The sequence below is a fragment of the Amycolatopsis sp. NPDC041971 genome, from assembly GCF_055588925.1.
Map to the genome: position 1 here is coordinate 1 of NZ_JBVJCE010000019.1, position 44,968 is coordinate 44,968.

Here is a 44,968-nt window from a genome sequence, read left to right on the forward strand (position 1 = left end):
GGCCGGATTTCGCTCGGCGGGACCAGCGTGAAGGAGAAGGCGAGGTACGCGGCGGTGAGTGAGCTCAGCATATGCGGTGACCGTTCGGTGGGTGGGGGGGGGGGGGGGGGGGGGGGGGGGGGGGGGGGGGGGGGGGGTGATGGGGGAACAACACCCCCCCCCCCCCCCCCCCCCGGCGGCGGGTCGTAGTCGATCGGCCCGCCTTCGCCCCACGGCCGGAGGCCGTTCTCCTCCCACGGGAACAGGATGCTCGACCCGACCGAGGGCGCCGAAACGCGGCGGCACACCCGCGAGGATCGTCGACGCCGCCGCGTGGACGTGCCCCGCGGAACAGGGCCACCACTCGCGGATGGCGTGCGAGCACCTCGGCCAGTTTGTCCTCACCGTACTGGTACATGGCGTCCACCAACGGCGGCCCGAGCGGGACCGGCGGATGGTGGAAGGCGATGAAGGCGGGGCCGTCGCCGTCGGCGAGCACGCCGTACGGCCAGGCGTGGTCTCGTCGTCGAACTGACCGTCCGGTTTTCCCGGGATACTCGAATCGTCCGGCACGAACGTGACGTCGCCGACGGTGTGCACCGCGTTGACCGGGGTGTCGGCCGGCGTCTGGCCGAGCGGCTCTTCGCGGAACGGGCCACGCTTGTCGTGGTTGCCGGGACAGGTGAAGAGCGGGACGCCGGTCTTGAACAGTTCGGCCGCGCGCCGGTACTCTTCGAGCGTGCCGTGGTCGGCGATGTCCCCGGTCACCAGGATCGAGTCGACCGGTGTCGCCAGGTACCGCATCACCCGCGCGTGCGTTCGTCGGCGCGTTCCCCGCCGCCGAGATGGTCGTCACTCAGACGTGCCGTCACGAACATCTTTTCACCCCATGTCTTCCAGATACGCCAACGTTTTCACCCAGTTCCGCACGAGCAGTTCCAAGGCCGTCGCGAGGTCGGCGGCGCGGATCGCGTCGGCGATCCGGTGATGCTCGTCGATACTCTCCCTGGTGCGTTCGTCGCCACCGAAATAGCGCGCGTCATAGCGTTTCAGCAGCGGCTTCGTCTGCTCCAGCAGGCGAAGCAGATGCGGATTCGTGCACCGCGAGACGAGCAGCGCGTGCCAGCGATCATCCAAAGTGGACAGATTGCCCTGCCGCTCGAGTTCCGCGGTCATCTCGACGGCGATCCGGTCCAGGCCACCGGTGAGGCCGGCGAGGTCCTGCGGCGAGCTCCACCGCAACGCGAGCGACTCCAGCTCCGCGACGAGCGGGTACAGCTGCCGGGCCTCCTCCGGATCGAACGGCGGCACGAGGAAACCGCGCCCCGGCGCCGAAACGAGCAGCCCCCGGTCGGCCAGCCCGATCAGCGCCTCACGCAACGGTGTCCGGCTGACGCCCAGCTCGCGCGCGAGGTGCACCTCGTTGATGCGGCTGTCCGCGGCGATCCGGCCGTCGAGCACACGGGCGGTGATCTCCTCCGTGAGGTCGCGCCGGAGCAGGTTCCTCGTCATCGGTGCAGTATTGCATGCAGTTCGGCCGTACTGTATTCAGTTAGGCATGACGGACTTCGATGTGAACCGCGCTCGCGCCGAGACACCGGGCTGCGGGGAAGTGGTCCACCTCAACAACGCCGGATCGTCGCTGCCGCCCGCTCGGGTGACCGACACCGTCGTCGACTACCTGCGCGATGAAGCCCTGATCGGCGGATACGAGCAGGCCGCGGCGACCGTGGAGCGGATGGACGGCGTGTACGCCTCGGCCGCGCGCCTCGTCGGCGCCGAACCCGAAGACATCGCGCTGACCGACAACGCGACCCGGTCCTGGCAGGCGATCTTCTACGCGCTGCCGTTCGCCGCGGGAGACCGGATCCTGACGGCGAAATCCGAGTACGCGAGCAACGCCATTTCCTTCCTGCAGCTCGCGAAGCGCACCGGTGCCGTCGTCGAGGTGGTCGAGAACGACGAATCCGGCCAGCTGGACGTCGAGGACCTGAAACGCCGCGTCGACGGGGACGTCAAGCTGATCGCCGTCTCCCACGTGCCGACCCAGGGCGGGCTGGTGAACCCCGCCGAGGAGATCGGCGCGGTCGCACGCGAGGCCGGGGTCCCGTTCCTGCTGGACGCTTGCCAGAGCGCCGGCCAGATCGACCTCGACGTCGCGCGCCTGAACTGCGACGCGCTCAGCGTGACCGGCCGCAAGTACCTCCGCGGGCCGCGGGGCACCGGATTCCTCTACGCGCACCCGCGGCTGCGCGAGCGCGTCGAGCCCGCGATGCTCGACCTTCATTCGGCGGTGTGGACAGCGCCCGAAAGCTACGAAGTCGACCCGACGGCGAAGATGTTCGAGGTCTGGGAACGCGATCACGCCGCCCTGCACGGTCTCGGCGCGGCGATCGACTACGCCCTCGAATGGGGCATGCCCGCCATCGAAGCCCGCGTCGCCGCCCTCGCCGCGAAACTTCGCGACGCGCTCCGCGGGGTCCCCGGCGTCAGCGTCCACGACCAAGGCGCGCGACAGTGCGGGATCGTCACGTTCAGCGCGGCGAAAACGCCATCGCAGGAAGTGAAGAAGCGCTTGGCGGCGGCGAAGATCAACGTCAGCGTCGTCGAAGCGACATCCGCACAGTTCGACTTCGCCGCGCGCGGGCTGCCGTCGTTGGTCCGGTCTTCGGTGCACTACTTCAACACCGAAGACGACATCGCGCTCCTCGTCGGCGAAGTCGGGAAGCTGGCCTAACGACGGGAAAGCACGGACTCGGACGGCGGGGCGTACGGCAGTCCCGTCGTCTTCGCGCGACAGCCGATCACCAACGCCTCCCCCAGCAGGCTGACGCCGATCGACAACGTCACCGGCCGCGCGTCGGGATGCGCCCCGGCCGTCGTGGCCAGGAAGCCGATCCCGAAGTTCACCGCCAGCGAGAGCACCCAGACTCCGAACGTCCAGCCGGTGTAGCGCAGCCACAGCACGCCGTCGCGCTCGAACAGTTTCGTGGTGGCGGCGCGGACCGCGCCGAGGCCGCACCCGACCACGGAGCCCAGCACGAGCCAGGCACCGTCGGTGAAGGTGAAGTTTTCGAGTTTGGCCAGGCCGTAGACCCCGATCGCGAGCAGGACCACCGGCGCCCCGAACACCTCACGGGCGACCAGCGGCTCTCCGCGCAGCCTGCGCACGACGATCACGATCACCACGGCGACCACCAGCGCGATCAGCAACCAGGTCCGCATGAACTCCCCCTTTGTAGCACGACTGTGCCAAATAAAATAGCAAGGTCGTGCTATAAAGACAACATGCCGAAGATCGTCGACCCCGGGGCCCGGCGCCTGGAGATAGCCGAAGCCGTCTTCCGGGTGATCCAGCGGGACGGCCTCGCGCAGGCGTCGCTCAGGAGCGTGGCCGACGAGGCCGGGCTCGCGATCGGTTCGGTGCGGCACTACTTCCGCGGCCACGACGAGCTGATCGTGTTCGCCATGCGCGCGCTCGGAGACCGGGTGGAAGCCCGGCTGCTGCGCCACCTCCCCGAACTGCTCGATCCGAAGACGCCGCCCTCACGCCGGCGGGAACTCACCGAAGCGCTGCTCGGGGAACTGCTTCCGCTCACCGAGCAGACCCGGGCCGAGACCGACGTCTGGCTGGCCTTCTCCGCCGCCGCGAAGAACCGCCCTGATCTCGCCGGGGAAGCCGCGCGGACACACGCGGGGGTCCGCGCGCTCGTCCGGCGGGTGCTCGAAGGCGCGCGTGGCGCGGGCGGGCTGCTCGACGACCTCGATCTGGACGTCGAAACCGAACGGTTGGCGGCGCTACTGGACGGCCTCGCCATGGCGGGCGGGCGGACGTCGCCGGAGTTGATGCGCACGGTGCTCCGGCGGCATCTGGAGACCCTGCGGCCGACACTGTGACGGGACGAGCACGTTCTACGAAGTCGCGGCCCAGGACCTCGTTCTCGCGCTCGCCGTCCCCGCGACGGCCGGGATCGGCAGGGCGCCGTCTTCACCGAACGGAGCGACACCGTCCACATCGGACGGAACCTCGGGGGCGACGCCGGTGGTGCTCGAGGTGCTCTACGTGCTGCCGCACGGGAACCCGCTTCGCAGGACGCACCGAACCCGGGTTGCCCATTCTAGGCCCCGAACCAGCCCGCCACGTCGAGGCGGAAGCCCTCCGATGGCGCCATAGTGCGAAGGTCGGCTTCGAGCGCGCGGACCCTTTCGACGCCCAGCGCGCCGACCCATTCCTCGCGCAGTTCTTCGAAGATCGCCGCGGACCGGCCGAGTGAGTCGGACCCGCGATCGGTGAGCCGGACGATCTTGCGCCGTGCGTCGGCCGGGTCGTCGGCACGTTCGAGGTAGCCGAGCTGCTCGAGCTTGTCGATGGTCTTGCCCGCCGCCTGCTTGCTGACCCCGAGCCGCCGCCCGATCTCGCTCGCGGTCGCGCCGTGGCGGCCGATCGCCTGCATGGCGAAGCCGTACGCCGGGCGGACGTCGGGATGTCCCTGCTCGGCCAGTTCGGCGTGCATCCGGTCGATGATCGAGCGGAAACCCGCGAACAGCAGGAGGGGCAGCTCGAAACCGGGCGGATCGGAAACTGGGTTGCCTCGTTCGACAACTTGGTTTACCTTTTCGTCAACCACATTGACCATCTTAAAGGGGCAGCCTTGTTTCCTGACCACACCCTCGAAACCGCACCCGAAGCCTCGCGCCGCCCGATGGAAGCGGCCATCCGCCGCCTTGGCCACCTCCCCACCGCCGTGGCCCGGCTGGCTACGTCTCCCGAACTGCTCGACGGATTCCTGAAGCTGAGCGCGAGTTTCGAGCAGACGACGCTCGATCCGTTCGCGCGAGAGACGGTCGTGATGACCGTGGCGACGCGCAACGGCTGCGAAGTCTGCATCGAACTGCACACCGCGAAACTGAAGAGGCTTCGCGCGGGCGAGGGCGTCATCGAAGCGCTCCGCTCGCAGGAGCCCGTGCCCGATGAGCGCTTGGAAGCCGTCCGGCGGTTCACGCTGGCGGTGCTCGAGACCGCCGGTGGCGTCGACGACGAGACACTGCGGACCTTCCTCGGGCACGGATACACCGAACGGAACGCCCTCGAAGTCGTGATGGGCATCGGGACCTACACGATGTCGACCCTGGCGAACAGGCTCACCCGCGCCTAGGCCGTATCCGGTAAGTCTGTTCGATGGGCTTCGTGCTCCAGGTGGTTCCTGGCGGTGCGGGCGGTTCTGCCTCGTACCGGGTTGTACTCGGCTGGACCGCCCGTGCCGCCCGGAACCACCTGGGCGCGAAGACCGCGGACAGACTTACCGGACACGGCCTAGCCACTCTGCGTGATCCCCCCTCGCGGCCCCGGATCACTCCAATGGCCGCCGATCTTGATGTATCTGGGCAGTCCCGACCGTCTCCTGTCTTGTGCAGCCGAAAGTTCGCCACCCGCGGCGCGGCGCACCGGCGGTCTGGCCTGCCGAGGGGGCAGACCAGACCGCCGAAAACCGAAGACGTTCCACAGGGGTTGGGGGTACGTGAAGGCCCCCTTCCCGCGACTCAGTCGCGGGAAGGGGGCCTTCACGTGTCTCGCCTTCGCAATCCTCGCAGCGGGGCCCAAGGGCCTCCCGGCTGCGGTTGCCCCACACGGTCACGTAAGCCGTCGGCAGGGTGGGTCGTGAGTGACGATTCGGGCTAGAACCCGAATCGCCACTCACGACGAGCGTCAGACCTCGAGCGCCCATCGCACGTACCGCATCGTCGGCACGAAACCGGCCTTCTCGAAGACCCCGAACGCCCCGGCGGGATCCGCGGAGTCCACGTTCAAACTGGCGCGGTCGTACCCCTGATCGGCGGCGACCCTCAACGCGTGACCCATCAACGCGCCGGCGACACCTCGCCGCCGGTACTCCCGAAGCGTTCCGACGACCATGAAGTGCGCGTCGCGAACACCGGTGGCCTCCGTGTCGGCGTCCCAGCACATCGTCACCAGCATCCCCACCGCGGAGCCCGCCTCACGAAGCAGGAAGCTGACCTCGGGCCGGAAAGTCTGATTGGTGATCTTGTTCCGCCAGAGATCGGCCGGCATCGGCACCGCGCCCCAGTAGTCCCGGTACGCCTCGTTCCGGACCATCCGGAAGTCCTCGTCGTTCCGCTCGGACCACGGCTCGACCCGGAACCCGTCGGGGATCGCCGGATCGTCCAAGGCGCCGAGGGAGTGCTCCATGCGCTGGAAGTAGCGCACCGGCACGAAACCCCGGGAACGGACGAGCTCGGCCAGACCCGCGATGCGCTCCGGCCGATTGACGTCGACCACGAGCTTCGCCGACGGGTGATGCAGCGCGTGCACCACCTTGGCCGCCGCCACTCCCGCGTCGACGAGCGCGGTTCCGATGCCCCTCCGGCGATACCCGGGATGGACGCCGCCGTCGAGGAAGACCCGATGGACCTCTTCCGCGGACGGCTTGAAGCGGATCTTCATGTAACCGGCCATCACGTCACCGTCGAAAGCGGCGAGACTCGCCCGCTCCAGGTCCGCGTACGGGTCGATCAACTCTTGAAGAGTGTCTTCCTCGGTGTAGTTCTCGCCGATCTCGTCGACGGTCTCGATGGCGTTGAGGAGGTCGGCCGAAGCCTTGGCGTCCTCGTGCCGGAGTGGCCGCCACGTGAGATCGTGCATGCGGCCGACGTTATCGCCACGCGTGCGGCCTGTCGCCGGGTTTTCGGTGGGCGCAGTAGGGATCGAACCTACGACCGCTCGGGTGTAAACCGAGTGCTCTCCCGCTGAGCTATGCGCCCGGGAGGTGGCACCCGCGTACGGGTGCCACCGGTGAAGACTTCAGGCCAGCGAGGCCACGGCCTTCTTCCACGCCTGCTGGTCACGCGCTTCGCCGGGCTGGTTGACCTCGGCGAACCGCACGATGCCGTCCTTGTCGATCAGGAAGGTGCCGCGGGTGGCCAGGCCTGCCGCCTCGTTGAAGACGCCGTAGGCCTTCGCGACCTCACCGTGCGGCCAGAAGTCCGAAAGCAGCGGGAACTGGTAGCCCTCCTGCTCGGCCCACGCCTTGAGCGAGAACGGGGTGTCGACGGACACGCCGATGACCTGGACGCCCTGGCCGTCGTAGTCCGCGAACTCGTCACGGAGCTGGCACAGCTCGCCGGTGCAGATACCGCTGAACGCGAACGGGTAGAACACGAGCAGGACCGGCTTCTCGCCCTGGAAGGACGACAGCTTCACGGCCTGCTTGTTGTAGTCGTTGAGCGTGAAGTCCGGGGCTTGCGATCCGACCTCGACGGCCATACCGGCGGTTTCCTCTCAAGAGCGAACAGGGGCCTGCGACGACAACCTTATCGTGTCGCTCGCGCGGCTCCCGAGGTCACCGCTTGGTCTTCGACGACTTCGGCGACACCAGCCGGGTACCGGCCCACTTGGGGCCGGCGCTGATGTTGGCCGTCTGCGCCAATCCGACCTGCGGCACCGCTTCGGCGATCTCGCTCGGCTGGACGTGTCCGGGCTGTCCCGTCTTCGGGGTCAGCACCCAGATCACGCCGTTCTCGTTCAAGGGGGTCCGGACCTCGATCAGCGTGTCGCCGAGATCACCGTCGTCTTCGCGCCACCACAGCAGCACCACGTCGATGACCTCGTCGGCGTCCTCGTCGAGGATGTCGCCGCCGATCTGCTCCTCGATCGCCGCACGAAGATCGTCATCGACGTCCTCGTCCCAGCCGATCTCCTGGACCACCATGTCCGGCTTGATCCCAAGCCTTTCGGCGACGCTGTTCTGATCAGCGTCTCCCGCGGCGACCACTGCTGTCACTCCTCCAACTACGACGGAGCGTGGTGTCGCCACGGCCGGATCGACCGCGCGGGCACCACACTCGGGTACACGATGCCCGTTAGCGAACACTGGTAAGGCGCTGCGCGCAACCGTCCACACCGGATCTTGAACAACTCGTGTCGCGGCGTACGGACATTCGGCCCAGTCTCGCGGGGTCGAATCAGGCGCACTTGGGCACCCCGGAACGCCCTGCTTTAGGGTGGGAGAGAAAACGCGCGCGCGGATACAGGCGCGTGCGAGGCGTGTCGCAATCGGGTCCGTGAACGTTACCGATCAGTAGCGGTGACGAGAACGGAACCGGAGGACGACGATGGAAGGCGAACACGCCCGCGTACGAGCACAACCAGCTACCACCTTTCGCAAGGAGACCCCTTGGCCCCGCAGAACGACGGCGCCTCCGGCAAGGAGACCCCGGCACGCGTCCGCGTCATCCGTGACGGATTGGCGGCGCACCTGCCCGACATCGACCCGGAGGAGACCGCCGAATGGCTGGACTCCTTCGACGAGGCGCTGGCCAGGGGTGGTCAGCAGCGCGCCAGGTACCTGATGCTGCGCATCCTCGAGCGGGCCAGGGAACGCCACGTCGGCGTTCCGGCGCTGACGTCGACCGACTACGTCAACACCATCCCCACCGAGAACGAACCCTGGTTCCCCGGTGACGAGGAGATCGAGCGCCGCTACCGCGCCTACATCCGGTGGAACGCCGCGATCATGGTGCACCGGGCGCAGCGTCCCGGTGTCGGCGTCGGCGGGCACATCTCGACCTACGGCTCGTCCGCGGCGCTGTACGAAGTGGGCTTCAACCACTTCTTCCGCGGCAAGGACCACTCGGGCGGCGGCGACCAGATCTTCATCCAGGGGCACGCCTCCCCCGGCATCTACGCCCGCGCGTTCCTCGAGGGCAGGCTGACCGAGAACCAGCTGGACGGGTTCCGCCAGGAGTACTCGCACGCCGGCGAGGGCGGCGGCCTGCCGTCGTACCCGCACCCGCGGCTGATGCCGGAGTTCTGGGAGAACCCGACCGTGTCCATGGGCCTCGGCCCGATGAACGCGATCTACCAGGCGCGGTTCAACCGCTACCTGCGTGATCGCGGTATCAAGGACACCGGCGACCAGCACGTCTGGGCGTTCCTCGGCGACGGCGAGATGGACGAGCCGGAATCGCGCGGCCTCATCCACGTGGCCGCCGGCGAGGGCCTCGACAACCTGACCTTCGTGATCAACTGCAATTTGCAGCGGCTCGACGGTCCGGTGCGCGGCAACGGCAAGATCATCCAGGAGCTGGAGTCGTACTTCCGCGGCGCCGGCTGGAACGTCATCAAGGTCATCTGGGGCCGCGAGTGGGACTCGCTGCTGCACGCCGACCGTGACGGCGCGCTGGTCAACCTGATGAACACCACGCCGGACGGCGACTTCCAGACCTACAAGGCCAACGACGGCGCCTTCGTCCGCGAGCACTTCTTCGGCCGCGACCCGCGAACCAAGGAGCTGGTCAAGGACCTCACCGACGCCGACGTCTGGAACCTCAAGCGCGGCGGGCACGACTATCGCAAGGTCTACGCGGCCTACAAGTCGGCCCTGGAGCACCACGGCCAGCCGACGGTGATCCTGGCCCACACGATCAAGGGTTACGGCCTCGGCCCGTCCTTCGAGGGCCGCAACGCCACGCACCAGATGAAGAAGCTCACCCTCGACGACCTCAAGCTGTTCCGGGACGCCCAGCGCATCCCGATCAGCGACGAGGAGCTCGAGCGCGACCCGAAGCTCCCGCCGTACTACCACCCCGGCAAGGAATCGCCGGAGATCGAGTACATGATCGGCCGCCGGAAGGCGCTCGGCGGGTTCCTGCCGGAACGCCGCCCGAAGGCCTCGAAGGCCCTGGTGCTGCCCGGCGACAAGGTCTACGAAAGCATCCGCAAGGGCTCGGGCAAGCAGGAGGTCGCCACCACGATGGCGTTCGTCCGGCTTGTCCGCGAGCTGGCGAAGGACTCCGAGATCGGCAAGCGGATCGTGCCGATCATCCCGGACGAGGCGCGCACCTTCGGGCTCGACTCGATGTTCCCGACGGCCAAGATCTACAACCCGCACGGCCAGACGTACACGTCGGTCGACGCGAGCCTGATGCTGGCCTACAAGGAGTCCGAAAAGGGCGTCATCCTGCACGAGGGCATCAACGAGGCCGGCTCCACCGCGTCGTTCACCGCCGTCGGCACCTCGTACGCCACGCACGGCGAGCCGATGATCCCGATCTACATCTTCTACTCGATGTTCGGGTTCCAGCGGACCGGTGACGGCCTCTACGCGGCGGCGGACCAGATGGCCCGCGGGTTCGTGCTCGGCGCCACCGCCGGCCGCACCACGCTGACCGGTGAGGGTCTGCAGCACGCCGACGGGCACTCGCTGCTGCTGGCGGCGACCAACCCGGCCGTCGTGGCCTACGACGCGGCGTGGTCGTTCGAGATCGCCCACATCGTGCGGGACGGGCTGCGCCGGATGTACGGCGAGACCGGGCCGGACGGCAACGGCGAGAACATCTTCTACTACATGACGATCTACAACGAGCCTTACCAGCAGCCCGCCGAGCCGGAGAACCTCGACGTCGACGGCCTGCTCAAGGGTCTGTACCGCTACGCCGACGCCCCCTCGGGCGACGGTCCGGAGGCGCAGATCCTGGTGTCCGGCGTCACCATGCCGGACGCTCTCCGCGCGCGACAGATGCTCGCCGAGGAGTGGGGCGTACGCGCGGCCGTGTGGTCGGCGACGTCGTGGACCGAGCTGCGGCGGGAGGCCGTCGAGGCCGACCACGACAACCTGCTCCACCCGGGCGACTCCCCGCGTGTGCCCTACATCACGCAGAAGCTGTCCGGCGCGAACGGGCCGGTCGTCGCGGTTTCGGACTGGATGCGCGCCGTACCGGACCTCATCCGCCCGTGGGTGCCGAACGACATGCTGACGCTGGGCACCGACGGGTTCGGGTTCTCCGACACCCGCCCCGCCGCCCGGCGGAAGTTCCTGGTCGACGCACAGTCGATCGTGGTCGGCACGCTGAGCGCGCTCGCCAAGCGTGGCGAGTTCGACCGGGCGAAGGTGGCCGAGGCGGCACAGAAGTACCGCCTCGACGACGTCGCCGCCGCGGGGCCGCAGTTGTCGGACTCCGGCAGCGCCTAGCAATGCCATGAACGGTCCGTTCCTTGCGAAATTTGCAAGGAACGGACCGTTCATTGCGTCCGGGACCGGACGAGCTAGGGTGAGACATCGGATGTTTGTGGAGAGGGTGAGCGAGTGTGACCAAGCGTCGACTGCCGAAGCCGAGTGAGCTGAAGCAGATCCTGCGGCCGAAGCCGATCGTGCTCAACCCGACCGAGCGGCGGCTGGCGGGCGCGCACACGATCGCCGACCTCCGGATGCTCGCCCGCAAGCGCACGCCGCGGGCCGCGTTCGATTACACCGACGGCGCCGCGGAGCTGGAAGACAGCCTCCGTCGTGCCCGGCAAGCCTTCCGCAGCATCGAATTCCATCCCAACGTCCTGCGCGGGGTGTCCGATGTGGACACCGGCAAGGAGATTCTCGGCAAGCGTTCGGAGCTGCCGTTCGCGTTCGCGCCGACCGGGTTCACCCGCATGATGAACCACGAGGGCGAGGCCGCGGTGGCCCGCGTCGCGCAGCGCAACGGCATCCCGATGAGCCTGTCGACGATGGCGACGACGTCGATCGAAGACCTCGCGGCGGCCGCACCAGAGGCTCGCAAATGGTTCCAGCTCTACGTTTGGCACGACCACAAAGCGGGCGAAGATCTGATGAATCGCGCCTGGGCCGCCGGTTTCGACACGCTCATGCTGACGGTGGACACGCCGGTCGCGGGCGCGCGGCTGCGCGACGTCCGCAACGGGCTGACGATCCCGCCCGCCCTCACCCTCAAGACGTTCGTCGACGGCGCGATGCATCCGTCGTGGTGGTTCAACCTGCTGACCACCGAGCCGCTGACCTTCGCGTCGTTGAGCCATTTCGACGGCACGGTCGCCGAACTGCTCAACCTGCTCTTCGATCCGACCTTGAACTTCGACGACCTCGACTGGGTCCGCCAGACCTGGCCGGGCAAGCTCGTGGTCAAGGGGATCCAGAACGTCGACGACGCGCGTGACGTGGTCAAGCACGGCGCCGACGCGGTGCTGCTGTCCAACCACGGCGGCCGTCAGCTCGACCGCGCGCCGACCCCGATCGAACTCCTGCCCGCCGTGCTCGACGAGATCCAGGGCGACGCCGAGGTGTGGGTCGACACCGGCATCCTCTCCGGCGGTGACATCGTGGCCGCAATCGCGCGCGGCGCCGACGCGGTGCTCATCGGGCGCGCGTTCCTCTACGGCCTGATGGCCGGGGGCGAGCGCGGCGTTGAGCGGTGCGTGGACATCCTGCGCACCGAGATGGTCCGGACGATGCAGCTGCTGGGCGTCCGCACCCTCGCCGACCTCAAGCCCTCGCACGCCACCATGCGCTGACACCCTCGCGTTTCGTCCTCTGGATGCGGTAGTTGCCCATACGAACTACCGCGTTCAGAGGACGAAACGCGGGGTCAGGCGGAGGCCGTGGTGACCCCGGCAGGCGCGGTGCGGACCTGCTTCGCCGTGCGGTTCCAGCTCCACCAGCCGTGTACGACCAGTCCGGCGAAGACGATGTAGACCGCGGCGGAGAAGTACAGGCCCGAGGAGAGTTGCAGCGGTACGCCGATCGCGTCGACGACCAGCCACACCAACCAGAACTCGACGAGACCCGCGCCCTGCGCGGCGAAGGCGACCAGCGTGCCGACGAAGATCGCGGCGTCCGGCCACGGCGCCCAAGAGGCGTTCAGCGCGTCGAGGACCAGCGCCATCGCGGTGGTGCCGATCGCGAACGCGCCGATCATCGCCAGACGCTCGCCGGGACGGCCCTTGCGGACGACGACGCCGTAGACCGGGTCGCTGCGGCGGGACCAGGCCCACCAGCCGTAGATCGAGATGACGAGGATCGCGATCTGCCTGGTGGCGAGCCCGCCGAGGTGCGCGGAAAGGTAGACCGAAAAGAGCAGCACGGTGGCGCCGACCTGGACCGGCCACGTCCACAACGTGCGGCGTTGCGCCAGGAAGACCACGGCCAGCGCGAAGATCTGCCCCGCCAGTTCGGCGAAGGAGATCGATTGTCCGAGCACCGTGACACCGTTGTGCAGCAGGAAGTCCACGTCCGCACCCCTCTCCGTCTCCCGCTCCAACATGCTCCGTCGCGACGCCATTCCCCAGCGAGTGTGAGGTGCGGAACAGGGAGATGGCTCGAGAGCCGCTGAGGTGGCGTAGCCGAACGCGAAAAGGGCCCTCCACCGCGTGCTCCGCGACGACGGGCCCTCATCGACTCCACGCGGGCCCGGTGCCTTCCTCGATCACCGGGCCCGCGGGATGCTCAGGAATCTACGCGACTGATGCCCATGGGCGAAGTCGGCGGCTCCGAACCGACCTCTCGCTTGCCGGAACCCTGCTTTTGGGGAGCGGAGTCCACCTGGCTCTGCAGGTTGGCCAGCCAGCCCTGCCAGCGGTCCTGTGCGGGCTTGATCAGGCCGCCGCCGAAGCCGACGACGATGACACCGCCGACGGTGGCGAGCACCGCCACCAGAACCGGCACCGTCACGGCCGTCGCGATGTTCACCTGGCCCAGCGCGGCGATGATGCCGAACGCCATGATCATCCAGTAGGCGATCGTGCCGAGCAGCCGTCCCACCGGTCGGGTGGAGAGCGCTCCGGTCACCAGGTCGCGGACGACCTTCGCGACGGCGGCCGCGACGATCACCAGCACCAGCGCCACCAGGATCCGCGGCAGGAACGCGATGATGTCGTTGAGCAGCGCGCTGACCGGATTGCTCTCACCGAATACGCCGAACGCGAGTTGCAGCGCGATCAGGAGAACGAAGTAGTACACGAGTTTGACGAGGATTCCGCCCGCGTCGACATTCGCCTGTTTGAGTGTTCCGGTGAGTCCGGTCTTCTCGATGAGCTTGCCGAAACCGATCTTCGACAGAACCAGTCCCAATGCCTTCGACAAGGCTTTCGCGATCAACCAGCCGATGAACAGGATGACCAGGAAACCGACCAACTTCGGCACGAAGGTGGCGACGAGGTTCCACGCTTGCCCCAGACCGTATTTCAGCTGCTCGCCCACGGCGAACTCCCTCCTCCGCGCATCCGTGACCTACCCGGTGCGGCTTGCGACGGATCGTTGATCAGCGGCACCGCACCGGCAACTCGGCGACCCACGATCGAGTGAGTGAGCTAGCGGGAAAAGATCCACAAGTCCCATACTTGTCCTACCGGTGGGGACCGGGGAGACGAGGCCGTCCGGCGCAGCGAAAAACGCGAGCGCCGGGCGGCCTCGAGTATTATCCGAACTCTTTTCGCAATTCACCGCCGACCGTCCACTTCGGACTGAAGCGCGAAGGCCGCAGAATGAAGGCCCTCTTTGCCCGGTGGACCAGCCGTGTCCGGTGAGTCTGTTCGATGGGCTTCGTGATCCAGGTGGTCGCGGAGACCGCGAACATGACTCGCGGGACACGGCCTAGGATCGGCTGACCATGGCTGATGCGACCTCCGGACGGCGGGTGCCCAAGCACCACGGGCTGTCCGCCAAGACCCTCCGGCGGCTCGATCACGCCTCCGGCCGGCTCGCGAGCGCGAGCGTGGCGGTGATGGAAGAGCGGCTGAGCTGGTTCGCCCGGCTTCCCGCCGACCAGCGCGCGAGCGTCCTGCTGATCACCCAGGCGGGTGCCGCCGGGTTCGTCGACTGGCTCCGCGACGCGAAGGAGGCGCTCTCCCTCACCACCGAGGCGTTCCGCGAAGCACCCGCCGAACTTTCGCGCTGGGTGAGCCTGCGGCAGGCGGTCGGCATGGTGCGGCTGGCGATCGAGGTGTTCGAGGAGCAGCTGCCGGAGTTCGCCGCGAACGAGGCGGAACGCGCCGCGCTGATCGAGGGGATCCTGCGCTACGGCAGGGAGATCGCGTTCGCCGCCGCCAACTCCTACGCGGCCGCCGCCGAGGCGCGCGGCGCCTGGGACGCGCGGCTGGAGGCGCTGGTCGTCGACGGCATCGTCCGCGGCGACGCCGAGGAAGCGGTGCTCTCCCGCGCCGCCGCGCTCGGCTGGGATCCGGCCGCGCCCGCCACGGCGCTGGTCGGTACCCCGACCTCGGACGACCCGCCCGCCGTCGTGTTCGAGGTCCGCAGCCGCGCCGCCCGGGTCGGACGCCCCGTACTGCTTTCGGTGCAGGGGTCCCGGCTGGTCGTGGTCGTCGCCGGGCCGACCGACGGCAGCGTCAAGGACCGCGAAATCCTCACCAAACTTTCGGTCGCCTTCGCCGAGGGCCCGGTCGTCGCCGGGCCGACCGTGCCCACCCTCGCCGAAGCGCACCACAGCGCGACCGAAGCACTTTCGGGCCTGCGGGCCGTCGTCGGATGGCCCGGCGCGCCGCGGCCCGCGAGATCGATCGACCTGCTCCCGGAACGCGCGTTGTCCGGCGATCCCGAAGCCGAACGCCTGCTCGTGGACCAGATCGCCCGGCCACTGGAGGAAGCGGGCCCCGCCCTGCTGCGAACGGTGGAGACCTACCTCGACAGCGGCGGTGTCCTGGAGACCTGCGCGCGGACGCTGTTCGTGCATCCGAACACCGTCCGGTACCGGCTGCGGAAGGCGGCCGAACTCACCGGCCGCCACGCCGCCGAATCGCGCGACGCCTGGGTGCTGAAGGTGGCCCTGACGGTCGGGCGGTTGGCTCGCGCTCGTGGCCTCTGGTAGCCACAGGTCGTAGCCCCGCCCGGCGTCGGGAAGGTCGAGCGCCCACGGCTGAGACGTTGTGAACGGCGGTGTCGCTGAGGCTCGCGGTGAACCCGCCGAGCGGCGGGTAGCGACCTTCCGGAGCATCGCCTCGCGGATCTCCCGCAGTTCACCGTGCAGGTGCTCCTTCGCGAAATCGTCGATGACACACCAACCGGCTGGTGACTCTGCGCAGTGACGGACTTCATAGGGAAACCTGGTTGAACCCGACAAGGCTTTTGGGTTAAGCGTGGAGATCAGGAAGGCGCTTTTGGAGGGTTCCGACAATTACGTTGCTCGGACTTGGTGAGCGTCGGCATCACGACCATGGTGGCCGAGAGTGTTCTCTAGTGGGGTGACAGTCGCAGTCCTCGCCCCCGGTCAGGGTTCCCAAGCCCCAGGCATGCTCTCCCCTTGGCTCGAGCTCGACGGTGCTCGCGCGCGCGTCGAAGCCTGGTCCGAGCGGGCCGGTCTCGACCTGGTCCGTCTCGGCACCGAAGCCGACGCCGAGGAGATCCAGGACACCGCGATCACGCAGCCGCTGATCGTGGCGCTGTCCCTGCTGGCGTTCGAGCACCTCCAGCGTTCGGCCCCGGTCGCCGCGGACTCGCCGGTCGCCGGTCACTCCGTCGGCGAGCTGGCTGCCGCCGCCATCGCCGGGGTGTTGAGCTCCGAAGACGCCGTCGCGCTGGCCGCCGTCCGCGGCGCGGAAATGGCGAAGGCGTGCGCGCTGGAGCCCACCAGCATGGCCGCGGTCATGCTCGGCGAGCCGGAGCAGGTCGTCGCGTGGCTCGACGGGCACGGCCTCGCCGCGGCGAACCGCAACGGCGCCGGCCAGATCGTCGCCTCCGGCGCCGCCGACGCGATCGAGAAGATCGTGGCCGAGCCGCTGGAGGGCACCAAGGTCCGGGCGCTCAAGGTCGCGGGCGCGTTCCACACCTCCTATATGGCACCCGCGCGTGAAGCGCTGGCCGCACACGCTGCGAAGATCACCCCGGCGGACCCGACGCGTCCGCTGCTGTCGAACGCCGACGGCCAGGTCGTCACCAGCGGGGCCGAGTACCTCGACCGGCTGGTCGAGCAGGTCACGAACCCGGTGCGCTGGGATCTGACCATGGACGGTCTGGTCTCCGCGGGTGTCACCTCGACGCTCGAACTTCCGCCGGCGGGCACGCTGACCGGGCTGGTCAAGCGGCAGCTCAAGGGAACCGTGACCACGACCATCGCGCTGAAGACGCCCGCCGAGCTGGCGAAGCTTCAGGGGCAGGAGGACGCTTCGTGACCGACCGATCCACCTTGCGGCAGGCGCCGGGCGCCGCCGGGACCCGCATCCTCGGTGTCGGGAGCTTCCAGCCCGAGAAGATCGTGACCAACGACGATCTCTCGAAGATCATGGACACCAACGACCAGTGGATCCGCGATCGGGTCGGCATCGTCGAGCGCCGGTTCGCCGAGAAGGACGAGTCGCTGGTCGACATGGCGGTCAAGGCGGGCACCGCCGCGCTGGCGGACGCCGGGGTGGACCCGTCCGAAGTGGACACGGTCATTCTGCCGAACTGCACGATGCCCACGCAGATCCCGAACGCCGCCGCGCAGGTGGCCGACCGGATCGGCATCACGCATCCGGCCGCGTTCGATCTCAACGCCGCGTGCGCCGGGTTCTGTTATGGCGTCGGCGTCGCCTCGGACCTCATCCGGGCGGGCACCGCGAAGAAGGCGCTCGTCATCGGCGCCGAAAAACTCACCGACCACGTCGATCCGGTCGACCGCGCGAACGCGATCATCTTCGCCGACGGCGCCGGCGCGGCGGTGGTCGGCGCGGCCGACACGCCGCAGATCGGCCCGGTCGCCTGGGGCAGCGCGGGCGAGCACGTGGACCTCATCTACATGCGCGACGACAAGTGGATCTACCAGGAGGGCCAGTCGGTCTTCCGCTGGGCGACCACGCAGATCGCGCCGATCGCCATGCAGGCACTGGAACTGGCCGGGCTCGAACCGTCCGATGTGGACGTGCTGATCCCGCATCAGGCCAACCTGCGCATCGTCGAAGCCATCGCCAAGAAGCTGCGCGCCAAGGGCGCCCGTGAGGACATGGTCGTGGCCGACGACATCAAGTACTCGGGCAACACCTCGTCCGCGTCGATTCCACTGGCGCTGGACCACATGCGCAAGGCAGGCACCGCGAAACAGGGCGACGTCGTGCTCGCCGTGGGCTTCGGGGCCGGACTCTCCTACGCGGGCCAGGCCTTCATCTGCCCGTGATGAATACTTCCCCTGCGGACACCGTGTCCGCAGGGCATCCGAAAGCATCACCGAGAAGGGAACAACCAGTGGCAGACAACGCAGAGATCCTCGCCGGCCTCGCCGAGATCGTCGAAGAGGTCGCCGGTGTGGCGCAGGACGACGTGACCGCCGAGAAGTCCTTCGTGGACGACCTCGACATCGACTCGCTGTCCATGGTGGAGATCGCTGTTCAGGCCGAGGACAAGTTCGGCGTCAAGATCCCGGACGACGAGCTCGCGAACCTGAAGACCGTTGGCGACGCGGTGAACTACGTGTCGGCCAACTCCAAGTAAGTCCGACTTCTTGATTGGCGCCGACCTTGGGGAGACTCCAATGAGCAACATCGACGTCGTGATCACCGGGATGGGCGCGACCACGCCGCTCGGCGGGGACGTCGCGTCCACGTGGGACGGCCTGCTCGCCGGCGCGAGCGGAATCCGCCGCATCGAAGCCGACTGGGTCGACGAACTCGAGCTGCCGGTGAAGATCGGCGCCATGCTCGCCGTCGACCCGTCCGAAGTCCTGCCGCGGGTCCAGGCCCGCCGGCTGGACCGGTGTGAACAGGTGGCGCTCATCGCCGCCCGGCAGGCTTGGGCGGACGCGGGCTTCGAGCAGCCGACCGACGAGCATCAGGATGTGGAACCCGAGCGCCTCGGGGTGACCATCGGTACCGGTGTCGGCGGTCCGGTCACCCTGATCTCCCAGAACGACCTTCTGCACAAGCAGGGACTCCGCAAGGTCTCCCCGCTGACCGTGCCGATGCTGATGCCGAACGGCCCCGCCGCACACGTCGGGATCGACCTGAAGGCGCGGGCCGGTGTGCACTCGCCCGCGTCGGCCTGCGCGTCGGGTGCGGAAGGCATTGCCGCCGGCTACGAGATGATCCGCTCGGGCCGTGCCGACGTCGTGATCGCCGGTGGGGCCGAATCGTGCATCCACCCGATCACCCTCGCCGGTTTCGCCCAGGCGCGGACGGTGTCCACCCGCAACGACGACCCGACCAAGGCGTCCAGGCCGTTCGACGTGAACCGTGACGGTTTCGTCCTCGGCGAGGGCTCCGGTGTCGTGATCCTCGAGCGGGCGGACCGGGCCAAGGCCCGCAACGCGCGGATCTACGCGCAGCTGAGCGGGTACGGGATCACCTCGGACGCCTACCACATCACGGGCAACCACCCGGAGGGCGTCGGCCAGATCGCCGCCATGCGGCAGGCGATGACGATGGCCGGGGTCTCCCCGACCGACGTCGGCCACGTCAACGCGCACGCGACCTCGACGGTCGTCGGCGACGTCGGCGAGGCCGCGGCGATCCGCAACGCCATCGGCGACCACACCGTGGTGACCGCTCCCAAGGGCGCGCTCGGCCACCTGGTCGGCGGTGCGGGCGCGGTCGAGGGCATCGCCACGATCCTGGCGATCTACCACGGGCTCATCCCGGCGACGCTGAACCTCGAGGACCTGGACCCGAAGGTTCAGCTCGACGTCGTCGCCGGCGAGGCACGCAAGGTCGAGCTGGGCGCGGCGATCAGCAACTCGTTCGGCTTCGGCGGGCACAACACGGCGCTGCTGTTCACCCCGGCGGCCTGATTTCGGTACGTGTAGGCCCCCTTCACTGCGTCTAGCGCGGTGAAGGGGGCCTACACGTACTTCGGGGCACGCGCGGCGGTCGCGGGGAGGCGGGGGCGCCGCCTCCGGATGCTATGAACGGTCCGTTACTTGCAAATTTTGCAAGTAACGGACCGTTCATAGCACTGGCCGGGTGCGTCAAAGGGACGCTCAGGCCTCCGAGCGCTTCACCAGATGCCGCCCGATCCACCAGGCCGCTTCCACCAGCACGATCCCCACCCCGGCGCAGGCGAACGCCGACAGCGTATACGCGCTCACGTTCGGGTCCAGCGCGAAGAACTTCTGCGTGAACGGGATCAGGAACAACGCGAGGGTCAGCACGACCATCCCGCCGATCAGCAGGATCTTCCACCACCGGTACGGCCGCGCGACGATCCCGAGCACCCACAGCGCGATCGTGATGAGGGTGATCAGCGCGGTCGTCCCCGCCTGGATCTTGTCCAGTTCGGACTGGCCGGATCCCTTGTACACCAGCAGGTAGCTCACGAAGGTCGCGGTGGCGATGACCAGCCCGGCCGGGACGGCCATCCGCATCACCCTGCCGACGAAGCCCGAGCGGGCGCGTTCGTTGTTCGGCGCCAGCGAAAGCACGAACGCGGGCAGGCCGATCGTGAACCACGCGGTGATGGTGATGTGCCGCGGCAGGAACGGGAACGGCACCTGCGCGATGCCGACCATCAGCGCCAGCAGTACCGAGTACACCGTCTTGGTGAGGAACAGGTTCGAGACGCGCTCGATGTTGCCGATCACGCGCCGCCCCTCGGCGACGACGTACGGCAGGGTGGCGAATTTGTCGTCCAGGAGCACGATCTGCGCGACCGCGCGGGTGGCGGGACTGCCGGCGCCCATGGCGACACCGATGTCCGCGTCCTTCAGCGCGAGGACGTCGTTCACGCCGTCGCCGGTCATCGCGACCGTGTGGCCCTTCGACTGCAGGGCACCGACCATCGCGCGTTTCTGCAACGGGGTCACGCGGCCGAAGACGGCGCGGTCCTCCACGGTGTCGGCCAGCTTCTCGGCGTCGTCCGGCAGCTTCCGCGCGTCGATGGGCTTGTCCGCGCCCGGCAGGTCCAGGGTGCCCGCGACGGCGCCCACCGAAATGGCGTTGTCGCCGGAGATGACCTTGACCGCGACGTCCTGGTGCGCGAAGAAGTCCAGAGTGTCCTTCGCGTCCGGGCGGACCTTCTGCTCCAGCACCACGAGCGCGACCGGTTCGATGTCGCCGGGCCCTTCGGCCGCGTCGACGGCGCGCTCGGCACGGCCCAGCAACAGCACGCGCAGGCCGCGAGAGCCGATCTTCTCGGCCTCCGCCCGGTGCTCCCCCTCGGGCAGCAGGACGTCGGCCGCGCCGAGTACCCAGTCGCCGTCCGCGCCGTACGAGGCGCCGCTCCACTTGCGCGCCGAGGAGAACGGCATGGTCGTGGAAACCCGCCAGCCCGGATCGGTCCGGTGCGCCTCCGCGATCGCCCGCAGGCTCGCGTTCGGCCGGGGATCGGCGGCGGCGAGCGCGGCCAGCGCGTCGTCCACCGGATGGCCCGGCGTGATCTCCCGGACCTCGGAAAGCCGCATCGCGTTCTCGGTGAGCGTGCCGGTCTTGTCCGCGCACACCACGTCGACCCTGGCGAGGCCCTCGATCGCCGGGAGTTCCTGCACCAGGCACTGGCGCTTGCCCAGCCGGATGACGCCGACCGCCAGCGCGACGCTGGTCATCAGCACCAGTCCTTCGGGCACCATCGGCACGAGCGCCGCGACCATGCCGCGCAGCGCGTCCGGCCACGCCTGGTCGCCCGCGAGCTGGTTGTAGATGGTCAGCGCGCCCGCCGGGACGAGCAGGTACGTGATGAACTTGAGGATCTTGTCGATGCCTTGCCGCAGTTCCGACTTCACGAGGGTGAACTTGCTGGCCTCCGCGGCCAGTTTCGCCGCGTAGGACTCGTCCCCGATGACGTCCGCGCGGTAGGTGCCGCTGCCCGCGACGACGAAGCTGCCGGACAGCACCTTGTCACCGGGCTGTTTGACCACCGGATCGGATTCACCGGTCAGCAGCGACTCGTCGATCTCCAGCGCGTCGGCCGTCAGCGTCGGGCCGTCGACGACGATCTTGTCGCCGGGCCCCAGTTCGACGAGGTCGCCGAGCACGACGTCTTCCGGGGCGATCTCGGCGCTCTGCCCGTCGCGGCGGACCGTCGGCTTCGCCTGTCCGACGATGGCGAGCCGCTCCAAGGTCCGTTTCGCCCGGAGTTCCTGGATGATGCCGACCGCGCTGTTGACGATGATCAGCCCGCCGAACAGCCCGTCGATGAAGTACCCCGTCGACAGGATGAGCGCGAACAGCACGCCGTAGATGGCGTTGATCCGGGTGAAAACGTTCGCGCGGATGATCTCGCCGGTGGTCCGGCTGGTCTTCGTCGAGACGACGTTGGTCTGGCCCGCGGCCACCCGCTGGGCCACCTCTTCGCTGGTGAGCCCCCTCGAGGCGTCGGTCAGCAGGGCCGGCTGATCTATTGCCATGACCGCGACTCTATTCCGGCCGGTTCCCGCCCGCGTCAGCCTGCGGGACCATGTCACCCCTTACTTCAGCATCTTTCGTGCTCGGGGTTGGTACCGCCTTCGGTGGTGTCGACGCGCCACGACCCGCTCTCCAGCCGTAGCGGCAGCACCAGCCGCCAGCGGATGCACGCCTCCGGCAGGTACACCGGCGCGTCTTCGACGTCCTGCGTACTGGTGAAGGCGACGAGTACCCGGAGCGTGCTCGGGGCACCCGGCTCGACGCGGTAGACGAGGATGGTGCCGTCCCGAGTGGACTGATAGTCCTTCTTCCATTCCGCCGCGGTCTTGGTCTTGGCCCGGTCGCGGGAGACCACCGAAGTCCACTTCGAATAGTCGCGTTCGTTGATGGAGTCGAAATAACCCTGCAGGACCTGCCGGACGCTTTGGTACTGCGGATGCGCGAAGACGTCGGGAGTCACCTCGACGACGGGCGAGCCGGGCTGCGCCTCCGGGGCGACCGATGTCGGCGAGTCGCTGACGACCGGTTCGGTGGGCGCGGCCTCCCGGCGCAGGTAGAGATCGCGTGCCAGCAGCCCGACGGCGACGGTCAGGGAGACCACGACCACGATGACGGGGATCAGCCACCGCTGGCGAGAGAAGGGGCGAGGCTGGGCGGTCACCCCGAAAGGTTAGCCGCCCACCTCTTCCGTCTTCACCGGTGTCTACCCGACTTGGTGCAGCCAGGTGACCGGGGCGCCGTCACCGGCGTGCCGGTATGGCTCGAGCGCTTCGTCCCAGTTGGCGGCGAGGAGCTCGTCGAGCTTGTGAGCCAACGATTCGCCGGTGCGGACCTTGCTCACGAGAGCGCGCAACTGGTCCTCACCCACGACGATGTCGCCGTTGGCACTGGTCCTGCCGTGCCACAGGCCGAGGCCCGGGGCGAAACAGAACCTCTCGCCGTCGACCCCCGCACTGGGCTCTTCGGTGACTTCGAACCTGATCATCGGCCACGCCTTGAGCGCGGACGCCAGCTTTCCGCCGGTGCCCGAAGGCGCACGCCAACCACATTCGGCGCGGAGCTGTCCTGGACTGGCGGGCTGCGCCGTCCACTTCAACTCGACTCGGGCACCCAGGGTGCCCGAAATAGCCCACTCGACGTGCGGACACACCGCAGACGGCGACGAGTGGACGTACACCACGCCACGGGTGTTGCCACGGGTGCTCACTGCTGACCTCCGCTACTCGACGAGGGGCGTCTTCCCCTACGACCTCGCGAGCTGCGTTGGTCAGGTGGCTCGTGCCGCCTCCCGGTACGCGTGAGCACATTGTGCACCCCAACTGTGCTGTTTGGCCACATGAACACCACAAGTCGCACCTGATTGGGACGCGGGACTCGCGTTTCCCGCGGTCCGTGAAGGCCTCTTTGAGGGACCCTGGGTCCCTCAAAGAGGCCTTCACGGACTTGCTCCAGGTCAGCCCTGGGCGCCGAGGGCGAGATACGGCCATTGCGTTTCTCCTGGTGACAGGGGGGCAAGGAACTGTCACCTACCGACGGGTACCACCCGAACGGGTGACGGCGCTCACGTCCCTTACAACTTCTCGGCGCAACCTCACCGCGCCTACCTGCGACGTGTCTTCCCGTTGCTCCGGATGGAGGCGCTAGTTTGTGCACCGAGACCGACGAGATGGGGAGGGGTTCGGTGCGACTCGTTCGCCTCGCTCAACAGCCGTCCCGGGTGGCCGAGGACGTCCGTGCCGCGCTGGCCTCACTCGGCCGGGGCAGCAACGTCGTCGGCGGGGTCGCCCTGGTAGGCGCCAGCCCGGTCGACGGGCGGCCCGTGGAGGCCGTCGTCGTCATGCCGAAGGGCATCCTCATCGTCATCGGCGTCGACCTTCCGGACCCGGCGTTGAAACTCGAAGCCCCGCTCGGCGGGCCTTGGAAGGCGGACGGCTGGCCGCTGGTCCACGGCGACACCTCGATCAACCCCGCCACGGACGCGCTCTCGCTTTCCGCCGCGTGCACCCACAAGATCGCGGACGTCGCGCCCGGCGCCGGACCGATCGGCACGATCATCGCCGTCGGCCCCTATGTGGAGACGGTCGACCAGCCCGCCGCGGACCTCGCCGGCTCGGTCCGCGTCCTGTACCCGACGGCGACGACGATGCTCGCCGCGACGGTCTCACTGGCCACCGCGCCCCGGCCCCGCTCGGTCCAGCAGGCGCGCGAACTGATCGCCGCGCTCGCCCCGGACGCGCCGCCGATGCCTGAGGAGACGTTGCTCGGGGAGGGTTTCAGCGCCTTCTCCGACGACGAGCCGACGGTGATCCGCGAGAACCCGCTCGTCGCCATCGCCCCGACGGTTCCGGTGCGGCATCCGGGGAAGACGAAAAAGTCGGCGAAACCGGCCGCTCCTCCCGCCAAGCCCGTGCGGGCCGCCCCGCCCGTTCAGCAGGCCGTCGCCGCGAAGCCTGCTCCCCCGGAGGCGGCTCCCGCTCCCGCCGAGCCTGCCCCGAAGAAGCCGCACCAGTCCAAGACGGTGAAGTGGCTTCCGGTCGCCGCGATCGGCCTGCTCATCGTGCTGCTGGTCGCCGCCATCAGCGTGGCTTCCGGCGGTGACGACACCGCGTCCACGCAGACTCCCCCGCCGCCGACCCCTGCCACCAGTCCTCCGCCGCCGAGCAGCAGCGCGGTCGAGAACATCCAGTTCACGTCGCGGGCGTCGGCCGCGGACCAGAAATGCGCGTCGCACGCGTACGGCGACGTCCAAGCGAGCCTTCAGCGGACGAGTTGCGCAGGGGTGAAACGGGCCAGTTTCGCCAGTTCCATCGACGGCAGGGCCGCCGCGGTGACGATCGCCGTCGTGGAATTCCCGAACACCGAACAGGCGACCGCGTTCAAGGCCGCCGCCGACACCCCCGGCGGTGGCGGCGTCCTCGACCTCGCCACCGAGACCAACCAGTGGCAGGGCGAGGTCCCGGTGTTCGAGGGCGCCGCCTACCAGAGCAGCCTGGACGGGAAGTCGGTCCGGCTGGTCCAGGTGGTGTGGGTGCCGGGACCGTCCACTGCGGACGATCCCGGCCTGGTCCGCGGCGCGAAGGCCGCGCTCGACCTGCCTGTGAACGGCTAAGGCTCAGAGGCCGTACGCCTCCAGCAGGCGCAGCCACACCTCACTGATCGTCGGGAACGACGGGACCGCGTGCCACAGCCTCGACAGCGGGACCTCCCCGACGATCGCGATGGTCGCCGAGTGCAGCAGTTCGGACACGTCCTGCCCGACAAAGGTCGCGCCGAGGAGGACACCCCGTTCGGTGTCGACGACGATCCGCGCCTTGCCCGCGTAACCGTCCGCGTGCAGCGACGAACCGGCGACCGCGATGTCGATGTCGACGACGCGGTGCGGCTTGCCCTCCTCGGGTCCGGCGAGGCCGACCGAAGCCACCTCCGGGTCGGTGAAGACGACCTGCGGGATGGCGTGGTGATCGGCCGTGGCGCTGTGCGCGCTCCACGCGGCGGAATCGACCGGCTTGCCCGCCGCCTGCGCGGCCACGGCGTCCCCGGCGGCCCTGGCCGCGTACTTGCCCTGATGGGTCAGCGGCGCCCGGCCGGTGACGTCCCCGACGGCGAACAGCCAGTCACCGTCCACAGCGGACACACGTCCGTTGTCGTCCGTCTCGAGCGGCGCGCCGGCTTCGAGCCCGAGTGACTCCACGCCGAGTCCGTCGGTCGCCGGGCGGCGGCCGGTGGCGACGAGCAGTTCGTCGACGACCAACCGGTCACCGCCCTTCAACGCCAATTCCTTGCCACCGTCCACTGCGGACACGGAGTCGAGGCCGGAGCCGGTGTGCACGGTGACCCCGGCTTCGCGGAGCCCCGCGATGACGGCGTCACCCGCGAAGTCCGGCAGCCGCGGCAAGGGACGCGCCCCCGAGATGATCAGGTGGACTTCGGCGCCGAGCGTGGCGAAGGCCTGCGCCATTTCGACTCCGACGACACCGCCGCCCAGTACGCCGAGGCGGCCCGGAACCTTCTCGGCCGAAGTCGCCTCTCGCGAACCCCACGGGGAAATGGTGTCCAGTCCGGGGATCGACGGCGTCCGCGGCACACTGCCCGTGGCGACCATCACGGCGTGCCGCGCGGTGAGCACGTCACCGCCGTCGACCGTGACCTTCCGCTCACCGGTGATCCGGCCGTGCCCGCGGATCGGGACGATCCCGACGCCTTCGGCCCACTTGACCTGTCCGGTGTCGTCTCCCTTGCCGGTGAACCAGTCCCGCCGCGCGAACACCTCCGCCGGGTCGACCGCGTCGCCCACCGGGACGCCGGGGACCCGCTTGGCGGCGGCGAGGAGGTTCCCCGGCCGCAGCAGTGCCTTGCTCGGAATGCAGGCCCAGTAAGAGCATTCGCCGCCGAAGCGTTCGTGCTCGACGAGCGCGACCCGGAGTCCGCCGCGTGCTGCCCGTTCGGCGGCGACCTCGCCGACGGGGCCGCCTCCGATCACGATCACGTCAAAAGTCTGTGCTGACATGCATTCAGCGCACACCACCGCGCAGCTTCGCGCAACCTGCCGCTATCCTCGTGTCGCTGCGTGAGTCATCAGCCGCGGGTTCAGGTTGCACCGTGCCGGTTACGCAGTAGAACGATCGAGCGCGGGAGGTTTTTCATGGCCAGGAACACTGCTGTGCATTTGCTGGATGATCTGACCGGCGAGGCGGCCGAAGAAACGGTCGCTTTCGCTTTGGACGGAATCGCTTACGACATCGACCTTTCGGCCGACAACGCCACCGCACTCCGGGGAATCCTGCGTGCCTTTGTGGAAAACGGCCGACGGATCGGTGGACGGAAACTGCGGCCGCGGGTCGTGCAGCGACCCAAGGGCGCACGGGTGTCGAAGTCGACCCCGAAGACCACGGCCACCGCCGCGAAGGCCGAGGCGAAGTCGGCCGCGAAGCCGGGCCGCAAGCCCGCCGCGAAGGGTGTCGCCGGCCGCAAGCCCGCCGCCGCCAAGGCCGCTCCCAAGACCACCGGCGCGAAGACCACCGCCGCCAAGGCGGAGGCCAAGGCTCCCGCCAAGACCACGGCGAAAGCCACCGCTGCCAAGGCGAAGACGGCCCGCGGCACGGCGGCGAAGGCCACCACGGCGAAGGCTCCGGCCGGTCGCGCGAAGACCGCCGCCGCGACCAAGGCCACGGCCAAGGCAGCGCCGAAGGCCGCGGCCAAGACGACAGCGGCCAAGACCGCTCCGAAGGCCGCCGCCGAGAAGACGACAGCGACCAAGACCGCGCCGAAGGCCGCCGCCAAGACGCCGGCGAAGAAGGCCTCGGAGCCGAAGAAGACCACGCGCGCCGCTCGCAAGGTGCCCGTCGTCACTTTCTCGGCCACCGAAAAGTAGTCGATAAACAAAAGGGGCTCCATTCGCTACTACGCGAATGGAGCCCCTTTTGTCGTCGTGACTGATTCGGGTCGTTCCACCGAACCGGATCATTCACGAGGCCGGACGTTGAGCCCCTTCCGAATGCCACTTCGGATACCCGTACCGCGTGTGCCGGAGCGAGCGGTGCCACTCCCGCTCCTCGGCCGAGGGCTTCCTGGTGGTGAGTTCACCCAGTTGCGCGACCGCCGCCACGCGGACCGCTGCCGTGACTTCGGCAACACCTTTGCGCAGGCCATGCTCGGCGAGCGACGCGACCGGGCTCCGGTGGGAGTCGAGCGGACGGGGATCCGCGGGCGCCGAAGTGAGGTACCGGCCGACCCGTTCGGCCGCGGTCGACACGAGCAACGTCGAATGCGCGAGCAAGCCCGTTCTCGTCCGGAACACGGCGAAACCGCACAGCTTCGCGTCACCGACGAACAGTCCCCGATCACCGAGCCGCGACGGCAGCCCGAGTTCGGCCACCGTCGCGGTCATCAGTTCCCCGAGCGCTTCGAGCGGCTTGACGGCTTTCGCCGACAGGCCGAGCCCGGGCAGGACGAGGGTGATGTTGAGATTGCCGGGATCGTGGAACACGGTGCCGCCGCCGCTGGCCCGGCGCAGCACCGGGACGCCGTCGCCCGCGCAGACGTCGGCCTTGACCTCACGTTCGATCTTCTGCCCCCGCCCCACGACCACAGCATCGGTGTTGCGCCAGATCCACAGGACCGGCGCCTCCGGGGCGGCACGCAGGAGGGCTTCGTCGAACGCGAGGTTGTCGGCCGGGTCGTCGAAGGAGGCGACGACTTCCGAGGGACCGATCACAGTGCTTTGAGTTCCTCCACGATCTCGCCCACCGACGATTTGGCGTCGCCGAAGAGCATGCTTGTCTTCGCATCGTAGAAGAGCTCGTTGTCGATGCCGGCGAAGCCCGAGCTCATCGAACGCTTGAGCACGATCACCGACCGGCTGTGGTTCACCTTGAGGATCGGCATCCCGTAGATGGGCGAGCCCGGATCGGTCTCCGCGGCCGGGTTCGTGACGTCGTTCGCGCCGATCACCAGCGCGACGTCGGTCTGGGCGAACTCGGAGTTGATCTCGTCCATTTCCTTGAGCTGCTCGTACGGGACGTCGGCCTCGGCTAGGAGCACGTTCATGTGCCCAGGCATCCGGCCCGCCACCGGGTGGATGGCGTAGGCGACCGTGATCCCCTTGGCCTCCAGCAGTTTCGCCATCTCGCGGACCACGTGCTGTGCCTGCGCGACGGCCATGCCGTAGCCGGGGACGACCACGACCTTGTTCGCGTACGCCATCTGGATCGCGGTGTCGGACGCGCTGGTGCTGCGGACCGGCCGGACCTCACCGGATCCACCGCTCGAAACCGCCGTGCCGCCACCGAACCCGCCGGCGACGATGGCCGGGATCGACCGGTTCATCGCCTTCGCCATCAGGTTCGTCAAGATCGAGCCCGAGGCGCCGACGATCATGCCCGCCACGATCAGCGCGGTGTTGTCGAGCGCGAGACCCATGGCCGCGGCCGACAATCCGGTGAGCGCGTTCAGCAGCGAGATGACGACCGGCATGTCCGCGCCGCCGATCGGCAGCACGACCACCACGCCGAGCACGCCCGCCGCGACCAGCAGGCCGATCATCAGCAGTTCGGCGTCACCGCCGGCGGCGATGACGACCGCGAGCACGATCGCGGCGATCAGCACCAGCGCGTTCACCGGCTGCTGCAGTTTGCCCAGGGTGATCGGGCGGCCGGAGATGAGTTCCTGCAGTTTCCCGAACGCGATGTTCGAGCCCCAGAAGGACACCGAACCGACGATCGCGGCGAACAACGACGCGATCGCGACGTACGCCGGCTCGTGCGCGTAGCCCTCGGTGGTGCGGAATTCGACCCACGCGATCAGCGCGACCGCCCCGCCGCCGACGCCGTTGAACAGCGCCACCATCTGGGGCATCGCGGTCATCTTCACCTTGCGCGCGGACGGCACGCCGACGACGACACCGATCGCGACGCCGAGCGCGATCAGCAGCCAGTTGCCCATCCCCGGTGTCAGCAGCGTCGCGATCACCGCGATGCCCATGCCGACCGCGGCGATCCAGTTGCCGCGTACCGCGGTGCGCGGACCGGTCAGCCCCATCAGGCCGTAGATGAACAACGCGAAGGAAAGGATGTAGAGGACGGCGATGAAGGTCGTCACTTGTCACCACCGTCTTCCGGCTTCTTCGCCTTGAACATCGAGAGCATCCGGTCGGTGACGAGGAAGCCGCCGACCACGTTGATCGTGCCGAAGGCGATCGCGATCACCAGCAGGATCTTGTTCAGTACGCCGTCGACCCCGAGGCCGAGCACGATCAGCCCGCCGAGCAGGACGATGCCGTGGATGGCGTTGGTGCCCGACATGAGCGGGGTGTGCAGCGTGTTGGGCACCTTGGAAATGACCGTGAAGCCCACGAATCCGGCGAGTACGAGGATCGCCAAACTGCCTACGAGCATCACTCGCCCCCTTCTTCTTTTCCGGCCACGCAGGCCCCGGCGACGATCTCGTCGGAAAAGTCGAGCGCGAGCTTGCCCTCCTTGTCGACGAGCAGTTCGAGCAACTCGGTGACGTTGCGCGCGTAGAGCTCGCTGGAATGCGCGGGCATCTCCGCGGCGAGGTTGAGCGGCGAGCAGATGGTGACGTCGTACTCGACGACCTCCTCGCCCGGTTTCGTCAGCTCGCAGTTGCCGCCGGACTCGCCGGCGAGGTCGACCACGACGCCACCGGCGGGCATTCCCTTCACCGCGTCGGCGGTGACGAGGACCGGTGCCCGGCGGCCGGGGACGAGCGCGGTGGTGATCACGACGTCGAACCTCGTGTTCGCCTCGGTGAGCCTGCGTTGCTGCTCGGCCTTTTCCTCGTCGGTCAGCTCGCGGGCGTACCCGCCTTCGCCGACCGCCTCGATACCGAGGTCGAGGAATTTCGCGCCGAGTGACTTGACCTGCTCGCCGACCTCGGGCCGCACGTCGTACCCGGTGGTCTGCGCGCCGAGCCGTTTCGCCGTCGCCAAGGCCTGCAAACCGGCGACACCCGCGCCGAGCACGAGTACCTTCGCCGGTGGCACCGTTCCGGCCGCGGTGGTGAGCATCGGGAAGAACCGGGTGAGTTTCTCCGCGGCCAGCAATACCGCGCGATAGCCCGCGACACTGCTCTGCGACGACAACGCGTCCATCGCCTGCGCGCGGGAGATCCGCGGGATCGCCTCGACGGCGAAGGCGCGGACGCCCGCCGACTCGAGCGCCGCTATCCCCTCCGGATCACCCCGTGGATTCAGGAAGCCGATGAGAATGGTGCCCTGCTTGAGCTTCGCGACTTCGGCCGCGCTCGGAGGCGCCACCTTCACCACGATGTCGGCATCCCACGGGTCGCCGATCACCGCGCCCGCCTGCTCGAAGGTCTCGTCGGCGAGCAGCGCGCCGGCGCCCGCGCCGGGCTCGACCACCACCCGCAGTCCGCGTCCGGAGACGCGCTCGATGAGCTTCGGTACCAGCGCGATGCGGCGTTCACCTTGTCCGGTTTCCCGGACAACACCGACCGTGAGCTGCTCGTTCCTTGCCGCCACAGGCGACCTCCTCGCTGGAGAGGACCACACGAACCCGCACTGTTTACCACGTCCGGCCGACAACTTTCCTGGCTGAACGTATCCGGACGGCATCTTTCCGTGACCTCGCTCATCACGATCGATCCAGCCATCGATCCAGGTGCGCGACGTCATACCGAGGACTCGTGAGGGTTTTGGGGTGACGGCGAGAGGGAGGCCGAACGTGGTGTGTCCAGGTGGTCGTGAGTGGCGTTTCGGGTTCTGGCCCGAGCCTGTATTTGCCTATCCACGGGAATCCGGGCTTGTCTCGCTGCCGTTGGGGTTCGTGCTGGGTGGTGTGAGCGGGGAGGGTTCCGGGCGAGACCGCAACGCCCTCTCGTCGATGGAGGAATCGGGACACTCACCGTCCCGATTCCTCCATCGCCGACATCCCGGCGCACGCTGAGCGCGCGAGACCGGCCTGGTCAGGCGTAGGTGAGCGAATACCGGTCCGTTCTAACCCGAAACGCCACTCACGACCCGCTGCGCCAGTTCGGCACGCCCAGAAAGATCAGCCGCAGCCGCCGTTCGGCCGTGCGCCCGATCTCGTCGTCCCGCGAAGGTGCCTCCAGCAACTCCAGCACCGTCGTGAGCATGGTCGTCACGATCAGGTCGGCGAGCAGGTGGAGATCTTCGGTGCTCCATTCGCGGAGATTGTCGAACCGCGCGAGGTCGACGGCGAGTTCGCTGACGAAGAGCTTGAGTTCGAAGGCGATCGCCTGCCGGACCGGTCCCGTGCCGCCGTAACGCTCGCGCGTGAGGAAATGGAAGTGGTCCTCGTGCGCCCGCACGTGCTCGCGCAGGATGCGCACGGACATTTTGATCATGTCGCTGTACGCGGCCGGTCTGGTGCGTGCCGGGCGGATCATCGTGCGCAGCGTGCGCATCGACTCCTCGACGAGCGCCACGCCCAGTTCGTCCATCGACGCGAAATGGCGGTAGAACGCCGTCGGCACGATTCCGGCCTGCTTCGCCACCTCGCGCAGGCTCAGCCCGGAGAACCCTCGTTCCGCCACCAGGTCCAGGGCAGCGTCCAACAGCGCCTGCCGTGTGCGCTGTTTGCGCTCCTGCCGGGAAACGGGCTCCGTTGTCACGACGGACAGCGTAATCGCCTGCGCGGTATCACCCACGTCACATCGCCCTCCTCTCGCGTTGACAAGCGCGACCATCGCCACTTCACTATTGAGTGTACAAGCGTTCACTGAATTTGGGAGAAGTGATGACGGCACTGGTACCACGCAGGGCCAGGCGGCTGGCTTCGCTGGCCGAGGCCCTGCTCACGCCCCATGGCATGGACCGCTACCTCGAACTCGTCGATCCGATGCTGGTCCGCCGCGAGATCCGTGGCCTGGTCACCGACGTCCGGCGGCAGACACCTGACACGGTCACGCTGACCATCCGGCCGAGCCGCGCCTGGCGGGGACACGTCGCGGGCCAGTACGTGCGGGTGACCGTCGAGATCGACGGCGTCCGCCGGACCCGCTGCTACTCACCCGCCGGTTCGGAGCACGACGGATCACTGGAACTGACCATCAAGGCCGACCCGCAGGGACTCGTCTCGCGGCACCTGAACCGCACGGTCACCATCGGTTCGGTGCTCGGTCTGTCCACTCCGGATGGTGAGTTCACCCTCCCGTCGCCGAGGCCCCGGCGGATCCTGCTGCTGAGCGGCGGGAGCGGGATCACGCCCGTCCTGTCGATGCTGCGCACGCTGGCGGACGAGAAGTACGAGGGCGATCTCGCCTTCCTGCACTACTCCAACACGGCCGAGGACGCGCTCTACCGCGTCGAGCTCGCCGAGCTCGCGCGCCGCCTGCCCGGCCTGCGGGTGGTACACGCGTTCACCCACGCCAAAACCGGTGGCGACCTGCACGGGTTCTTCTCGAAGGAGCACCTCGCCGAGGCCGCGCCGTGGTACCCCGAGGCCGAAACCTTCCTGTGCGGTCCGAAGCCGCTGATGGATTCGGTCCGCGAAGCCTTCGAGGCCGACGGCCTGGACGCACATCTGCACACCGAGGAGTTCACGCCGCCGGCGCTCACCTTCGACACCGAGAACGCCGAGGGACAGGTGCGGTTCGCGCACAGCGGCCGCGAGTTCGCCAACTCCGGGAAACCGTTGCTGGAGCAGGCCGAAGAGGCGGGGCTCAGCCCGGAACACGGCTGCCGGATGGGCATCTGCTTCTCCTGCACGCAGATCAAGACCTCCGGCTGCGTGCGCAACGCCAAGACCGGTGAGACCTCCAGCGAAGAGAACGAAGAGATCCAGCTCTGCATCTCCGTCCCGGTCGGGGACGTCGAGATCAACGCTTAGAAAGGAGCCAGTCATGACCGGCTTGCAGGACAAGCTCACCCCGGCCCAGATCGAAAGTTTCGGCCGCGAACTGGACGAGATGCGGCAGCGGATCGTCGCCGATCTCGGCCAGGTCGACGTCGACTACATCCACAACGTCATCAAGACCCAGCGCGCGCTCGAGGTCGCCGGCCGCGGGCTGCTGTTCGCCGGGTTCTTCCCGCCGGCGTGGGTCGCCGGGGTGACCGCGCTCTCAGTGGCGAAGATCCTCGACAACATGGAGATCGGCCACAACGTCATGCACGGCCAGTACGACTGGACGCGCGACCCGGCGCTGAGCTCGCAGAAATTCGAATGGGACACCGTCGCGCCGTCGGAGAACTGGCGCCACTCCCACAACTACATCCACCACACGTACACGAACATCCTCGACAAGGACCGCGACATCGGTTACGGCGTCCTGCGGATGGACCCGGCGCAGAAGTGGAACCCGTACTACCTGGGCAACCCCGTGTACGCGACGTTGCTCGCGCTGTTCTTCCAGTGGGGCGTCATGCTGCACGATCTCGAGTTCGACCGCGTCGTCAAGGGCGAGCGCAAGTGGTCGGACAACAAGGAGGTCGGTCTGAAGATGCTCAAGAAGGCCGGTCGCCAGGTCGGCAAGGACTACGTGCTGTTCCCGCTGCTGACCGGTCCGCTCGCGCCGCTGACCTTCCTCGGCAACGCCACCGCGAACCTGACCCGCAACCTGTGGGCGTTCTCGATCATCTTCTGCGGGCACTTCCCCGCCGACGTCGAGAGCTTCACCGAGGAGGAGACCGAGGACGAGTCGCGGGGCCAGTGGTACCTGCGGCAGATCCTCGGCTCGGCGAACATCACCGGCGGCAAGCTCTTCCACATCATGACCGGGAACCTCTCGCACCAGATCGAGCACCACCTGTTCCCGGACATCCCGGCGCGCCGCTACCCGCAGATCGCGGGCGAGGTGCGGGCGATCTGCGAGAAGTACGGTCTGCCCTACAACACCGGTCCCCTGCGCAAGCAGCTGTTCTCGGTGGCCAGGAAGATCGTGAAACTGGCCCTGCCGTGGAACGGTGAACCCCGCACTCCGGCTACCGTGGAGAGCGACAAGACCCTCCGAGCGGCTTAAGGTGTCTGACATGGTCGGTCAGTTCGAAACCACCAAGGACGTGGTCCAAGAGGTCACCGAGTCCGCGGCCACCCACATCGGCAACATCGCGACGATCATCACCGGCGCGATCCGGGACATCGCCCGCGAGACCGGCGATTGGCTGACGGACGTCATCGAGATGCGTGAGGCGTCCCAGCGGGCGCAGGCCGACGACACCCGCGAAGACTAGGTGTCGGACGGCCGCCCGGTGAGACGACCCGGCGCGGCGAAGATTACGGAAAACCGGATGGGCACGAGGCGGGTGGGCACGGCAGGCTGAAGCCGTGATCACCCGCCTCGCCCCGCCCCGGTTCGCCGGTCGCGTCCTCAGCGCACAGCTGAGCGGCGCGTACTGGGCCGAGCTGGCGTGGGTGATCATCGGCGCGCCGCTGACGCTGGTGTTCATGGCGCTCGTCGTCGTCGGGTTGTTCCTCGGGATCGGGCTGAGCCTGCTCACCATCGGGCTGCCGGTGCTCATCGGGGTCCTGGCGGGCGCGCGGCTGATCGGCGCCGCCCACATCGGCCTGGCGCGTGTCCTGCTCGGGACGACCGTCACCCCGCCGGCCCGGCCCGAGTTGCGGCCGGGGCTCTGGAACGGTGTCAAAGGGCGCCTCGGGGATCCGATGGGCTGGCGGTCGATCGCCTACCTGGCGATCCGGCTGCCGCTGTCGCTGATCGAGCTCTTCCTGGTCGCGTCCCTGTTCGTGTACGCCGTGAGCACGCTGATCTATCCGCTGTTCTGGTTCACCCTGGACGGCGACGCCATGCCGGCGTTCGACCTGCGCGTCGACACCTGGCCCCTCACCCTGCCGCTCGCCCTCACCGGGCTGACCGTGCTGCTGGCGATGCCGTGGGTGGTCCACGGCCTCGCCGAATTCGACCGTCTGCTGGTGCGCGGGATGCTCGGCGCCGAGGACCTCTCCAAACGTGTGCGCGACCTCGAACGCACACGCGCGACCGCGGTCGACGACGCGACGCGGCGGCTGCGCCGGATCGAACGCGACCTGCACGACGGCGCGCAGGCCCAGCTGGTCGCACTGGCGATGAAGCTCGGCATCGCGAAGGACGAACTCGCGGGCGGCGGCGACATCGACCAGGTCACCGCCCTGGTCACCGCCGCGCACGCCAACGCGAAACAGGCTCTGGTCGAACTGCGCGACCTCGCCCGCGGCATCCATCCCGCCGCCCTCGACGCCGGTCTCGACGTCGCACTGTCCACTTTGGCCGCGGGCTCGGGCATCGACGCGCGGATCACCGTGGACCTGCCGAGCAGGCCGTCGCCGTCACTCGAGACCATCGCCTACTTCACCGTCGCCGAGCTGCTGACCAATGCCGCCAAGCACACTTCCGCCGCGATCGAGGTCGACGTGGGTATCGTCGGCGACAGCTTGCGGCTCGTCGTGTGTGACGGCGGCGAAGGCGGGGCCCGGCTGGAACACGGCGGCGGGCTCGCCGGGATCGCCGAGCGGCTCGCGACGGTGGACGGCGGGCTCGACATCGACAGCCCGCCGGGCGGGCCTACGGTGATCAGCGCGGAAATACCATTACGGAAATAGGACTATGGGGGGCGGCGTGCGCGTCGTGATCGCGGAGGATTCGGCCATCCTCCGGGCGGGGCTCGTCGAACTGCTGAACCTTCGGGGGCACGAGGTCGTCGCGGCCGTCGCCGACGGCGAAAGCCTGTGCGCGGCGGTTCGCGAACACCGGCCGGACGTGTCCATTGTGGATATCCGGATGCCGCCGACGCATACCGACGAAGGACTTCGCGCGTCGATCGCGTTGCGCGCGGAACTTCCCGGATGCGCGATCCTGCTGTTCTCGCAGTACGTCGAGACGCAGTACGCGACGGAGCTCTTGGCCGACCGCGCGGGCGGCGTCGGCTACCTGCTGAAGGACCGCGTCGCGGAGGTTTCGGACTTCCTCGACGCGCTTCGGCGGGTCGCCGACGGAGAGACTGTGCTCGACCCGGAAGTGGTCAGCCAGCTGTTCACCGCCACCCGGAAGACGGACGCGCTCGCCGGACTGACCCCGCGGGAGCGTGAGGTGCTGGGGTTGATGGCCGAGGGACGGTCGAACTCGGCCATCGCGGCGGCGCTGTTCCTCTCGGCGGGCTCGGTGGAGAAGTACGTGTCGAGCATCTTCGGGAAGCTGGCGCTGCCCCAGTCCGAAGGGGACAACCGGCGGGTTCTCGCCGTGCTCCGGTACCTGGAGTCCTAGGCCGGTTCCACCGGGACCCCGGCCACCTCCGGCAAGCACAGTTGCACCCACGCGACGTCCCGCCAGGCCCCGTGCTTGTACCCGATCCGCCGATAGGTCCCCACCGGCTCGAATCCCAGCGCGCGATGCAGCCCGGCGCTCGCGTCGTTCGGCAGCACCATTCCCGCGCAGAAGTTCCGGAAGCCGCGAGACGCCAGCTTGTCCAGCAGCGCTTGATAGAGCGCGCGTCCGCCACCGGTCCGCCGTCGGCCGAGCTCCAGATAGATGCTGACCTCGCAAGACCAGCGATAGGAAGGTCGGCCGCTGAAGGGGCCTCCGTAGGCGTAGCCGGTGACACGGCCTTCGTCGTCTTCGAGCACGAGCCATGCGTGCGATCGCTGCGCCTTGGCGATGCGTTCGGTCATCTCGTCCGGTTTGGGCGGCTCGGTCTCGAACGAGATCACCGTGTCGGTGACATACGGCGCGTAGATTTCCGCGCACGCCGCCGCGTCGGCTTCCGTCGCTTCCCTGATCACCATGGCGACCATAGTAACCGAATTGACCACTATAGTGAGCACCATGCCGGATTCCTTGTCCGCGTCGCTCGCCGCGACGCTCCAGTCCGCGAGACTCGACCAGAACCTTTCGGCCAACGCCCTCGCCGAGATGTCGGGGGTGTCCAGGGCGATGATCGGCAAGATCGAACGCGGCGAGGCGCAGCCGACGGCCGTCCTGCTCAGCAGACTTTCGTCCGCCCTCGGGATGACGTTGTCCGAGTTGATCGCGCGCGCCGAACACGGCGACCGCCGCCTCGTACGCGTGGCCGATCAGCCGACCTGGACCGACCCGGACACCGGATATGTGCGCCGCGCGGTGTCACCTTCGCTCGGCGGGCCGCTCGAACTGGTCGAGGTCGTGCTGCCCGCGGGCGCCGAGGTCGCCTTCCCCGCCCACACCTATGCGCTGACCCACCACCAGATCTGGGTACTCGACGGCCATCTGCGGTTCCGCGAGGGCGACGTCGAGCACGAACTCGACGCTGGAGACTGCCTACAGCTCGGCACTCCGCAGCAGTGCGCCTACGTCAACCCGACCGGGGAGCCGGTCCGATATCTGGTCGCGCTCGCGCGGCGGCACGCCTGATACTCGGGTCATGGAGCACCGCGCCCTCGCGTACGTCGCGGCGAAAGCACGCGGCGGGTACGAGGCCGGGCTGCCGGTGACCCTGCACTTCCATCCGGACAGGTCCACAGTGGACGGACGTCCGTTGCTGGAAGCGATGGCGGAGGACGGATTCTACCGCAACCAGTTCGAAACCGGGACGAGCAACGGAGGACTGACCGCGTATCCCGGCGGAGATCGCTGGCATTGGGAGAGCCGGATGTTCGGCGGCGTCTACGACGGCGCGCCGCCCGCGGAACGGCCGAAGTACGGCGCCTTGAACTTCCGTCGCCGCGCGGGCGGCGGCGCGCCGAGATTCGGCTCGGCCCACTTCCGGATGGCCGCGCACACCGTGGACAGGACGACGTTCTGCTACCCGGACAGTGTGCTGGCGCCCCGGGATTTCGGCCACGGCACCAGGGTTTCCGCACTGATCGCCTTGGCGGAGCAAGACGACACCGATCTCCTCGACGACTACATCGAGGCACACGTCCACGGCCCGGTCGATCTCACGAAGGACGTCGAAGCTCTCGTCCTCGACCCGAGTCACCGCGGCACCGACGTCGAGAAGGCCGCGTCACGACTCGGCTGCCCGGTCGAATGGCATCCGGGTTTCCGCCTGTCGACCGAAGAACTCGAACGGCACCCCGGATACCGCGGGGCCGAATTCGTCGAACTCGGCCTGACACTGGCCGAAGACGGCTACCTCGATCCCCGTGTCCTCGGCGAAGCCCGCCACCACGACCAGCAGGCCCTCAAACGCGTCTGGCACTACGTCGCGCGCTTCGGGGCACTACCGTAAGAGCATGTATTCCACGGAGATCGAGGTGCGCACCGGCAGCGTGGCCGTGGTGCACGACCTGACCAAGGACGCCGAGACCTTCCTGCGCGACGCGGACGCCGAAGACGGGATCCTGCACGTCTTCGTCCCGCACGCGACATCCGGGCTGGCGATCCTCGAGACCGGCGCCGGCAGCGACGAAGACCTGCTCGCGGCGCTCGACGACCTGCTCCCCCGCGACGGCCGCTGGCGGCACCAGCACGGCAGTCCCGGTCACGGCCGTGACCACGTCCTGCCCGCGCTGTTGCCGCCGTTCGCGACGATCCCGGTGCTCGGCGGAGTGATGACGCTGGGCACCTGGCAATCGGTCTGCCTAGTGGACACCAACCTGGACAACCCGGTCCGGCGTGTCCGTTTCAGTCTGCTCGAGGGCTGACCGGGCCGGCCACAGCGCGAGTAGCAGTCCCGCCGCGAGCAATCCGGTGAGCACCCACACCCCGGTCGTGACATCCGGCGCGCCGGGCACGCCCTGCAGCAGGCTCCGGAGTCCTTCCGCGGAGAACCGGAACGGCGTCCAGGACCACAGCACCGCGCGGTACGCGGGGTGCAGCAGTTCCGGCACCTGTCCCGCGACGGCGGGCGCGACCAGGTACAGCGGGCCGAGGATCGCCATCGCCCGTACGCCGAGCAGTCGCAGCAGGCCGGTCTGCAGGGCCGCGAACGCGATCGAGGCCAGGAAAAGGAAGCCGAGGACGTCCCAACCGAGCGGAAGCGACGAGTCCCACAGCTTCAGGAACCCGGTCAGGACGCCGGTGACCAGGATCCCCGCCGAAACGATCTGCGTGAAGCGCGCGGCGACTCCCGCGTCCCGGCCGATCCGCCGTCCGGCCAGGATCAGCACGGCACCCGCGGCCAGGCAGCCGACCCAAGCCAGCGCGCTCAAAGCGAGCGGCGCGACCCGGCCCGCCGCACTGGCGGGCTGCAGCGTTTCGACCTTGGGCGTCCCACCCAGCGCCTGCGCGGCGCCGGTCAGCACCTGTTGCGCGATCTGCGTTCCGGACGGGTTCACCGCCCCGGAGACCACGACCGTCGACGGAAGTTCGAGAACTCCGTAGACCTCCTTGTCCTCCAACAGTTTCCGGCCTTCCTCGGGAGAGGTCACCCGCCATGAGACCTGTCCTCCGCCATGGGACGCGATCCCCTTCGCGGCCGCCTGGAGCGGTCCCGGGGGCGCGGCCACGGCGATGGGGAGACCGTCGGGCGCGATGGTGGCCTGCGCGCCGAAGGTGAGAAAGCCGAGTACGGCGGCGACCAGCGCACCGGCCACCGCGGCGAGTAAGGCGAACGCCCCGGCGGGGCGATGGCTCTGGGTAGGCATGACCGTCCTCCATTTATTCATCTCACGTTGAATTAGCCGCCAAGGTAGGCGGCCGCGCCACGGAAGTCAACAGACGTTGAATAAGCTCACCGGTACCGTCGACCGCGTGACTACTCCGCACCGGCTCGTGCTGTGGGACATCGACCAGACCCTTGTGGACCTGCGCGGCGTCGGTGCCGCCTGGTACACGACCGCGCTCGCCGAGGTCGCGGGCGTCGAACTGCGGGCGCTGCCGAACTTCGGCGGCCGCACCGAACGCGCCATCAGCGCGGACATCCTGACCTCGCACGGCGTCGAGCCCACCGAGGAGAACGTGCGCAAGCTCTGGCTCGCGCTGATCGCGGTCTCCGAAAGCCACGCCCCGACGCTGTCCACCAGTGGCAGGGCACTTCCGGGCGCCAAAGACGCGTTGAACGCCTTCGCCACGCACGGCGGCGTCGTGCAGACGCTGGTCACCGGCAACCTTCCGGAGATCTCCGTGCACAAGCTGACCGCCTTCGGCCTGCACGAGCACGTGGACTTCGAGATCGGCGGCTACGGCTCGCTCTCGGCGCACCGGCCCGATCTGGTGCCCGCCGCCGTCGGCCACGCTTCGGCGAAACACGGCACGGAGTTCGCGCCGGCGTCGGTCGTCGTCATCGGCGACACCCCGGACGACGTGCGGGCCGCGCTCGACAACGGCGCCGTCGCGGTGGCCGTGGCGACCGGGCGGTTCAGCGCCGAGGAACTGGCCGACGCGGGCGCGCACACCGTGCTCGGCGACCTGTCCGACCTGGCAGCGGTCCGTGCGGCCGTGCTCAGGGACGCCGGCTGAACGCGGTCTAAACTCGGTCCATGGCATACCCAGGCGGCAACGGCTGGCCGGAGCGACCACAACAGCCCGATCAGCGGCAACCCCCACCGCATGGGTATCCGCCCCAGGGTTATCAGCAGCAGGGTTTCCAGCAGTTCCCGCAGCAGACCTACCAGGGTTTCTCTCCGGAACCGCCGAAGAAGGGCAAGAAAGGCCTGTGGATCGGCCTGGGCGCGCTCGTCGTGGTCATCGCCGTCGCGTCCACGCTGTTCTTCGTCCTGCGTGACGGCGAAGATCCGCGGCCGGAGCCCACTCCACCGCCCGCGGCCGCCTCCGCGTCGAACCCTCCGTCGACCTCCCAGAGCGGCGACGCCCCGCAGGACAACAAGGTTCCGTCCAAGACGCTGGGCTGGCAAGGAATCGTCTCCAGACAGGACAAGACGGCATACGACCTGCCCCCGACGGGCTGGGAGACCAAGCCGGGATACGTCACCGGGAACACCGAGCGCGAGTTCAAGATGGTGATCCGCGAGGCGATGAGGTACAAGCTCGGCGCCTGCCCCGACCTCAGCGGTTCGAACCGGGGAATGGTCGGTTTCGCCACCGCGGATCAGATCCCCGTCGAGAACGCCGCCAGAGGCGCTGTCCGGCTCTGGATCCAGTCCGCCACCGGCAAGGCCGACGTGCCGCTGCCTGAACTCAAGCAGCTCCCCATCGCCGGGGGCACGATCCAGGCACTCAGCTCCACCGCCTCGTTCACCCCGAGCGAAGGCGAAGGCTGCCGGGCGCCGAGCGTGAAGGTCACTTCGGCGGCCTTCAAGGTCGGTGAGCAGACCGTCTGCTTCGTGATGGTCCTCGATCAGGGCACCCCGGACGCCCTGTCCGAAGCGGACGCGCAAATGATCCTCGCGAGTTTGAGGCCACAGCAATGACCGGTCCCGGTGGGCGCGACGACGAACCTCGGCCGTGGTTCGTCGATCCGCTCACCGGGCAGTCGCTCGAAACCGAAGCCGAACGGACGGCGCCGCTTCCGGTCATCCGGGACCTCGCCCCGCCGCGCCGTCGCTTCCGTCTCGGGCCGGTGCTGGGTGCTCTCGGCCTGGCCGTCGTCATCGCCGTCGGCACGACGGCCACCTACCAGGCCAAGACGGCGGCCCCGCCGCCGTCCGCCCACGATCTCGTCCTGCCCGATCCGGTGGGGCCCACCCGGATCAAACCCGTGATCGCGGGCTGGCAACCCGTGCTGTCCGACGATCACCCACTCGTCTACGACGTTCCGCCGGGCTGGAAGATCGAAGAGCCCGACGTCGCCGTCGGGTACGAGACACCGGCCGGCGACCTCGTCACCCTGCAGGGTGTCGCCCGGTACCGCCGCGACTTCTGCCCCGCCGCCGCACTCTCGGCGCGGGCGATGGCGGGGTTCACCACCATCGACGAGGGCGAGGTCGGCGGTATCGCCCAAGCTGCCGAGGAAACGATCCTGCGGTGGGCCGAAGCGGCGTACGGGCGGTCCACAAAGGCCGAAGTCGGCGAGGCCGGGCCGGTGCCGGTCCTCGACGGCGGCACGACCGCCCACGCCGTGACCACCACCGTCGTCCCCGCCGCGGACGGACCGTGTCCCGCCCCGTCGGTCGCGATCACCGCGATCGCCCTCCCGTTGGACGCCCTGCCCGGATCCGGCCGCTATCACGTCCTTCTGGTGCTGGCGGACCAGGAGATCCCCGGCCCGGTAGCCAGGGACGTCGTCCTCAAGATGGGTGAAAGCATCCGTCGCGAGTAGCACTCCCCTAAGGGAAATATGGGTCCCCTGCCGGATGTGGCCGACGGGCGCCCGCACCTACCTTGGTTCCATGTCAAAAGGGGGAAGCGGGACGGCCGCGCCGGGCCGGACGCACAAGATCGCCACGGTGCTGAAGCAGCGGTTGCCTTTCACCACCCTCGTCACGGTGACCATGCTCGCGCTCGCCTTGGCCACGGGCGCGCTCTGGTCGGCCGCCGAGGATCGCGCGGTGTACCCGTACGTCGCGTACGGGCTGCCGTCGCTCGAAGCGGGCCGGTGGTGGACCTTGTTGACCGGACCGCTGTTCGCGGTCGTCCCGCTGTACTACCTGCCGATGGTGCTCAGCTTCGCGTTGTTCGCCGGGTTCGCGGAATGGCGGCTCGGCACGCGGCGGGCGATGGCCGTCACCATCGGTGGCCAGTTCGTCAGCGTGCTGGTGGCGGTCCAATTTTTGGCATTGAGTCGCAACTCCGGCTGGGAATGGGCGGAACGGGTCGCGGGCAGCCTCGACGTCGGGTTCTCCGGCGGCGCGCTCGCCGCGGTCGCGGTCGCCAGCGCCACCCTGCGCCCGCCGTGGCGGCTGCGGTTGCGCGCCGGATTGTGCGTCTACGCCGGGATCGCGATCATCTTCGTCGGCACGCTCGCCGACCTCGTGCATTTCTTCGCCCTCGTCCTCGCCCTGCCGTTCGGGCGCAAGTTCCTCGGTACCGAGAACTCCTCGCGCGAACGGAGGCCGAGTCTGCGCGAGTGGCGGTTCTACGTGGTGGCCGGTCTGCTGGTGCTGACCGTCGCCGAACTGGTGATGTCCTTCGTACCGGGCAACGGCCCCTTCGGTTCGTCCGAAGAGCTTTCGCTGTCCACGTGGGAAGTCGTCGTCCTGTGCCTGATCGTGGTGCCGATCATGAACGGCCTGCGCAAGGGCAGCCAGGTCGCCTGGTGGTGCGCGATGGTCCTGACGTCGTTCGTCATCCTCCAGGTGATGGTCTACGGCGGAGTGCTCACGTTGGCGGAGATCTTCGGTGAAGACGCCGGCTTGGTGGATCCGCCGCTGTTCTTCGTGGACAACCTGCTGTGGACGGTCGAGTTCGCGCTGCTGATCTCCGCGCGAGGCGCCTTCCGGGTGCCGTCGCGGCGGAAGCGCCGCCGTCTCGGCCGGATGGGCAACCCCGCGCTGGCCCGCACGCTGCTCAGCCGTCACGGTGGAAGCACGCTTTCGTGGATGACGACCTGGCCGCAGAACTCGTACTTCGTGGCCGCCGACGGCAAGTCCTACCTCGCCTACCGCCGCCACGCCGGGGTCGCCATCGCCCTCGGCGACCCGATCGCCCCGGACGGCGCCGCCGACCGGACGATCGCCGAGTTCATCACGATGTGCGAGAACACCGGTCTCGTGCCGTGCCTGTTCTCCGCCACCGGCGACACCACCGCCAAAACCGCGGAACTCGGCTGGAAACAGGTCCAGGTCGCCGAGGACACCCTGATCGAACTGGAAACGCTGGAGTTCCGCGGCAAGCGCTGGCAGGACGTGCGGACCGCGCTCAACCGCGCCACCAAGGACGGCATCGAGTTCCGGCTCGTCCGGCTCGCCGACCAGCCGCGCGCGGTGATCTCGCAGGTGCGCGCCATCTCCGAGGAGTGGATCAGCGACAAGGGCATGCCGGAAATGGGCTTCACCCTCGGCGGGGTCGACGAGGCGATGGACCCCGAGACCCGCGTAGGGCTCGCGGTCGACGGGGACGGGGTGGTCCACGGCGTGACGTCGTGGCTGCCGGTGTACACCGGCGCGGGCGCGATCGGCGGCTGGACACTCGACGTCATGCGCAAACGCGCCGACGGATTCCGCCCGTCGATGGAGTTCCTGATCGCGTCGTCGTGCCTGGCCTTCCGCGAGGAAGGCGCGAAGTTCGTTTCGCTGTCCGGTGCGCCGCTGGCGAGCTCCGGTGAACCCGCGCACGCCGTCGAGCGGGTGCTCGACGCGCTCGGCACGATGATGGAGCCGTTCTACGGCTTCCGTTCACTGCACGCGTTCAAGGCGAAGTTCCAGCCACGCCACGTCCCGCTGTACCTCGCGTTCCGCGACGAGGCGGATCTGCCGCGGATCGGGATCGCGCTCGGCCGGGCCTACCTGCCGAACACCGGACTGCTGCGGCTGGCGAAGCTCGCGCGCTCCGGCAAGAAGCCTCAGCGCCTGGTCGCGAACGCGCAGCCGCGAACGACTTCCTCGCTGGCTTCACAGTAGAAGGGCCTTAGCGGACTGCCATGCCGCGTGGGGGGGGGGGGGGGGGGGGGGGGGGGGGGGGGGGGGGGGGGGGGGGGGGAAACGAAGAAGGCGGGGGAGAGAAGGCACTTCCCCATTGCCCCCCACC

Annotated in this window: 44 protein-coding genes, 1 tRNA gene and 1 pseudogene; 25 read left to right on the plus strand and 21 right to left on the minus strand. The window is 68.7% G+C overall.

Annotated elements, in window-relative coordinates; translation table 11 throughout:
• Positions 1-349 precede the first annotated feature (349 nt).
• Positions 350-514, plus strand: a complete 165-nt coding sequence (locus ACZ6DT_RS31220; RefSeq protein ID WP_465602355.1) for a hypothetical protein — start codon at positions 350-352, stop codon at positions 512-514.
• Between the two features lie 137 nt (positions 515-651).
• Here ACZ6DT_RS31220 and ACZ6DT_RS31225 read toward each other — a convergent pair.
• Positions 652-783 (minus strand): annotated as a pseudogene (locus ACZ6DT_RS31225) (phosphodiesterase); the annotation flags it as partial.
• Between the two features lie 78 nt (positions 784-861).
• Complete coding sequence (locus tag ACZ6DT_RS31230) at positions 862-1,491, minus strand: GntR family transcriptional regulator (protein WP_465602087.1); 630 nt, start codon at positions 1,489-1,491, stop codon at positions 862-864.
• 46 nt (positions 1,492-1,537) lie between these two features.
• Between ACZ6DT_RS31230 and ACZ6DT_RS31235 the strand changes: the two genes are divergently transcribed.
• Positions 1,538-2,716, plus strand: coding sequence for an aminotransferase class V-fold PLP-dependent enzyme (locus tag ACZ6DT_RS31235; protein WP_465602089.1), 1,179 nt, complete (start codon positions 1,538-1,540; stop codon positions 2,714-2,716).
• On the opposite strand, the gene ACZ6DT_RS31240 is transcribed toward ACZ6DT_RS31235, so the two are convergent.
• Entirely contained in the window at positions 2,713-3,204 is a 492-nt protein-coding gene (locus ACZ6DT_RS31240; RefSeq protein WP_465602090.1) for a DUF1453 domain-containing protein, read from the minus strand. The two genes, ACZ6DT_RS31235 and ACZ6DT_RS31240, sit on opposite strands and share 4 nt — an antisense overlap.
• A gap of 63 nt (positions 3,205-3,267) precedes the next feature.
• On the opposite strand from ACZ6DT_RS31240, the gene ACZ6DT_RS31245 reads away from it, so the two are divergent.
• Positions 3,268-3,876, plus strand: a complete 609-nt coding sequence (locus tag ACZ6DT_RS31245; RefSeq protein ID WP_465602091.1) for a TetR/AcrR family transcriptional regulator — start codon at positions 3,268-3,270, stop codon at positions 3,874-3,876.
• 221 nt (positions 3,877-4,097) lie between these two features.
• Here ACZ6DT_RS31245 and ACZ6DT_RS31250 read toward each other — a convergent pair whose 3' ends face one another.
• Positions 4,098-4,616: a MarR family winged helix-turn-helix transcriptional regulator gene (locus tag ACZ6DT_RS31250; protein ID WP_465602093.1), complete on the minus strand. Its 519-nt coding sequence runs from the start codon at positions 4,614-4,616 to the stop codon at positions 4,098-4,100.
• A gap of 15 nt (positions 4,617-4,631) precedes the next feature.
• Between ACZ6DT_RS31250 and ACZ6DT_RS31255 the strand changes: the two genes are divergently transcribed.
• Positions 4,632-5,135 (plus strand): carboxymuconolactone decarboxylase family protein, encoded by a 504-nt coding sequence (locus tag ACZ6DT_RS31255; protein ID WP_465602095.1) that lies wholly within the window; start codon positions 4,632-4,634, stop codon positions 5,133-5,135.
• Between the two features lie 551 nt (positions 5,136-5,686).
• Here the strand turns inward: ACZ6DT_RS31255 and ACZ6DT_RS31260 are convergent.
• From ACZ6DT_RS31260 to ACZ6DT_RS31275, 4 genes are all read right to left on the minus strand, one after another.
• On the minus strand, positions 5,687-6,640 hold the full coding sequence (locus ACZ6DT_RS31260) for a GNAT family N-acetyltransferase (protein WP_465602097.1): 954 nt from the start codon (positions 6,638-6,640) through the stop codon (positions 5,687-5,689).
• Positions 6,641-6,687: 47 nt separating this feature from the next.
• Positions 6,688-6,759 (minus strand) — tRNA-Val (locus ACZ6DT_RS31265).
• Between the two features lie 40 nt (positions 6,760-6,799).
• The gene (locus ACZ6DT_RS31270; RefSeq protein WP_276362706.1) at positions 6,800-7,261 is read right to left on the minus strand and encodes a peroxiredoxin; all 462 of its coding nucleotides are present in this window, start codon (positions 7,259-7,261) and stop codon (positions 6,800-6,802) included.
• A 76-nt stretch (positions 7,262-7,337) separates the two neighbouring features.
• Positions 7,338-7,769 carry a DUF3052 domain-containing protein gene (locus ACZ6DT_RS31275; RefSeq protein WP_125786920.1) on the minus strand — a complete coding sequence of 144 codons (432 nt, stop codon included), beginning with the start codon at positions 7,767-7,769 and terminating at the stop codon, positions 7,338-7,340.
• Between the two features lie 402 nt (positions 7,770-8,171).
• Here ACZ6DT_RS31275 and aceE point away from each other — a divergent pair, with 402 nt between their 5' ends.
• Both aceE and ACZ6DT_RS31285 read left to right on the plus strand, forming a co-directional pair.
• Positions 8,172-10,967 (plus strand): pyruvate dehydrogenase (acetyl-transferring), homodimeric type, encoded by a 2,796-nt coding sequence (aceE, locus tag ACZ6DT_RS31280; protein ID WP_465602099.1) that lies wholly within the window; start codon positions 8,172-8,174, stop codon positions 10,965-10,967.
• Between the two features lie 116 nt (positions 10,968-11,083).
• Positions 11,084-12,295 carry an alpha-hydroxy acid oxidase gene (locus ACZ6DT_RS31285; protein WP_465602101.1) on the plus strand — a complete coding sequence of 404 codons (1,212 nt, stop codon included), beginning with the start codon at positions 11,084-11,086 and terminating at the stop codon, positions 12,293-12,295.
• Positions 12,296-12,369: 74 nt separating this feature from the next.
• Here ACZ6DT_RS31285 and ACZ6DT_RS31290 read toward each other — a convergent pair whose 3' ends face one another.
• Together ACZ6DT_RS31290 and ACZ6DT_RS31295 are read right to left on the minus strand one after the other, a co-directional pair.
• Positions 12,370-13,011: a nicotinamide mononucleotide transporter family protein gene (locus tag ACZ6DT_RS31290; protein ID WP_465602102.1), complete on the minus strand. Its 642-nt coding sequence runs from the start codon at positions 13,009-13,011 to the stop codon at positions 12,370-12,372.
• 215 nt (positions 13,012-13,226) lie between these two features.
• Positions 13,227-13,979: a mechanosensitive ion channel family protein gene (locus tag ACZ6DT_RS31295; RefSeq protein ID WP_465602104.1), complete on the minus strand. Its 753-nt coding sequence runs from the start codon at positions 13,977-13,979 to the stop codon at positions 13,227-13,229.
• Between the two features lie 409 nt (positions 13,980-14,388).
• On the opposite strand from ACZ6DT_RS31295, the gene ACZ6DT_RS31300 reads away from it, so the two are divergent.
• The 5 genes from ACZ6DT_RS31300 (at position 14,389) to ACZ6DT_RS31320 (ending at position 19,488) form a co-directional block, all read left to right on the plus strand.
• Positions 14,389-15,603, plus strand: coding sequence for a PucR family transcriptional regulator (locus tag ACZ6DT_RS31300; RefSeq protein WP_465602106.1), 1,215 nt, complete (start codon positions 14,389-14,391; stop codon positions 15,601-15,603).
• Between the two features lie 373 nt (positions 15,604-15,976).
• Entirely contained in the window at positions 15,977-16,903 is a 927-nt protein-coding gene (locus ACZ6DT_RS31305) for an ACP S-malonyltransferase (RefSeq protein ID WP_465602108.1), read from the plus strand.
• Complete coding sequence (locus tag ACZ6DT_RS31310) at positions 16,900-17,883, plus strand: beta-ketoacyl-ACP synthase III (RefSeq protein ID WP_465602110.1); 984 nt, start codon at positions 16,900-16,902, stop codon at positions 17,881-17,883. The genes ACZ6DT_RS31305 and ACZ6DT_RS31310 overlap by 4 nt, the downstream gene beginning before the upstream one ends.
• Before the next feature lie 68 nt (positions 17,884-17,951).
• Entirely contained in the window at positions 17,952-18,197 is a 246-nt protein-coding gene (locus tag ACZ6DT_RS31315) for an acyl carrier protein (RefSeq protein WP_004559006.1), read from the plus strand.
• 40 nt (positions 18,198-18,237) lie between these two features.
• The gene (locus ACZ6DT_RS31320) at positions 18,238-19,488 is read left to right on the plus strand and encodes a beta-ketoacyl-[acyl-carrier-protein] synthase family protein (RefSeq protein ID WP_465602112.1); all 1,251 of its coding nucleotides are present in this window, start codon (positions 18,238-18,240) and stop codon (positions 19,486-19,488) included.
• Positions 19,489-19,677: 189 nt separating this feature from the next.
• Here the strand turns inward: ACZ6DT_RS31320 and ACZ6DT_RS31325 are convergent, their stop codons facing one another.
• From ACZ6DT_RS31325 to ACZ6DT_RS31335, 3 genes are all read right to left on the minus strand, one after another.
• The gene (locus ACZ6DT_RS31325; RefSeq protein ID WP_465602114.1) at positions 19,678-22,038 is read right to left on the minus strand and encodes an HAD-IC family P-type ATPase; all 2,361 of its coding nucleotides are present in this window, start codon (positions 22,036-22,038) and stop codon (positions 19,678-19,680) included.
• Positions 22,039-22,103: 65 nt separating this feature from the next.
• Positions 22,104-22,697, minus strand: a complete 594-nt coding sequence (locus ACZ6DT_RS31330; protein ID WP_465602115.1) for a hypothetical protein — start codon at positions 22,695-22,697, stop codon at positions 22,104-22,106.
• 42 nt (positions 22,698-22,739) lie between these two features.
• Positions 22,740-23,243 (minus strand): DUF3145 domain-containing protein, encoded by a 504-nt coding sequence (locus tag ACZ6DT_RS31335; RefSeq protein ID WP_091599164.1) that lies wholly within the window; start codon positions 23,241-23,243, stop codon positions 22,740-22,742.
• 474 nt (positions 23,244-23,717) lie between these two features.
• Between ACZ6DT_RS31335 and ACZ6DT_RS31340 the strand changes: the two genes are divergently transcribed.
• Positions 23,718-25,145, plus strand: coding sequence for a hypothetical protein (locus ACZ6DT_RS31340; protein ID WP_465602117.1), 1,428 nt, complete (start codon positions 23,718-23,720; stop codon positions 25,143-25,145).
• A 3-nt stretch (positions 25,146-25,148) separates the two neighbouring features.
• Here ACZ6DT_RS31340 and ACZ6DT_RS31345 read toward each other — a convergent pair whose 3' ends face one another.
• Positions 25,149-26,522: a dihydrolipoyl dehydrogenase family protein gene (locus ACZ6DT_RS31345; RefSeq protein ID WP_465602119.1), complete on the minus strand. Its 1,374-nt coding sequence runs from the start codon at positions 26,520-26,522 to the stop codon at positions 25,149-25,151.
• A gap of 156 nt (positions 26,523-26,678) precedes the next feature.
• On the opposite strand from ACZ6DT_RS31345, the gene ACZ6DT_RS31350 reads away from it, so the two are divergent.
• On the plus strand, positions 26,679-27,407 hold the full coding sequence (locus tag ACZ6DT_RS31350) for an Lsr2 dimerization domain-containing protein (protein WP_465602120.1): 729 nt from the start codon (positions 26,679-26,681) through the stop codon (positions 27,405-27,407).
• Positions 27,408-27,500: 93 nt separating this feature from the next.
• Here the strand turns inward: ACZ6DT_RS31350 and ACZ6DT_RS31355 are convergent, their stop codons facing one another.
• The 5 genes from ACZ6DT_RS31355 to ACZ6DT_RS31375 all read right to left on the minus strand — a co-directional run bounded on the left by ACZ6DT_RS31355 (position 27,501) and on the right by ACZ6DT_RS31375 (position 32,182).
• Entirely contained in the window at positions 27,501-28,250 is a 750-nt protein-coding gene (locus ACZ6DT_RS31355; RefSeq protein WP_465602121.1) for a lipoate--protein ligase family protein, read from the minus strand.
• Positions 28,247-29,632 (minus strand): NAD(P)(+) transhydrogenase (Re/Si-specific) subunit beta, encoded by a 1,386-nt coding sequence (locus tag ACZ6DT_RS31360; RefSeq protein ID WP_465602123.1) that lies wholly within the window; start codon positions 29,630-29,632, stop codon positions 28,247-28,249. The genes ACZ6DT_RS31355 and ACZ6DT_RS31360 overlap by 4 nt, the downstream gene beginning before the upstream one ends.
• On the minus strand, positions 29,629-29,928 hold the full coding sequence (locus ACZ6DT_RS31365) for an NAD(P) transhydrogenase subunit alpha part 2 (RefSeq protein WP_007032801.1): 300 nt from the start codon (positions 29,926-29,928) through the stop codon (positions 29,629-29,631). Before ACZ6DT_RS31365 ends, ACZ6DT_RS31360 begins: the two co-directional genes overlap by 4 nt.
• Complete coding sequence (locus tag ACZ6DT_RS31370; protein ID WP_465602124.1) at positions 29,928-31,034, minus strand: Re/Si-specific NAD(P)(+) transhydrogenase subunit alpha; 1,107 nt, start codon at positions 31,032-31,034, stop codon at positions 29,928-29,930. Before ACZ6DT_RS31370 ends, ACZ6DT_RS31365 begins: the two co-directional genes overlap by 1 nt.
• 491 nt (positions 31,035-31,525) lie before the next feature.
• On the minus strand, positions 31,526-32,182 hold the full coding sequence (locus ACZ6DT_RS31375) for a TetR family transcriptional regulator (RefSeq protein ID WP_465602125.1): 657 nt from the start codon (positions 32,180-32,182) through the stop codon (positions 31,526-31,528).
• A gap of 89 nt (positions 32,183-32,271) precedes the next feature.
• On the opposite strand from ACZ6DT_RS31375, the gene ACZ6DT_RS31380 reads away from it, so the two are divergent.
• The 5 genes from ACZ6DT_RS31380 (at position 32,272) to ACZ6DT_RS31400 (ending at position 36,730) form a co-directional block, all read left to right on the plus strand.
• The gene (locus tag ACZ6DT_RS31380) at positions 32,272-33,363 is read left to right on the plus strand and encodes a ferredoxin reductase (protein WP_465602127.1); all 1,092 of its coding nucleotides are present in this window, start codon (positions 32,272-32,274) and stop codon (positions 33,361-33,363) included.
• Between the two features lie 13 nt (positions 33,364-33,376).
• Positions 33,377-34,492, plus strand: coding sequence for a fatty acid desaturase family protein (locus tag ACZ6DT_RS31385; RefSeq protein WP_465602128.1), 1,116 nt, complete (start codon positions 33,377-33,379; stop codon positions 34,490-34,492).
• Positions 34,493-34,502: 10 nt separating this feature from the next.
• Positions 34,503-34,703, plus strand: coding sequence for a hypothetical protein (locus tag ACZ6DT_RS31390; RefSeq protein ID WP_465602130.1), 201 nt, complete (start codon positions 34,503-34,505; stop codon positions 34,701-34,703).
• Between the two features lie 94 nt (positions 34,704-34,797).
• On the plus strand, positions 34,798-36,069 hold the full coding sequence (locus ACZ6DT_RS31395; RefSeq protein WP_465602132.1) for a sensor histidine kinase: 1,272 nt from the start codon (positions 34,798-34,800) through the stop codon (positions 36,067-36,069).
• 16 nt (positions 36,070-36,085) lie between these two features.
• Positions 36,086-36,730, plus strand: a complete 645-nt coding sequence (locus ACZ6DT_RS31400; protein WP_020630492.1) for a response regulator transcription factor — start codon at positions 36,086-36,088, stop codon at positions 36,728-36,730.
• Here the strand turns inward: ACZ6DT_RS31400 and ACZ6DT_RS31405 are convergent.
• A complete protein-coding gene (locus tag ACZ6DT_RS31405; RefSeq protein WP_465602346.1) occupies positions 36,727-37,257 on the minus strand; it encodes a GNAT family N-acetyltransferase in 531 nt (176 codons plus the stop codon). The genes ACZ6DT_RS31400 and ACZ6DT_RS31405 overlap by 4 nt on opposite strands.
• A 31-nt stretch (positions 37,258-37,288) precedes the next feature.
• On the opposite strand from ACZ6DT_RS31405, the gene ACZ6DT_RS31410 reads away from it, so the two are divergent.
• The 3 genes from ACZ6DT_RS31410 to ACZ6DT_RS31420 are packed head-to-tail and all read left to right on the plus strand — an operon-like array spanning position 37,289 to position 39,087.
• Positions 37,289-37,852, plus strand: a complete 564-nt coding sequence (locus ACZ6DT_RS31410; protein ID WP_465602134.1) for a helix-turn-helix domain-containing protein — start codon at positions 37,289-37,291, stop codon at positions 37,850-37,852.
• A 10-nt stretch (positions 37,853-37,862) separates the two neighbouring features.
• Complete coding sequence (locus ACZ6DT_RS31415; RefSeq protein ID WP_465602135.1) at positions 37,863-38,672, plus strand: DUF3626 domain-containing protein; 810 nt, start codon at positions 37,863-37,865, stop codon at positions 38,670-38,672.
• 4 nt (positions 38,673-38,676) lie between these two features.
• Positions 38,677-39,087, plus strand: coding sequence for a secondary thiamine-phosphate synthase enzyme YjbQ (locus ACZ6DT_RS31420; protein WP_465602136.1), 411 nt, complete (start codon positions 38,677-38,679; stop codon positions 39,085-39,087).
• On the opposite strand, the gene ACZ6DT_RS31425 is transcribed toward ACZ6DT_RS31420, so the two are convergent.
• On the minus strand, positions 39,025-40,029 hold the full coding sequence (locus ACZ6DT_RS31425; protein WP_465602137.1) for an ABC transporter permease: 1,005 nt from the start codon (positions 40,027-40,029) through the stop codon (positions 39,025-39,027). The genes ACZ6DT_RS31420 and ACZ6DT_RS31425 overlap by 63 nt on opposite strands.
• A gap of 127 nt (positions 40,030-40,156) precedes the next feature.
• On the opposite strand from ACZ6DT_RS31425, the gene ACZ6DT_RS31430 reads away from it, so the two are divergent.
• From ACZ6DT_RS31430 to ACZ6DT_RS31445, 4 genes are all read left to right on the plus strand, one after another.
• A complete protein-coding gene (locus tag ACZ6DT_RS31430; protein ID WP_465602347.1) occupies positions 40,157-40,843 on the plus strand; it encodes an HAD hydrolase-like protein in 687 nt (228 codons plus the stop codon).
• Between the two features lie 20 nt (positions 40,844-40,863).
• Positions 40,864-41,754, plus strand: a complete 891-nt coding sequence (locus ACZ6DT_RS31435) for a DUF8017 domain-containing protein (RefSeq protein ID WP_465602139.1) — start codon at positions 40,864-40,866, stop codon at positions 41,752-41,754.
• Positions 41,751-42,602, plus strand: a complete 852-nt coding sequence (locus tag ACZ6DT_RS31440) for a DUF8017 domain-containing protein (protein WP_465602140.1) — start codon at positions 41,751-41,753, stop codon at positions 42,600-42,602. Before ACZ6DT_RS31435 ends, ACZ6DT_RS31440 begins: the two co-directional genes overlap by 4 nt.
• A gap of 70 nt (positions 42,603-42,672) precedes the next feature.
• On the plus strand, positions 42,673-44,841 hold the full coding sequence (locus tag ACZ6DT_RS31445) for a bifunctional lysylphosphatidylglycerol flippase/synthetase MprF (protein WP_465602141.1): 2,169 nt from the start codon (positions 42,673-42,675) through the stop codon (positions 44,839-44,841).
• Positions 44,842-44,968: the final 127 nt, after the last annotated feature.

Excerpts from the sequence above, each read along its gene's own strand:
- ACZ6DT_RS31220 (WP_465602355.1), top strand. The coding sequence starts at position 350 with ATGGCGTGCGAGCACCTCGGCCAGTTTGTCCTCACCGTACTGGTACAT.
- ACZ6DT_RS31230 (WP_465602087.1), bottom strand. The coding sequence starts at position 1,491 with ATGACGAGGAACCTGCTCCGGCGCGACCTCACGGAGGAGATCACCGCC.
- ACZ6DT_RS31235 (WP_465602089.1), top strand. The coding sequence starts at position 1,538 with ATGACGGACTTCGATGTGAACCGCGCTCGCGCCGAGACACCGGGCTGC.
- ACZ6DT_RS31240 (WP_465602090.1), bottom strand. The coding sequence starts at position 3,204 with ATGCGGACCTGGTTGCTGATCGCGCTGGTGGTCGCCGTGGTGATCGTG.
- ACZ6DT_RS31245 (WP_465602091.1), top strand. The coding sequence starts at position 3,268 with ATGCCGAAGATCGTCGACCCCGGGGCCCGGCGCCTGGAGATAGCCGAA.
- ACZ6DT_RS31250 (WP_465602093.1), bottom strand. The coding sequence starts at position 4,616 with ATGGTCAATGTGGTTGACGAAAAGGTAAACCAAGTTGTCGAACGAGGC.
- ACZ6DT_RS31260 (WP_465602097.1), bottom strand. The coding sequence starts at position 6,640 with ATGCACGATCTCACGTGGCGGCCACTCCGGCACGAGGACGCCAAGGCT.
- ACZ6DT_RS31270 (WP_276362706.1), bottom strand. The coding sequence starts at position 7,261 with ATGGCCGTCGAGGTCGGATCGCAAGCCCCGGACTTCACGCTCAACGAC.
- ACZ6DT_RS31300 (WP_465602106.1), top strand. The coding sequence starts at position 14,389 with ATGGCTGATGCGACCTCCGGACGGCGGGTGCCCAAGCACCACGGGCTG.
- ACZ6DT_RS31320 (WP_465602112.1), top strand. The coding sequence starts at position 18,238 with ATGAGCAACATCGACGTCGTGATCACCGGGATGGGCGCGACCACGCCG.
- ACZ6DT_RS31325 (WP_465602114.1), bottom strand. The coding sequence starts at position 22,038 with ATGGCAATAGATCAGCCGGCCCTGCTGACCGACGCCTCGAGGGGGCTC.
- ACZ6DT_RS31350 (WP_465602120.1), top strand. The coding sequence starts at position 26,679 with ATGGCCAGGAACACTGCTGTGCATTTGCTGGATGATCTGACCGGCGAG.
- ACZ6DT_RS31365 (WP_007032801.1), bottom strand. The coding sequence starts at position 29,928 with ATGCTCGTAGGCAGTTTGGCGATCCTCGTACTCGCCGGATTCGTGGGC.
- ACZ6DT_RS31380 (WP_465602127.1), top strand. The coding sequence starts at position 32,272 with ATGACGGCACTGGTACCACGCAGGGCCAGGCGGCTGGCTTCGCTGGCC.
- ACZ6DT_RS31385 (WP_465602128.1), top strand. The coding sequence starts at position 33,377 with ATGACCGGCTTGCAGGACAAGCTCACCCCGGCCCAGATCGAAAGTTTC.
- ACZ6DT_RS31390 (WP_465602130.1), top strand. The coding sequence starts at position 34,503 with ATGGTCGGTCAGTTCGAAACCACCAAGGACGTGGTCCAAGAGGTCACC.
- ACZ6DT_RS31405 (WP_465602346.1), bottom strand. The coding sequence starts at position 37,257 with ATGGTCGCCATGGTGATCAGGGAAGCGACGGAAGCCGACGCGGCGGCG.
- ACZ6DT_RS31410 (WP_465602134.1), top strand. The coding sequence starts at position 37,289 with ATGCCGGATTCCTTGTCCGCGTCGCTCGCCGCGACGCTCCAGTCCGCG.
- ACZ6DT_RS31415 (WP_465602135.1), top strand. The coding sequence starts at position 37,863 with ATGGAGCACCGCGCCCTCGCGTACGTCGCGGCGAAAGCACGCGGCGGG.
- ACZ6DT_RS31420 (WP_465602136.1), top strand. The coding sequence starts at position 38,677 with ATGTATTCCACGGAGATCGAGGTGCGCACCGGCAGCGTGGCCGTGGTG.
- ACZ6DT_RS31425 (WP_465602137.1), bottom strand. The coding sequence starts at position 40,029 with ATGCCTACCCAGAGCCATCGCCCCGCCGGGGCGTTCGCCTTACTCGCC.
- ACZ6DT_RS31435 (WP_465602139.1), top strand. The coding sequence starts at position 40,864 with ATGGCATACCCAGGCGGCAACGGCTGGCCGGAGCGACCACAACAGCCC.
- ACZ6DT_RS31440 (WP_465602140.1), top strand. The coding sequence starts at position 41,751 with ATGACCGGTCCCGGTGGGCGCGACGACGAACCTCGGCCGTGGTTCGTC.
- ACZ6DT_RS31445 (WP_465602141.1), top strand. The coding sequence starts at position 42,673 with ATGTCAAAAGGGGGAAGCGGGACGGCCGCGCCGGGCCGGACGCACAAG.